Raw genomic sequence first — 46,055 nt, 5'->3', positions numbered from 1 at the left:
GTGTTTGACCGTCTGTCTCTGGTAAGCTTGCTGGATACGATGGTTCGGCTTCAGAGCCAATCATGAACCGCCGTGGTACGGAACCGTATGCCCGGTGGTGTGAGAGGACGGGGGAGGTAACTCCCCCTCCTACTCGATGCCGTCCGAAAAGTGTGTTCCTGACGGCATCGTGGAAACCTCGTAGCCACTAGTTCGTACAGACGCCCGGGCCATATTTGGCGATAATTTACACACTAATCAATGCAATGTATCGTCAGAAATCAGAGGTTGAAACCCAGTAAGATGTCCGAAGAAAACGGATCTGCAAAAAACCGGTTACAGTCACATGCCATTGTCGAAGTGCTGCTTGTCCTGGCGCTCGCCGTTTACCTGTTCATCGCCCGCAGCCAGATGGTGGGTGACGATTTGTCTTTTACCGTCATTGGGGCGGCGCTGATGGTGCTGGTGACCTACTGGACACTGAACACCTTGCGTGACGGCCTCGAAGTCCTTGCCCTCAAGGTGAATAGCTCCCAGCGCTGAGTTCCATGCCAGCGCAGAGTTCCATGATGGAAACCTCAGACCTGCCGGCTGCGGCCGTGAAGCGGTTCGTCATCCACGGCGAACAGTTGGATCTCTTCCCAGGTTCTGTGGAGGATAAGCGCGTCGTTTGCCGCCCTGTGCACGGGTAACCCCAGACGCTTGATAACCTGCTGACGCGATGCTGACCAATGCCTTACCTGGTTGGCATCCAGCAACATGGAAATGGATTCCAGTTGAAAGTCGGCGCGGGTGTTGGCGGCACGGAACAGGCGATGGAGCCAGAAGCTGTCGAACGTCCAGGCATCACAGAACACCTGCCCCGAGAGCAACTCGTTCAGGTGCGCCGCAACCTCCGACACGGGTGTACCCTCTGCTTCCAGGGTTCCCCGGGTGATTCCGTGAACCTGCTCGGCACTTTGTGACCAGTCCTGCCAAAGCACATGGGGTCGTATCAGCCAACTGTGCAAGGTGCCGTCGGGCAAGCATATGCCCACCTCGATTGGATAGCTGGCGATCAGGTCAAGGCTGGAGGCCTCGAAGTCAATAAAGGCTGGGCTGGTTCTGGTTCTCATTCCGCCTGATTTTTGTTGATGTGCCGTCATCAGAGTTTACCCGCACGCTCCTGCAGACGCGAACCCATCGTCGCATTCCACTGTTACAATGTGTCCACGGATGTTACTCCGAGCCTATAACAATCCAGTGACGCCCTGCTGGCTGTCTGAAACCGGGATGACCTGATGACCGAAACCGTCGTTGTAATCTACTCTGGGGGAATGGATTCGTTCACCCTGCTCCACCTTGCCCGTGCCCGAGGGTACAAGGTTCATGCTCTGTCGTTTGACTATGGCCAGCGGCACGTTCGCGAACTGGAAGTTGCCCGCCAGGTCTGCGAGGAGTTATCGGTGCCGCACAAGGTGATCGATATTCGTGCACTCAGTGAAGTCATGGCCGGATCGGCCTTGACGGACGAAGTGGACGTGCCCGAAGGGCACTACGAAGAAGACAGCATGAAGGCCACCGTGGTACCCAATCGCAACATGATCCTGTTGTCGCTGGCCACCGGCTATGCGGTTACCGCCGGTGCCATTGCCGTGTGGTACGGCGCCCATGGCGGCGATCACGCGATTTATCCGGACTGCCGACCGGAGTTTGTGGAAAAAATGGACGCCGTCTGTCAGGTGGCCAACTATGAGCCGGTGAAAATTGAAGCGCCTTTCATGGGCTCGGACAAGGGTGCCATCCTTGCCGAGGGCCTGAAACTGGGGCTTGAGTACAGCAAGACGTGGACCTGTTACAACGGCCGCGACCGGGCCTGTGGCCTTTGTGGCTCCTGCGTGGAACGTCTGGAGGCGTTTGCCGCCAACGGCGTTTCAGACCCCTTGCCTTATGAGGTGGAAACCTGATGTATCGGGTAAAGGAAGCGTTTTATACATTGCAGGGTGAAGGTGCCCAGGCCGGACGGGCAGCGGTGTTTTGCCGCTTTAGCAAGTGCAATCTCTGGACCGGTCGTGAAAAGGACCGAGCCAATGCCGTATGCAGTTTCTGCGATACCGACTTCGTAGGTACCGATGGCCAGAACGGCGGCCAGTTTGAAACCGCGGAAGCGCTGGCGGCGCATATTCGCCGTCTTTGGCCGGATGCACCTGGGCGGCCCTATGTGGTGTGTACGGGCGGTGAACCCTTGCTGCAACTGGATGATCAGCTGGTGGACGCCTTTCACCGGGACGGCTTTGAAGTGGGCGTGGAAACCAACGGCACACTGCCGGCACCGGCCGGTATTGACTGGTTGTGTGTGAGCCCCAAGGCGAACGCGCCGGTGGTGCTGCGCCAGTGTGACGAGCTGAAAGTGGTGTACCCTCAACCCCTGGCGATGCCGGAGCGCTTCACCGACATTCAGGCCAGCCACTATTTTCTCTCGCCAATGGCGTCGCCGACCGTCTCGGAGGGTGAGCCTGACCCCGTCAAGCAAAGTAACACCCGCAAAGCCACGGATTACTGCCTGACCCACCCTCAGTGGCGGTTGACTCTGCAGATGCACAAGATCATTGGCATCGACTGAGTGTGTCAGGCCATCGAACGGGCTAATGTTCTCTTGATCGACGTTGTTGTTGGCAGTGATTCCTGGTTTCGGTACTGGCTGGGACTCTGTCCGGTCCAGCGCTTGAACGCCCGGGTAAAGTTGGCGGCATCGGCATAGCCCAGGGCGTCGGCAATCTGGCTAAGGTTCATGGCGGTTTGTTGCAGCAACTCACCGGCTCTTTCCAGCCGCACCTGATCCACCAGGTGCTGGAAACTGGCTTCCTCCGCCTGTAAACGTCGTTTCAGGGTGCGCTCCGAGACAAACAGCGTTGTGGCCACTCTGGCCAGTTTCGGTGGGAACGGGTGGCTGGTTTCAATCACCCGCCTGACCCGACAGGCAAAACCGGCATCTTCCGTTAGAAGGCGCAGCGCCTCCTCACACTGGGCTTTCGAGGAGGCGGCCAACTGATCGTCAGAAAAGCGAATGGGCAATGTCAGCTGCGAATCGGGAATGACAATCGCATCTTCGTCAGCGCCGTACACCACGGGTATGGGTATTTGCTGGCGAAAGCGATGGAAGTAGGCCGATTCCGGTCCGCGTCGCTGAATCGACGAGCCGGCGACCGGTGAGCCAGTCAGTTGCGCGCCCATGGACGCGCAGCCGAACAGCATGGCGTCCATGATAAAGCCCTGCAATGGACCCAGATCAATGCCACACGAGATGGCGTAGATAGCCTGGCCATCGTGCTGCAGGCGCCTGACCTGCAGATGTGGGGCACGCAGAGTCAGGTAGCGCGTCATCAGGTCCAGAGCCTCTGCCAGTGTGCGGCTGCTCATGACCGCGGTGCCCAGAGCTCCGTGCAGTGGCAGTCGAAGCTCCCGGGCCAGCATGATGCCGAGCCCGGGCTCGCCGCTTTCAATGATGGCGCGGGTCACGAATTCGCTGGCCTGTGACTGACTGACTCTTATATCGGTTGATTGCAGACGCACTGGGTCGAGACCGACACGCTTGAGCAGCGCTTTTTCATCGACGCCGATGGTATTAAGCAACTCCGCCAGCAAGTGCAGGTAAATGGCCGGCATGCCCAGATCCTGAGTGGTAGATACTGAGGCGCGCATGGGATTTCCTCGTGTTTCCTGTTGTTGTTATGTCAGGGATGAAACTTCTTCCACGATTATGAACGGAATGTTCTTCCCACCCCATGACTCCGCTGACGGGTCAACAGGATATACAGGCCAATTAGCGGGCCCGGCCGCCCGGCTAGTGGCGTTCGATAAAGGCTGCCAGTGCACGGGCTGAACGACCGGGATTCTCCAGCATCGGAAGATGGCCCACCCGAGGGAATATGTGGATATCGGCGTGGGGTGTGACCTTTCGGTACCAGTCCACGCAGCGTGTGGGAGTGATCACGTCCCGGTCCCCCCACTGAACCTGAAGGGGAGGCGTGTCGGGGCCAAGGTAGCGCGCCGGTGCCAGTGCGTCAGTGAGCATGTCGTTGAAAATATGGCGCAAGGACGCGGTTCGCTGCAATAAGTCCGGCCCCAGGAGCCCTGTCATGGCAACGCCCATGGCCGTGGGCTTGCCGCTGCCGACGCTGTTGAACATCTGGTAGACACCGGCCCAGTCCTGGGGAATGAGGATGGCGTCGCGGTCGGATTCGAACGGTGCGTTGAGGTCCACGTTGGTATGTTCGGGTATGCCGGCGCTGTTTAGCACCGTCAAGGAAGCGGGTGCGGGCTTCATTTTGTGGGCAAGAACAGTGGCAATGGCCCCCCCCATGGAGCTGCCGACCAGATGAAGGTTGTTGGTGGCCAGGGTATCAACCCAGGCTTCCAGCCTTGACGCCTGGGCCTCGTAGCTGTACTCGGCTTCCGGGCGGTAATCGCTTTCTCCAAGCCCTGGCAGGTCCGGAACCAGAATGTGCCAGTGCTCGGGCAACCGCTGCAGCCAGAGCGCCCAGTTCTCTTTCATGGCGGCAAAACCGTGCATCAGTATCACCGTGGGTCGGTCTGCAGCCGGGGTCCCTTTTTCCAGATACACCATGCGGTGGCCGTCGATCACGGTTTCACGACGTTTTGCCTGTACCAGCCATCGCTGACCGGTGCGGGCGGCGGGCCATAAGTTTGGAGTGGGTATTTTCACGGTCGGTTTCCGTTTCAACTGGATTGGAGCCAGTGTACCGCTTATCCCACGCCGGGCTTTGGCCTGTTTGCCCTGTTGCTGCGGCTCGCGGGCAAGGTGGAATCAGAGTGACAGGTCGGTGATGACCGGGTTGTGGTCCGACGAGCGCCAGGGCTGGCCAGTGGGTACGGTAACCGGCCCCTTGTAGCCCAGCGCCCGGGGTTCATCGGAATTTATCGACCAGGTGCGGGCACCGACAATCTGTGGGAGGAGCCCGTTTGAGACCAGGCTGTAGTCCAGGGTTCCGCTACGGCCCTGATAGCTATAACTGGTGTGCTTGCATGAAGTATTGGTGCAGTCGTGGATGTGACGAACGGCGTTGATAAAGCCTGCCGCTTCCAGCAGTTGCAGCGGTGTTTCCCGAGCGTAGGCGTTCAAGTCCCCGGTGATCATGGTGCCGGACAGGCTGTTCGGGTTCGGCAGAATATTGGTCCAGCGGATAATGGCCCGGGTCGCCTGTTCGCGGCTGTGACTGTAGCAGCCCTGGCCGTCGTCCTGATTCCGGTTCGGACCGCTGGCGCCACGGCAGGCTTTGGATTTCAGGTGAGGAACGACCACTCTCAGGGCTTGATCGCTGTTTATGGGGCGGAATACCTGGGCCACGGGTGGCCGGCCACGGCGATCAAACGGTGTCGTTGTCAGGCGGCTGGCAGAGCCTTCCACGAGCACCCGGTCGCTGCGGTACAGCAGATCGGTGCGTATGGCATCACTACCAGTGTTGTCGCTCGTTTCCACGTAGCGCCAGTGTGAACCCAAGGCTGTGGCCAGCTCGGCAATGGCGCTGTCGCCGTCATACCCATCGTTCTCCATTTCTGTGACAGCGAGGATGTCCGGGTCCGGCGCTGTCAGTGCGGCAACCAGGCGTGCTTTCTGCTGTTCAAACTGGGTGGCGGATTGGGCGCCCCTTGCTGCTGGAAAACCACCGCCGCGGCCATCACCATTGAAAAAATTACCAAGGTTGAGTGTGACCACCCTGAGCGTGGCCGACTCTGGCCGCTCGGGTGCTGGTGGGCGTGGATTGGCTGGACTGAATGCCGGCGTTGATTGCGGCTGCAGCCGCCAGGCGCCGAACCGGAAATCCAGTATGCCTGCTAACCCACTGACCTTGTCGCCGGTACGAACCGTGTTACCGGCGGACAATGGTGGCCCGGGCCAGGGAATCGGGCGCGGGTTGCGCGCACCCAGGCCGTCATCAAGCAACAGTCGGTTGATCGTCTGTTGCCTGTGGCGTGATTGAGCACCCGGCCCTGGTTCCTGGATTTCCGTGGCCATCGTCTGAGGCTCTGCCGCGAGGGTCAGTTCACCGTAACGGGCCAGGTTATAGTGATTGATAACCGTCAGCTCACCGGCGACGTTGATCCACATGTTTTCCAGGTGTTCCGGAGGTTGGCCATCCTGCCACGGCAGCGTGACGGAGACAGGCTCTGGCAGACGGCCATTCCCGCAACGGGTGATGGAGGTAATATCGGTGAGCTCGGTCAGGCCATGGAACTCTTTCACCCGCCCTGAGACATGGACTCTATCCCCGTGCTGTCCGTCGGTGCGATGGGTGTAAACAAACAGTGCCTCGGAGGTTTTCGGATCGTTGTCCGTTTCACCATCGGCTTGTTGCAGATAAAAACCGCGGAAGCCGCCTTGTTGGCGTGCATCCATGGTTATGATGCCTTCAACGGAAACGGTCTGGCCGGCGAACGGGGAATGATCGCCTGGGCCCTGAATGCGGGAAACCGGGATAACCCCGGTACCGCAATCGCCCACCGCGACAGCGGGCAGGCCTATGAGTAGGGTGAGGGCGAAGCGCCAGAGCATGATAGGGTTGGTTGTGATCACCCTCCCAGTCTAGCAGAGCCCCGCCACTGCTTTAATAGCCCGCTCGCGGGCCGACTCGGCAATGCCCAGCTGTTCCTCGTTGGCCAGTTCCAGCTGCTGGACCATCGGGTCCGGGTGCTGGCTGTCTGAACCCAGGCCGAGCCGGGACAGAACGTAAGGTGCAAGGGCTGCGCGTATGGTGAGCTCAAGGCGGTTGTCACTCATGCCGTAGTCGGTAGCGACGATGTCCTGCTGTGCCTTATTCAGGCGGCTATCAGGCATCATGACCAGAGAGACCTGACGGTTCCAGTCATCGTCATGCTGGATCGTGTGCCGACTGCGTTGCCGGGTGGTTTCGGGCTTGCCACGGAAACGGCTGAGGGCAAAGTCCCGAAATTCCCGGTTGGAGTCGCACCAGGCACGGAGGTGCCAGTTCTGACCGACACACACCAGGGTGTGGGGTTCCAGAGTGCGCTGGGAAACGCCTGCCGGGCTGAGGGAAGCATAGTCTGCCTTCATCACACGACCATGGCGGGCTGCCGCAACCACGGCACGCATGACATCCGGCTTAACGACCCGTTCCGGACCGCGCACGATGGTGTTGTCAGGTAAGCTGATATTAAGCGACTCAAACGTGTCACTGAGGCTGTCCTGGCGGGCCAGCAGGTCCTGGTATTCGCTGGCGTGTCCCCGGGTGACAACCGGCCGGAAACCGGATGATGGCACATAGCCTTTAAGGTGGCGATCATAAACCAGATTGTCCGGTGCCAGTTCCCGAAGATAGGTGTTGATATCCTTGGAAGCCTGTTGCCGCCCGATGCCGAAACTGTGGCAGATATGATTGGTCGTGAGCCGTCCTTCCCAGAGGGCGATGATTTCAATCAGCCGGTAGCGAAGCAACAGATCCCACCGAATTGGCCAGTCCGTTTTTTTCATAACCAGACGCTCATGGTTAGCGTGGATTGCATGAGATGAGAGACTCTCGTGGGTTCAAATAGGCAGCGATCAAACTACCGACATGTTAACCCTTCAGGCCGCCAGCGTGTGTTACGTCACCTTAATGTAAAATGATGTTAAATCCAGTTATCACGGCGCTGCAAGCGGTATTGGGAATTTCGGGAACTGCGTAGTGGTTTTGTGGATTACGTCCTGTTCTAATTTGCGCTCTGCAATGTTCCGGCGTTGCTGCTACTTTCATTACATTCCTGTATCAACCTGTTTCAATTACGCCGGAACCTGACTGATGACCCGAATGGTCACCTCACTTTCAGCCCTGATCCTCAGTATTGTCCTTCTGGTCAGTGGCAACGCTTTTCTAATGACCCTCTTGGGTGTGCGACTGAGCATTGAAGCGGTCTCGCCGGACATTATCGGCTGGATCCTGGTGTGCTATTCCATTGGTTTCGTGCTGGGCACGCTCTACGTGCATCTCATTATCGGTCGTGTCGGGCATATCCGGGCATTTGCGGTCTTTGCCGCCATGGCGGCGGTGTGCGCCCTGCTTTATCCCATGGCGGTGTCCGAGGTGTTCTGGGCCATTCTGCGCGCGTTGTCGGGCTTCAGTGTGGCTGGCGTTCTGGTGGTGATTGAGAGCTGGTTCAGCAGTCGCGCGACCAACGCCAACCGGGGCGCCCTTTTCGCGGTTTATCAAATCGTGTTCTACCTGTCTGCCGCTGGCGGGCAGTTGCTGATCAACGTCGGTGAGCCGTCCTCGTTCATACCGTTTTCACTCGCTGCTGTCCTGCTGACGCTGGCATTGATTCCTTTGTCGTTGACCCGTATGGATGCGCCGGTGATCGAGCAGTCCGAGCGACTGTCATTCTTCACTCTGGCGCGTGAGTCGTTCTCCGGGGTTTCCGGCGCACTGATTTGCGGCGTCATGATCGGCTCTTTTTATGCGCTTGGCCCGGTCTACGCCACCCTGGTGGGTCTGGAGGTCAGCCGGGTGTCCACCTTCATGGCCAGTGCCATTGTGGCAGCGATGATCCTGGCATGGCCGTTGGGACTGGTGTGTGATCGGTTTGACCGCCGCCGCGTCATGTTCTGGGTAGCGGTAACAGCGGGCACCGCGGCGGTTTTGGTTGGTATCTTTGGAGCTGAACGGACGTGGTTGCTGACCCTGCTGGTCGGCCTGTTTACGGGCCTCTCGGCAACGCTGTATCCAATCGCGGTTGCGATTACCAACGACCGAATGGAAAGCAATCGTATCGTGGCCGCCAGCGCGACACTGCTGCTGAGCTATGGCGTGGGTAGTGTTATTGGCCCCATCGTCATGGCCGAGCTGGTGGGTATACTGGGCCCCAGGGGACTGTTCTTCGGTAACGCCGGGTTCCTGGTGGTGTTGGCAGTGATAACCAGTTATCGAATCAGCCACACGGAGGACGTGCCGGTGGCGGAGCAGGAACACTTCATACCTGCCATGCCTGAGACCTCGTCGGTGCTGACGGAAATGGACCCCCGTAACGAGGGATTCCACGAGTCACCAGCGGCTCAGGAGCTTCACGAAGACCTGCTCAAGACCGGTTGATAGGCCGGTCCTTCTTGCTTCTCGGGCCGCGTCTCTCGGTTTTCCCCAATTTTGTTTCACCTTGCATATCTGTTTTTATCGTAATGGTTAGCTTACTATTGGTAGCGTCATTCGTCACTGCACCGTTGCGGCAGTGGTATTCGTTACAGGTAGTACAGCAGTCGATACCCATTACCGGAGTTCCAGATCATGAGAGATCAGTTTCCCTTTGCCGTCGCCCGGGTCACCCGTCGCTGGCGCAAATTGCTGGATGAACGCCTTAAGGATCTGGGCGTCACCCAGGCTCGTTGGACCACCATGGTCTATCTGCAGCAAGGGGGCGAAGGGCTGACCCAGCGTGAGCTTGCCCGGCTGATGGCCATTGAGAATCCGACTCTGGTGCGATTGCTGGACAGCCTTGAACAGCAAGGCCTCATTGAGCGCCGCCCCTGCCCCAATGACCGTCGTGCCCGCCGTCTTCACCTCACTAAGGACGGAACCGAATTTATGAACGTCCTGACCGAGCGAGCAGCCCGTCTGCGTGAAGAGATGCTGGACGGTATTAGCGACCGGGACATCGAAGGTGCCGTCAAGGTGTTCCACAAGATCCTGGAGAATGCGGAGCGGCAACGGTAATGGTGTGCGGTCGATATATCCGCCTGAAGGGGTTTTGGTCTGAGTGATAACACGGTTGAGGGGCTAAGGGCCCGTTACGGCGAGCGCTGGCGTTGGCTGGCGGTTGCCACGGTCATGCTGGGCACCATGGCAACGGTGCTCAGCGCAACCGTGGTCAACGTTGCCCTACACGACATCATGCTGGAATTCGGTATTCGGCAAGGCCAGGTGCACTGGCTGGCCACCGGGTTTATTGCTGCCATGACCACCACCATGCTGGCCTCGTCGTGGCTTCTGGATCACTTCGGAGTGCGCAAGACCCTGGCGACGGCGATGTTCCTGTTCACGGTGATCTCGCTTCTTGGTGGTTTTGCCACCTCCCCGGAACAGTTGATTGCCGCCCGCATTGGCCAGGGTGCCATGGCGGGGCTGATGCAGCCCATGGGTATGTATCTGGTATTCCGGATTTTCCCCCGCAACCGTCGTGGGCAAGCCATGGGGATCTACGGCATGGGTGTGATTCTCGCTCCAGCCCTGGGTCCGGTTCTCGGGGGCTTCCTGGTGGACCAGTTGGATTGGCGCTATGTGATGTTCGCCCCGGTGCCCGTCACCCTGGCCGGGGTGTTTATGGCATGGCGCTTTCTGCCGCTGCCGGTTTCCCGCCCGGCTCCCTACCGTTTTGACTTTCCTGGGTTGGTGCTATTGGGCATTGCCATCGGTCTGTCGCTGGACACCCTCAACCGGCTGCAGGAGCTGGCGGGACAGGAGGCACGAATTGCGATCGAGGGCGTTGTTGCGGTCATCGCCCTGGTACTGTTTGTGATTCGTGAGCGACGCGCCCGCCACCCATTGGTGAACATAGAGCTTCTACGCAATCCGGCCTTCGTCTACGCCAACGTGGGCGCCATGGCGTTGGGGCTCGCCTTGTTTGGCTCCACCTATCTGGTACCTCTGTTTGTGCAGACGGCCCTGGAATTCACCGCCACCGAAGCCGGTTTGCTGATGTTGCCAGCGGGCATCGTGCTGGGTATGACCTTTCCATTGGCCGGGAGACTGGCGGACCGCCTGAGCGCCCGTAAACTGGTGATATTCGGCATTGTCCTGTTCGCCATATCGGCCATGTTGTTTGCGGTATCGGACATTGAACTCGCCTTCGGCTGGCTGGCCCTGTGGACCGTATTGGGGCGAATCGGTATCGGCTTTATGCTGCCAGCACTCTCAACGGGTGCCCTGAATCCACTGGCGCCGGAACAACTCGGTGCCGGTTCGAGCACCATCAACTTTACCCGCCAGCTGGGTGGGGCCTTTGGCGTCAATATCGTGGCCCTGACCATTGAGTTTGGTGATCACAGCGGCGGCATCCCCACCATTGGGGCTTTTCATTCAGCCTGGTGGCTGGTGGCTGTATTCGTGGCGATGGCGGCCATTCCAGTGTGGAAGATGCGCGTATAGTTGCCATTCGGCGAGGTATTGATTAACATTTCCGCACTCTTCAGGGGAGTAGCCTCCACAACGGAACCCGGTTCCAGGGGCGGATGGTAGTCAACATACTTGGGGCTCAATCCCCGTGGCTATCATGTTTCACCGGCACACCGGTGAAATTGGCAAGACCTGAGGCAGTTTCACCTCCCAGGGCGGAAGGTGGGCTGTCTCATGTCTGAATGTCCGCCCCGGAGTTTTCATGGACGCTTTTCTCGCTTCAACGTTTGCGGTCGCCATTGCGGAGATCGGCGACAAGACCCAACTACTCTCTCTCTTTCTGGTTGCCCGTTATGCCAAGCGTGCGCCCATCATTCTTGGCATACTTGTCGCCACCCTGCTGAATCATGCGTTGTCAGCCCTGGTAGGCGCCTGGATCGCGGAGTGGATTCCGCAAGCCTGGTTACCCTGGATCCTGGCCATCAGTTTTGTGGCCATTGCGCTCTGGTTGTTGATTCCGGACAAGGATGACAATGGCGATTCAGCATTCCTGGGCATGGGGGCCTTCATGGCCACAACCGTGATGTTTTTCCTGGCGGAGATCGGTGACAAGACCCAGATCGCAACCGTGGTGCTGGCAGCACGATATACGGAAACCTTCTGGGTGATAATGGGTACCACCGTTGGTATGCTGCTGGCTAATATACCGGTTATCATGGCTGGTAAATGGTTGATGGAGCGGTTACCACTGGCTACGGCCAGAATTGGAGCCAGCCTTCTATTTGTAATTCTGGCTGTTGCCACAGTGTGGGCAGCCCTGACGTCGGCTTGATGCGCGATGTTATCGCCGCAGATCGGATATCGGATTGAGACGCTATGTATCGAACGCAGTTGACAGGTTTTCTTTTGGTCTTGCTGACCCTGGTGTCGGCCAGCGCGATGGGTGCCGAAACCGAGGCACAGGCCGCGGGTCAGGAACTGAAAACCTCTGGAGCGGAAAACGAAGCCCCCGATAAGCCCCGTGTCCCTCGGTTTGCCATTGAAGGGGATCTGGCCGGGGAGCTGTCAGTGATGACCACCCGCTATGAGGACACCTTTGCGGCCATTGGTAATCAGAACAGTCTTGGTTACCTGGAGCTCGTTAAGGCGAACCCCGGTGTTGATCCCTGGCTGCCCGGTGATGGAACCCGGATAACCGTGCCCCGGCACTATGTATTACCGGACGTGAAGCGCGAGGGCATCATCATTAATCTGGCGGAATACCGTTTGTACTACTTTACTGATGGAAAGGTGCAGGTTTATCCAGTGGGGGTAGGTACCGACGACAACCCATCGCCACTGACCAACGCCGAAGTGACCATGCCACTGGAGTCGCCGGCCTGGTATCCGCCCGCCAGCATCCGCGCCGAATACGAAGCTGCGGGGGAGTACCTGCCGAGGATGATTCCACCGGGGCCGGGCAACCCTCTGGGGTCCCATGCACTGATGCTCAGTGAGAAAGGTTACCTGATTCATGGCACCAACAAGTTGTTCGGTGTGGGCATGCAGGTCAGCCACGGCTGTTTCCGCATGTACAACGAGGATATATCGCGGTTTGTCTATGAAGTCAGCAAGGGCACGCCGGTGCAGGTTATCCATGAGCCCGTAAAGATCGGCCTGAAAGGTAATGAGGTCTGGCTGGAGGTACACCGCCCTGAAGAAGACTACAGTCAGCAGGACCGTGAACAATTGTGGAAGCAGGTGCAGCAAAAAGTGGAAGACTTCCGCCAGAAAATGCCCGGTGTGGAAGTGAAACGCATGGCCATTGAGCTGGCTGTGGACCAGGCGGACGGCCTGCCGAGGATGGTGGGTGAACGTCTGACCCGCGTCGCGGATGACTCTGCCGGGCCGATGCCAAGTACCCCAGATGGCAATAAAGGTGAGAAGCAACGCCTCTGGTTCTGATACCGAAGGCTCTGATCTGCTGAACGGATCCGGGGAGGAGTGATGATCGCTAACCGACCCAACCAATCCAATCCCTCCGGCCGCCTGCACTGGTGGCTGGCCGTTTTTCTGCTGGGCCTGGTGCTGGCATTGGCCTCTCTGTCCCATACGGTCATCGCCCAGCAGGACGACGCACCGACAGGTCTTGTGTTGACCGTCGACGGTGCTATCGGCCCCGCCACCATGGATTACCTGGTGCGTGGCATTCGCCGCGCCGAGTCCGAAGGTGCCGAGTTGCTTGTTGTCCGGATGGATACCCCCGGCGGTCTGATGGAATCCATGCGCGGTATCATCAAGGAAATCCTTTCTTCAGACGTACCCGTGGTGACCTGGGTGTCGCCGGCAGGGGCGCGTGCCGCCAGCGCCGGTACCTATATTCTTTATGGCAGTCACGTGGCGGCAATGGCTGGGGCTACCCATCTGGGCTCGGCCACACCTGTCCAGATGGGTGGGCTGCCCGGCTCCGAGGATCAGAAGCCTACAGAAGACACCGGGGACGCCAATCCCGACGAAAAGGAAAGCGCCGGGAACGAGGAATCGGCGCAGGATGACGCCTCCGATAAACGCCGAGGCGGCACGGCCATGGAGCGCAAGGTTCTGGAAGATGCTGTCAGCTACATCCGTGGCCTGGCGGAGCGACATGGCCGCAACGCGGACTGGGCGGAGCAGGCGGTGCGCGAAGCCGTCAACCTGGGTGCCGAAGAAGCGCTGGCGCAGAACGTGGTTGATGTGGTGGCTGACAACATGGACAGCCTGATGCAACAGATCGACGGGCGCACCGTGAAAATGGCCAATGGCGAGAAAACGCTGGCCACCGCGAACATTGAATTGACGCGAGCCGACCCGGACTGGCGAACCCGACTGCTATCGGTGATCACCAATCCGAATGTTGCTTACTTCCTGATGATCATCGGCTTCTACGGCATCATCTTCGAACTATCCAATCCCGGGGCCATATTCCCGGGTGTGATTGGCGCTATCTGCCTGATCCTCGCGCTGTTTGCCTTCCAGGTGCTATCCGTCAATTACGCGGGCCTGGCGCTGATTCTGTTGGGGCTTGCCTTCATTGTCGGCGAGGCCTTTATGCCCAGCTTCGGCATACTGGGCATCGGGGGGATTGTCGCGTTTGTGGCCGGTTCCATCATACTGATGGACGGCAGCCATCAGGAGATTTCACTGCCCACCATCGGTGGCACGGCACTGGTCGCGGCCGGCTTTATCCTATGGACCGTCATCAAGTTCATCGGCTTGCGCCGGAAACACCCGGTCAGCGGAAGCGAACAGATTGTCCACGAGAGAGTGACCGCACTTGATGACTTTCAGGAAGACGACGGGTATTTCAGGGGGCATGTGCGCATGAGTGGTGAACGCTGGAATGCCGCCTGTAAATCTCCGGTAGGCAACGGTGACAAGCTAAGGGTGACTGCGTTGGAAGGTTTGACGGTGTACGTCGAAGCCGACAAGGCGGAACCCTGAAGCCGGACTGGAGAGTGTTGACAGGTTACCCGGCGATCAAGCCAACGAAGGAGGCCTTATGAACATCACAGACCTGATTCCCTACATTGCACCCACGGTGGTGCTCTTGCTGATTCTTGGGTCGGCCATCAAGATTCTGCCGGAATACGAGCGTGGCGTGGTTTTCTTCCTGGGGCGCTTTCAGGGTGTCAAAGGGCCAGGCCTGATCATCGTAATCCCCGGTATTCAACAGATAACCCGCGTGGATTTGCGTGTCATTGCGTTGGACGTGCCGAGCCAGGACGTCATCTCGAAAGACAACGTGACAGTGCGGGTCAATGCCGTGCTGTATTTCCGGGTGGTCGACCCTGAGCGGGCGATTATACGCGTCGAGGATTTCGGCTCTGCCACCAGTCAGCTGGCTCAGACGACGTTGCGTTCGGTACTGGGTAAGCATGATCTGGACGAAATGCTGTCCGAACGGGACAAGCTGAATTCGGATATCCAGAGTATTATCGACGCCCAGACCGAGGAATGGGGCATCAAGGTGGCCAACGTTGAAATCAAGCACGTGGACCTGAACGAGTCAATGATTCGAGCGATTGCCCGTCAGGCGGAGGCAGAACGTGAGCGGCGTGCCAAGGTGATTCACGCGGAGGGCGAATTGCAGGCCTCGAAAAAGCTGGTTGAAGCGGCCGAGGTTATGTCCGCCAACTCCGGAGCGATGCAGCTGCGTTACATGCAAACCCTGGCGGATATGAGCACCAACAACAGTTCCACGATTGTGTTCCCGCTGCCGATGGAAATGATGTCTGCCTTCATGAGCAACACGCCCTCACCCCAGAAGCCGAAGAGTGATAACGACGAATCCTGATGGGTTCTATCTGATGCCCACAAAAAAGGCCGAGACGAATCCCGGCCTTTTCCCTACGTAACAGCCTTACTTCTGGCTGGCACGCTCGAGCATACGCTTGGCGCGCTCGTTGGCTTCGTTAGCAGCTTTCTGGGCAGCCTTGGCAGCAGCCAGTGCTTCGTCAGCGGTGCGCTGAGCGGAGCGTGCAGCGCTGGAAGCGCTGTTAGCGGTGTTCAGTGCATTATCAGCGGTTTGCTCGGCGGAAGAAGCGGTTGCATTCGCTTCGTCGAGAGCGCCCTGGTCAGTTGTCGCACAACCTGCGGTCAGTGCGGTGGCCAGTGCAAACCCTGCGATCGTCAGTTTACGCATTGTATATCCCCTTATTGGTCGTTTTATTTCCTGCGTTCCAGAAGTCGTTGCTGCAGACATTCTGTCAAAACGGGGCCGTTAGCGATTGGCCAACGACATCGTCAAACAGTGTAAATCAGTCTGGACAGAAATGTTAACTAAGGATACGTAAAAGTTCCTAGGTTATGACAACAACTTAATATTGCAGAAAGGCCATACGCATGAAGCGGGGATTGGATCAGTGTCAGGGTACGATTCTTATTGGTGTGCCATCGGCCACCAATTGCCAGATTTCGTCCATTTCCTCGTTACTGACGGCGATGCAGCCATCGGTCCAGTCCAGTCCCAGGAAAGCGAATGCCATATCACCAGCCTCGTTCGGCAAACCATGAATCATGATGCTGCCGCCGGGATCGAGCCCCCAGGCCGAAGCCTGTTCTCTGTCTTCAGCATTGGGATAGGAGATGTGGATGGATTTGTAGAAATCGCTGTTGGAGTTGCGCCAATCCAACACATATTTACCTTCGGGCGTACGCTTGTCGCCCTCATAGAGCTTGTGGCCGGAGGGGTTGTCGCCCAGGCCGATACGGTAGCTGCGCACCACCTGATCGCCCGACAGCAGGTAAAGCCTGCGCTCTTCCTTACGAACCAGTACCTCGCTGACTTCCGGCGTTTCATCCATGGCGCCTATCGGCAACTCCGATGCCGATAGCGGTGATAGGGGGACCAGCAACAACGAGAAAATAAAGGCCATAAAGCTGGCAGCGGCAACTGAGGACCGGCCGGTGTTGGAGAGTGAAGTCGGCATTATCGATAACATAACGAGTCAATGATTAATCTTTGTACACTTTATAGCACAGGACTTTTGTGAATCGAACCAGGGTTTTGAGTGTTTTTGTTAAAGATTTTTATTGGTTGTCCATTTTCAGGCCAACTTTCGTCACCCGGTCGGCCTCGGTTGCCCTCGCGACCAGGGTAACAGGGCCCAGCACCACCTTGTCGCCCACCACTGGATGCCCTTTGGTGCGCCGCGCAAAACACTCGGCCAGGGAAAGCTCTGGGGGCAACTGATCAAACTCGATGCCGTAGACTTGCTCCACATCCCCCAGCAGGGCATCGCCATTGAGCACGAAATCGCCAAAGAAGGCACGCTCGGCGAGGTATTTGGGGGCATGGCGACCACTGAGGGCTTTGCCCAGCTCTGAAAGCATCGCCGGGGTTGCAAACATCGCCAATACATCGCCGGTGGATACTTCCATATCAGGGCTCGGCTGATAACACGTTCGTTCACGGAACACGCCAGCAATGGCGGTGTTGTCCGGCAACCGTAGCTGACCCAGGGGTCGGGGTGACTCCCATGCTCCGCCCCGCAGTGGAAACAGCATCAGTTCATGATCCCCGGCGGCCGGGACATCCAGGGGCAAGCGGCGGTAGGGATCTTCGCCGGCGGGGACTTCCAGGCGCAGCTTCCTGGCTAGTGGCGCCATGGTGGTCCCCTGGACCACCAACGATACCAGCACGATGAAGAAGGCAACATGGAAGATGAGCTGGGCCTCCGGCAGCCCGGCGATGATCGGGAATAGCGCCAGCACAATGGGCACGGCGCCTCGCAACCCAACCCAGCTGATAAAACCCAGTTCGCGTCGATTAAAGCCAAAGGGCCAGAGTGTCGCCATCACTGTCAGCGGCCGGATCAGGAAAATCAGCGCCAGCGCCAGAACCAGACCGCCTCCGGCGAGGGGCAATAGTTCCGAGGGCGTTACCAACAACCCCAGCATCAGGAACAGGCATAGCTGGGCCAGCCAGGCCAGGCCATCGTGAACCTGGAGAATCATCGGCATCATTCGCACCGGGCGGTTGCCAACGACCACACCGGCCAGATAGATCGCCAGGAAGCCGCTGCCCCCGAGTGCGTTGGTGCCGGAGAACACCATGATGCCGGCTGCCACCACCAGCAAAGGATAAAGCGACGGGGTAAGGCGAACCCGGTTGGCCAGTTCCACCACGATGAAGCCGCCGGCCACGCCCACGGCGCCGCCAATGCCGAATTGCTTCACCAGCATCAGCAGCGCCATCCAGCCTTCGGATGCGCCGCCTGTCCCAATCATGGTAACCAGCATCAGGGTCAGAAAAATGGCCATCGGGTCGTTGCTGCCGGACTCGATTTCAAGGGTCGCACTGACCCGTTCATTCAAATGAAGCCCGCGCCCCTGAAGCAGGGAGAACACCGCTGCGGCATCGGTTGAGGAAATAATGGCGCCGAGCAGCAGTGCGGCCATCCAGTGCATGTCGAACACCCACCAGGCCACCAGGCCCGCCCCGGAGGCGGTCAGGAACACGCCAACGGAGGCGAGTACCAATGCCGGGCGGAGACCGACACGAAACGTTTCTGCCCGGGTGCGCATGCCGCCATCCAGCAGGATCACGCCAAGCGCCAGGTTGGCGATCAGGAACGCCAGCTCGAAGTCGTCGAACAGGATGCCACCGGGACCGTCTTCCCCCATGATCATGCCGACCACAAGAAAAATCAGCAGTACCGGCATGCCCAGCCTGCTGGACAGCGGGCTGAGCATGATGCTGATGACCAGCATCAGGGCGCCGATCAGAGTAACTAGCGGATCCATTCCTGCTCCGGATTGGGATTATGTCTCGATGATAGCAGGGTCACGAGTGGATCAGTGCAGTTTCAGGCGCGGATGCATGGCGCGGCTGATCCGATCCATCAGCCAGATGATTCCGGTTCTAATGACGCCGTGCAGCGCGACCTGGTGCATGCGGTAGAGCGACAGGTAAAACAGGCGCGCGACTTTCCCCTCGATGTACATACTGCGGCCGGAGAGGTTCCCCATCAGGTTACCCACGGTGGTGTAGCGGCTGAAATTGATCAGTGAACCATGGTCGTTGTAGACAAACGGAACCGCCTCACGGCCGTCCAGTCGATGACACAGCGTCTTGAAAAGAGTGTCCGCCTGCTGGTGCGCGGACTGAGCACGCGGTGGCACGGGGCGTTCTGACTGGGGCTGGGGGCATTCGGCGCAATCGCCGAAGGCAAAGATATCCGCAGCCGTGGTGGCCTCCAGGGTTTGCTTCACCTTGACCTGGTTGCCACGGTTCGTTTCCAGGCCGTCCAGGGTTGCCAGAAACGCAGGCGCTTTGATCCCGGCGGCCCAGATGGTCATTTCCGAGGCGATTTCCGTACCGTCTTTGAGCACGACCACGCCATCACGGACTTCGCTGACGGGCTCGCCAGTCATCACCCTGACATTCTGGTGATCCAGTTCACGGGTTGCGGCCTCGGAGAGCCGGCCCGGAAGCGCTGGCAGAATGCGGTCAGCCGCTTCGACAACGGTAATGGACACATCTTCCGGCCGCAGGTGATTCATGCCGTATATCGGCAGTTCCCTGGACGCCAGTCGCAGTTCCGCCGCCAGCTCAACGCCGGTTGCGCCTGCTCCAATGATGGTGATCGGAAGTTCATGGCCGTTGCCGGACTGGGCTTCGTGGTTTTTGCGCAAAAATGCATTAAGCATCAGGTTGTGGAAACGCCGGGCCTGGTTGAGGCTATCCAGGAACAGGCAATGATCCTGGGCTCCGGGGGTTCCGAAGTCGTTCGCTGTACTGCCCACAGCAATCACCAGGGTGTCATAACCGATGCGACGTTCCGGCACGACTTCGTCGCCGTCCTCATCGTGGAATGGGGCGATGATCACTTCCCTGGCGTTGTGGTCCAGGCCGTCCATGCGCCCGAGCTGGAATTCATAGTGATGCTTGCGTGCGTGGGCCCGGTAGTTGATTTCGTTGGCGTTGGCATCCAGTGAGCCGGAGGCTACTTCGTGAAGCAGAGGTTTCCAGACGTGGGTGAGGCCGGCGTCGACCAGGGTAATACGGGCTTTGCGTTTTTTTCCGAGTTTGTTACCGAGGCGGGTAGCCAGCTCAAGGCCGCCCGCGCCGCCGCCCACGACGACGATGTGATGCAGGTTTTTCATGACAAGGGGTTCCTGAAGTGAAGATAGCCAAGAACTCTCGTTAAAAACTCTTGGCTGTCCTCACTGAGGAAGGAAACGACACAGAGCGGCTATGCTAACGCACTGTTGTGGCAGGGACAATTCGCCGTTAGTACCTATACCCGAGGTAGACGCGGAGCAGTCAGGCTCTAGTGACGGGCCCGATAGTGATCGAGCATGGCTGCCATATCTTCGGCAAGCTCAGCGACCTGTTCAGAGCTGATCTCCCGTTGGGCAAAAGACCGGAGGCCAATGATCTGTGCCTGGAGTAGTCTTGCGAGCCGGGCACAGTGGGTTCCCGGTGCAAGTTCGCCCTGGAGCTTCGCCTGTTCCAGAAGTTCAGTCAGGGCCTGCTCAATGGCGCTCAGGATCGAATTTGCCTGGTTTGCAATGGCAGTATTGGTGTTACTGGCTTCGAGCAGGGTTTTAACGACCATGCAGGCGCGGGATGGCGACTCACCACCCGGGCTGGCCTGTCGTGCGATGCAACGAAGGTGCTCCTGCAACCCATCCAGCACCGACGAATTTCCAGCCAGGTGCTCGCGCAGTTCCAGCCCGCTTCTTCGTGCATAGGCAGCCAGCGCTTCGCTGAACAGACCATCCTTGCTGCCAAAGGTTGCATAGATACTACCTGGGCGCATGTCCAGAGCCTGCTCAATCTGTTTCATGGAAGCACCTGCATAGCCGCGCTCCCAGAACAGGTTCATTGCTTTGTCCAGCGCTATTTGTCGATCGTAACGGGCGTTTCTGGCCATGGGTACCTGTCAACATCTGATAATTGAACGTGGACTAATGATAACTTGAGTGAACGCTCAAAAACAGTTAGGGTGAATTCGTAATTGAATGAACGCTCAATATTGTCCATGAGGAGAGTGTTATGACAGATTTCCCAATTCACGACATCGAGTCCGCCCCGGAAAAATCAAAGCCACTTTTGGAAAAGTCCCAGAAAGGGTTTGGCATGATTCCCGGGTTGCATGGAATCATGGCGGAGGCACCTGGCACTCTGGAGGCGTACCAGGCCCTGCATCAGTTGGTACTCGATAGCAGTTTTGACAACGAAGAGACCACGGTGGTCTGGCAGACCATTAACGTGGAGAACGCCTGTCACTACTGCGTACCGGCGCACACCGGAATCGCCAAGATGATGGAAGTGTCAGACGACATTATTAACGCATTGCGGGATGAAACGCCGTTGCCAAATGATAAACTTGAGGCTCTGAGGACATTCACGCTGGCCGTCATGCACAAGAAAGGCAACGTCGGCAAGGAAGACCTGGATGCCTTCTACGGTGCTGGATATAAGCATCGTCAGGTACTGGAAGTGATTCTTGTGCTGTCCCAGAAAGTGATGAGCAACTACATCAACCACATTGCGGAAACGCCGGTTGATGAGCCGTTCCAGAAGTTCGCCTGGGAAAAGAAGAAGTAACGGGATGACTCCCTGACGCTACGGGTGCGGTTCAGCCCGCATCCGTTGCCAGTATCTGCGCCTGTCGCTGGCGTTTCTGCTCCAGCACCTTGTCCACGCATTGACTCTCGTCTTTCAGAATGATCACGCACTCCAGGCACTGGATGCATTCGTTATAATCGATCCGACCATCTTTTCGGATAGCATTGATGCCACAACTGTTCTTGCAGTGCTGACAGGGCTTGCCGCAAAGCTCCACCCGATCGAGCCAACTGAACAGGCGCAGCTTGCCCAGAACTGCCAGGCCGGCGCCGAGCGGGCACAGGTAGCGACAGTAGAACTTGTGGATGAACATACCCACAACCAACAGGCCAACGGCATAGACCACGAAGGGCCAGTAGCGCACAAAGAAGAGCGTGATGCCGGTCTTGAAGGGTTCCACTTCCACCAGCTTTTCCGCCAGTTCCAGTGAATAGAAGGCCGTTCCCACCAGCACCAGAAGTATCGGGTATTTCAGTAGAATCAGCCGCCGATGCCATTTCTCCGGCACCTTTACCTGGCGGAACTTCAGTTTCTCACCCAGCCAGGCCGCCATCTCCTGCAGTGCGCCAAAGGGGCATAGCCAGCCACAGAACAACCCGCGCCCCCAGATAAACAGGCTGACGAACGTGTAGATCCAGAGAATGAACAGCACCGGGTCCATCAGGAACACGTTCAGGGAAAAACCATCCCAGATGGCGAGGAACAGGGTGTAGATATTCACCACCGACAACTGTCCTTGGGCATAGAAGCCGATAAAGAACAGGGTGAAGAACAGAAAGCCCCAGCGAAACCGATGTACCAGTTTCGGATGCCGTCTGAGGGTACGCTGGCGCGCGAAGAACACCGTCAGGAGTGTGAGGCTGAGGACCAATAGGGAGATGGTCAGCCAGCGTTCCTTCCACAATCCGATCCACACCGGTTGGCGACTGTCCTCCGGCCGGGGTGCCACTTCGACGGCTTCGAACAGGTCCTGGGCAAAGGCCATCGGGATCTCCAGTTCGGTGCTGTCGGCCACCAGGTGATTCTTCCGCAGTGTAACGCCCAGCTTCAGGGTCGCTTCGGCACCGGGATTGAAGCCGGCGTTGCCGCCGACCCGGAACAGGGTTGTCCTGGCCAACTCCGGCATGCCGTCGGTGTTGATCTGTATGTTCTGGTCGAACACGTTGATGTCGCGAATGTCCAGCGACAGATTGTTTTGCTGCAACCCCAGGCGATCGGGGGAGCTTCCTGGCGTGAAATCATCCGGTAGGTGTGGGTAAAGTCCACGGGACATCACAGCCAGTATCTGGGCGTCTGGCCCCGTCTTTTCTTTCAGTCGCTCGAAACCCTCGTCGCCCAACAGGTTGCGGCCCACCATCGGCGCATTAATGTATCCGAAAAAAAGTTCAGTAAAGGGCTCGCCGGGGTCCGGTTGCGGCGCGTCGGGGTAATCCACCAGGGGCGAACCCAGCTTCTGTTCAATCTCCGCCGGGCTGATCTGCCAGTGGCCGAGGTAGCCCCGGTCGACCAGTTGCGTCCAGGACAGAGGTTGATAGAAATCGGTTCTCGCTCGGGTTGGCGCTTCCTGAGTAAATCCGGCGAGCTTTTTGCGGGCCACCTTGAGAGCCGATGACAGGACGGTGTCGTTGATGATTAGCACAGACACCGTGGCTTTGCTTACGCCATCGAAATGCACCACGTTGCCATCCGGGCTTTTGCCGCTGCGGGAGCCTGACGTGTCGATAACAATCTGTTCGGTGAGTGAGCGGCCCTCGTATTGGTCAATGAACTCGAACAGCGGCTCCTCGCCCAGTCCGTGAAGAAACACCGGCTCGTGATGGTTGAGTATGCGGATACCGGTAAAGCGACCACGGCTGTCGAGCCCGATCAACATGCTGACGGGTTTCCCGGCAAAGCCCTGGAGCGGGCTGATATCGCGGGATTCGTAGGCGTAGCCTATCAGTTCCTGAAGCTGATACACCGGGTACACCGGGTAGTCCGGCAACCGGTCGCGAATGTCCGTGGCCTTGGGGAACAGTTCCTGTATTAACGCGTGCTTCTCATCGTCCAGAGCGCCATACGTCGCCAGCGAGAAACAGGCTAGGACCAACAGCAGCAATAGCCGCACGGGCATGGTCTCTCTCCATCGATTTATTGTTGTTGGTCAGATCCATGCTAGAGATTTGCCGTGCCGGCACAATGCGACCTCCGGGCCGGGCGGATGCTACTTTGTGAGGAGAACGCGGGGGTGAGGAGGAACGCGGAAGCTGATCAGTTCAGTCGAATCACCCGCCCCATCAATCGCCGCCAGTCGATGGGCAGCCGGTTTTCCAGCTCCACCAGGGTGGGGTCTTTGGTGCGCAGGGCTTCGAAGGGACGCTTGCTGGCGAAGATCACCGTGTTGTTGGTTTTACTCTTGAACAGCAGCAGGACTGCAAATTCCGCGCGAAGCTGATGGAACAACGGGCCATTGATGTCGGGTGTGCGATGGTAGTTGATGGCAAGCCAGCCACTGCCGCCGAGTACTCGGCTGGATTGTCTGATAAACTGCCGCTGGGCCTGGGCCGGGCTCATACGGTCGGAGTTGTACATGTCGGCCAGGATGAGATCGCTGCTACCGTCCGGCGCTTTGCCGAGGGCATCCCTGGCATCGCCAATGGTCATTATCAGGTTGGTGGAATGCGGTAGGCTGAAGTATTCGCGGGCCACTTCCAGCACCCGGGGTCGCAGTTCCACCGCATGCACTTGGCACTCAGGCAGAAGGTGCAACAGCGCACTGGCCATTACGCCGCCGCCAAGGCCAAGAACCGTGGCGTGTGCGGGTTGCGCAAAGGCAACAGGCAACAGCATGGCGCGGCTGTACTCATGAACGGGAAGATGGGGCCTGCGGCGATCTATCTTGCTTTGCTCAAACACCGAATCAAAGGTCATCACCCGATGTTTGCGATAGTCGACCACCAGAATGCCACCGAGTGCGTCCCGGGTGTAATGGATAATCTCGCCCTTCACGGTGGCGTCCCTTGTCTGATCGCTGCGTCGTTATTCTGGGCATTTATCCGCCGCTTCTCAAGCCACACGTCAGGGCCGGAGCCCGCGAGCCTGTGAACATGGATACGTTCGACTCCCTGGCCTGTCCGTTGGACGGTGAGCCTCTGAACCAGTCCGGTACCTGCTGGCGTTGCCCGGCGGGCCACAGTTTTGATGTTGCCCGCCAGGGCTATCTGCACCTGCTACCCGTCCAGAAGAAGCGCTCGCTGGACCCGGGTGATAGCAAGGACATGGTGGCAGCGCGCCGGCGTTTTCTGAATGCCGGTTTCTATCAGCCCATTGCAGAGGCTGTGAACAAGGCAGTGACGACCAGAGCCGGCGATACCAAGCCACTGGCCTGCCTGGACGCTGGGTGTGGTGAAGGCTATTACCTCCGACAACTGGCAGCGTCGAACATGGACAGGTCTCTTGCGCTGGTGGGGGTGGATATCTCCAAGTGGGCGATCCTGGCTGCCGCGAAGCAGGATAAGCGTCCCCGTTGGCTGGTCGGCAGCAACGCCAACCTGCCGGTCTTGAGCGGTACCCTGGATTGCGTACTCTGCCTGTTCGGCTTTCCCGTCTACAGTGAGTTTGCCCGTGTGCTCAAGCCCGGCGGCATGTTGATCCAGGCTGACGCCGGCCGAGACCACTTGCGGGAACTGCGGGAGATTATCTATCCGTCAATCAAGCCTGAGAAACCGCCTATGGCGGAGGTACCGGACGGGTTTTCGGACTTGGGCACAGAAACGGTTCGATATTCACTGACCCTGGAAAGTCAGGACGCCATTGCCGACCTGCTGGCGATGACGCCGCATTTCTACCGGGCGCCGGCGGAGGGGCGGGTTCGTGCCGAGACGCTTGAAACCTTGACGGTGACGGTGGACGTCACGCTGAGGCGTTTGGTTCGTGATTCTTCCGCTACGACGACAACGCCCCGATAGCCTCGTTCGCTTCCATGGTCCGGGCCAGATCCTCTGCCGATTGCCCACCCTCATCCTTTAACGATTTATCCGCTCCCGCTTCGAGCAAACGCTCAATAATACCCACCCGATTGAACATGGCGGCGACCATCAGCGGTGTTTTGGCGTCTGCCGGACGATGGTCGACGTCGGCACCGGAGGTCAGCAGCAGGTCTACAATGTCGGTATTGCCCTGATACACCGCGCTGGCCAGTGGTGTTTGTAGCTGATCGTTGGCCAGGTTGGGGTCGGCACCCTGTTCCAGCAGCAGGCGCGCGGTGTCTTTGTGGCCGTTGCTGCAGGCGAGCATCAGCAGGCTGTCACCGGTGTTGGTGCGGATGTCCACGGGTACGCCGGCGTTGAGCATCACGCTGAGCGGGCCGGCGCCGCCATTCCGGGCCAGTTCGAACAACCCCTGGGCGAAAGCAATGGCGTCTTCGTCCTTTTGGTTGTCGGGGTTTTGGGGCCTGGTTGGCTTGTCGTGGCTCATGGTTTTCCTCTGGTTTCATAGCGAATCTTGGGCAACCGTAACACGCCAGAAGCCAGCCAAGAATTGGACTTGGGTACGGTATGGATCTGGACAGACCCACAACACCACTGTTAAAACCGTGCTATCAGGTAAGCAAAACCATCAAGGGTACAGGAGAACAGGTCTGTGAAAATCAAGGTTCGAGGTATTGAAGAAGGTCAGCCGGTGCCGGAGAAATTCGCATTCGGCGTCTACAACGAACAGGACCACATGAGCTTTGGCCCCAACCGCAACCCGGAACTGGTCTGGGAGGATGCACCGGAGGGCACCAAAAGTTTTGTGGTGATGATGTTTGACCCGGACGTGCCCAGCGTGGCGGACGACGTCAATCAGGAAGGCAAAACCGTGTCGAAGGACATTCCCCGGGTGGATTTCTTCCACTGGCTGCTGGTGGATGTGCCGGCCTCCACATCCCGCATTCCCGAGGGTGAGGACAGCGATGGTGTGATTCCCAAGGGCAAGGAGCCCGGCCCGGGGCCGATCGGACTCCGTGGCGTAAACAACTACACCCAGTTCCTGGCTGGCAATCCAGACATGGCGGGCACCTATGCCGGTTACGACGGTCCTTGCCCACCCTGGAACGATGAAATCCTTCATCATTACCACTACGAAGTGCACGCTCTGGATGTGGACAGTCTGGGCCTGGAGGGAGAGTTTGACGGTGCCGCGGTTCGTGAAGCCATGGCGGGTCACGTTCTGGCCAGCGCCCGGGTGACCGGTACCTACACGCTGAATCCGGATTTACGCAAAGACTGACTGGCCACAATACCGTTTCCCGGCTGGCGGTCAAACGCCTATCGGTGTGAGAATCGGAGTTTTGATATAGACAATGAGAATTGTTAGCATTTGCGCTTCATTAACATGAGGTAATGCCTGTCATTCATGTGGGTGCGGGCAAAATGCATTAACCATTCGAGATTTGTCTATGAAAACTCCGGAGTCACGTCCCCTGTTGCTGGCCCTGGCCATAGCGGCTGTCCACGGCCCTGCGCTGGCGCAATCTTCCTCCAATACCCAGTCCGGCGACAACGCCAAAGCCAAAGCGTTACCTGACCTGGTTATTACCGCCACCCGCAACAAGAGTACAGCGGGAGAGACTCCGCAGAAGACAACCATCATTACCCGCGAGCAGATCGAGCAACAACAGGCGATTTCCAATGACCCCGGCCAGGTGCTGAGCAATCTGATTCCTTCCTATTCTCCGGGCCGTCAGAAGCTGTCCAATGCCGGTGAAACTTTCCGGGGCCGTTCACCCCTGTTTCTGGTGGACGGTGTGCCCCAGAGCAACCCGCTGCGGGATAGCGCACGGGACAGCTACACCATCGATCTGGACATGGTCGAGCGGATCGAAGTGATCCACGGCGCCAGTGCTGAGCATGGTCTTGGGGCGACCGGTGGCATCATCAATTTTGTGACCCGCAGGCCCGACAGCGGCGAGATGTCCCAGTCTGTGTCGGCCAGCGTGACCAGTGACGACGATGTGGATTCCGATGGTCAGGGTTACAAGGTAGGCTACCGGATCAGCGGTCAGCAGGGCCGCTGGGACTATCTTCTGGGCGGGAACATCCAGGAGCGCGGAGTGTTCTACGACGGTGAGGACCGCCTGATCGGCGTGGCCTATCCCGGTGAACTTCAGAATACGGAAAGCTATGACGTATTGGCCAAGCTGGGTTACTGGCTGGACGACGACCAGAACGTGGAGTTTTTCATCAACCGCTTTCAACTGGAAGGCAAGGGTGGCTACGTCCCGGTACCCGGCGACCGAGACAACGGAGTACCTACAACCGCACGTCCAGGCATCATTGATGGGGAGCCCGGAGAGAATGAGGTCACCACTGCCCGTCTTTCATACTCGCACGGCGATTGGCTGGGCAATCAGGTGGATACCCAGCTGTACAGCCAGACCTTCCGGGCCCGGTTTGCCACCACGCCTTTCTTCCCCTACGTGGACGCCAATGGCAACGACCAGCTCGATCAGACCCGCAATGAATCCGACAAGGTGGGCGCCAAGTTGACCCTCACCCGCGATGGCCTGCTGAACGATTACCTGACCCTGACAACGGGGCTGGATGTTCTTCAGGATGAAACCCGCCAGACGCTGGTGGAAACCGGGCGTACCTACGTACCCAAATCGCAGTTTCGCAATGTTGCAGCCTTCCTGCAGGGCGATGTTGCGGTCACCGACCGTTTGACCCTGCACACCGGTGTTCGCTATGAACATGCGGAGCTTAAGGTCGACACCTACAACACTATCGACCGTAGCAATGTCACCCAGGATAACGTCACCGTCCAGGGTGGTAATCCGGATTTCAACGAAACCCTGTTCAATGCGGGTGTTGTCTATCAGGCCACGGACCAGTTGCAGCTGTTTGCCAACTATTCTGAGGGCTTCGGCATGCCAGATGTTGGCCGTGTACTGCGGGGAATCAGTGACGCAGGGCAGGATGTTGATAATCTGCTGGTACTTGAGCCGATCATCACCGATAACCGTGAGATCGGTGGCCGGTTCGACTGGGACCGCTATCACGTTGAGGTGAGTTACTACGAGTCGGATTCCGACTTTGGTGAGCGCCTGACGGAAGTGAACGGTACTTGGGTTGGCAACCGGGAAAAAACCGAGATCCAGGGTGTGGAAGTCACCGCCGACGCGGACCTGAACGATGCGCATAATCTGGCGTTTTCCTACACCTATGCCGATGGTGAATCCGACACTGACGGTGATGGTGATGTAGATACAGAGCTGAGCGGTATCAATATTGCCCCGGAAACCCTGAAACTGAGCTGGTCAGCTGCCTGGACGAAGACGCTGTCGAGCCACCTTCAGTTCACCCAGTTCCTGGACCGCGACATCGAAGGGGATGACCTGGATTTCGACGGTTACGGTTTGGTGGATGGCTCTGTGGCCTACCGGACCGGTGCCGGGAAGCTCTCACTGGGCATCGAGAACCTGCTGGATAAGGATTACTTCACATACTACTCCCAGTCTGCCCGGGTGAGTGACGAGTACTATTTCCAGGGCCGTGGCCGCACCGTCACCCTCGGTTACCAGCTCGACTTCTGATCAGTCGGCCTACGAAAGCCCGGGGCCCCAGTGCTCCGGGCTTATACTGTCACCCCAGTTCCTGCCTGAGTCGGTACAGCAGGTAGACGAAGAAGGGCGCGCCGATGCCCGCAACGAAAATGCCTGCCGGTAGATCCCTGGGTATGAACGCAACCCGACCCACCCAGTCCGCATAAAGAAGAATCAACGCGCCGATCAGTGCGGCGATGGGCAACAGCCCTGTGTGTCCACTACTGACCAGCCGCCGAGCCATGTGTGGCGCAATTAGGCCGATGAACCCGACCGCACCGGCATAGGCCACGGCGGAGCCTGCTAGCGCCACGGCCAACATCAGAAACAGCAAACGATGGCCTTGCAGGGCGCTACCCAGGCCCAGCGCCATATCTTCCCCCATGGATTGTGCATCGAGGTGTCTGAGCCTGATCAGCGCCAGGGGCCAGCACACCATCAGCCAGGGTGCCAGGGCGGTGACGTCGTGCCACTGCGAGGCGTAGAGGCTGCCAGTGAGCCAGATATAAGCATTCATCGCGGTGGCATCGGGGCTCAGTACCAATAGCAGGGTGGTCACGGCGGTGAGCCCGGCTGCCAGCCCGACGCCCACCAGCACCAGCCTGGCGGGGCTGATCCCCCTCTGCCAGGCCAGAGCCGTAATGCCCAGGGCCACGACAAAGGCGCCCCCAATGGCGACGGGTGCCAATAGCAGCGAGGTGCCGGTGATGCCCCCGAGCCAGAGAAACAGCACCGCCGCGGCCGACGCCCCGCTGGTGATGCCAATCACATCCGGCGACGCCAGTGGGTTTCTCACCAGACCTTGCAGGATCAGTCCGGCTGAGCCCAGCGCCGCGCCCACCAGAATGGCCATGAGTATTCTCGGCAGGCGAATTTCCAGAATAATCAGGGCCAGCTCTGACTGGTTCGGGGCGACCAGAGTGCCGAGTACGTCCGTAACCGACGTGGGATGACTGCCGGACGTCAGTGCGAGGACACTGCTGGCGGCCAGCAATACCGCCAGAATACCGGTGACCACCAGGACCCTGGTACCGAGTTTGATTGACCAGCGGTCATTGCGGGAGCGAAGTATCAGGCTACGGCTCATGCCACCTTCCTCACATGTCGGGCGAGGTGGAGGAACAACGGTGTGCCTAGCAGCGCCGTCATGACGCCCACAGGAATCTCCTGGGGGGGAATCACCAGCCTCGCGATAGTGTCGGCAGCCAGCAGCAGCGTGGCTCCGATAATGGCCGACAGGGGTAGCAGCCAGCGGTGATCCGTGCCAAAGAGCCCCCTGGCCATGTGCGGCACGATCAGGCCGACAAAGCCGATCAGCCCTGCCATGGCGACAGACGTGCCTGCCAGTACGATCACCACCAGACCGATCAGCAGTCGCACCTGCCCTACTCTGAGTCCCAGGCCGCGGATAACCTCATCGTCCAGACCAAGCAGGTTCAGTTGCCGTGACAACAGCAGCGCCAGAATCAGGGCGCCGCCGAACAGTGGCAGCAGAGGCACGATTGCATCCAGCCCGCGCCCTGAAACGGAGCCCGCCAGCCAGAACAGAATGCTTTCGAAACGGTCCTGGTTGAGGATCAGCAACCCCTGGGCAAAGGAGACGAACAGCGCTGTAACCGCGACGCCGGCGAGCACCGTGCGCACCGGGGAAACACCGCGACCTGCCTCCCGCCCCAGGAAGTACACCAGCACTGCGGCCGTGGCGGCGCCGGTAAAGGCCGCCCACACCAGTTGCGACGGCGAGGTCAGCGAAAACAGCGTGGCGCCGACGACCACGAAAAACATGGCGCCGGCATTGATGCCCAGAATGCCGGGTGACGCCAGTGGGTTGCGGGTCAACGTCTGCATCAGCGCCCCGGCAATGGCCAGGCCGGCACCCACGATCATCGAGGTCACGGTGCGCGAGAAGCGCTCGGTGTGAATAACCAGATGTTCCAGCGAACCGGGGTCGTAATCCACAATGCTGTTGGCCAGCATCTCCAGCGAGACAGGAATGTGACCGAAGATCAGGCTCGATACCGTGGCGGCCAGCAGAAGACCGAGACAGAGCAGGGTTCCGAGCATTCTTGCCTGTAGGGTGGTCAGCATGGTGCACACCCCCGGTGTTCAGGTTGATGGAGGCCATAGTGCTTGTAGAGCGCGTCCAGCATCCGGTTGGCGGCGATGATGCCAGCGCCCATGTTCCAGGTGACCGGGTCCACCTGATAGACATCGTTTTGCCGTACGGCCTGCAGGTTTTTCCAAAGGGGGTGGCTGGACCAGGTGTTGAACGTGCGCCGAACGGCGGGATCGTCCTCCATGAAGATGAAGACCGCCTCGGCATCCATGGCCGGGATGCTTTCCTGGCTGGTGAGTTTTATGCCCCAGCTATCCTGGCGATGGGAGGCCGGAGCAGTGAAGCCAAGCTCGTCCAGCACGGAACGGGCAAAGCCACCATAGTAGATGCGGGCATGGTCGGCCCGAAAACTCAGGATGGCCACCTCCTGGGGCCACTGTTCACCCAGCTTTTGGCGGATTCGGGTTCTGAAATCCTCAACCCGTTCCTGCCAGTGCGTCAGCAGTTCCTCACCACGAGCCGTGCGGCCGGTGGCTGTTGCCATCAGCGTAAGCAGCGCCTTGAAATCGTAGACATCGCCCGGTATGACGGTGGGCGCGATGCGCTGCAGCAAGGGGTAGATGGTGCGATGCCGGTTTCTGGCGCCGACGATCAGGTCCGGCGACAGCCAGGCGATGCGTTCCAGGTCAGGCTGGGTTTCCAGCCCCAGATAAGTCACGCCCTGAAGGTCTTCGCGGAGATACTGATACATCGGCTTTTCGGTCCAGGACTCCACCACACCTATGGGTTTGATCCCCAGCGCCACAGCGGTATCGGTGGCGCCCTGATACAGGGATACCACGCGATCAGGCCGGCCCGTGATGGTTGCTTGGCCTAGGGCATGCTCCACGGTGGTTGCCGGGGTAGTTACGATGGCAGCGATGGCTGCGGGAGGCTGAAAGAGGCAGGTAACGATCAGCAGGAAGCTGGCGTAGCGGTGCATGGTAAATCCGGTTGTTTGGCGAACAGCAACAAAGAGCCTATTTGATGGGGGCGAGTTGATGGTGCCGATTTGATAATGAGAATGGGAGATAATATCATCTGACTTCATCCGAAAGCGACGCCAATATGCCCCTGAATCGACATGCCCCCTCCACGGATTACGATGGCCAGCCGCGACTGCGGGGTGAAGCCGTGTGCGCGGGATACGACGGCCGGCAGGTGCTGACGGACGTGGATTTCACGGTGCGCGAGGGCAGTGTCACCGTTCTGTTGGGGCCGAATGGCTCGGGCAAGTCCACCCTGCTGAAAACCCTGGCCCGGACGCTGGCCCCCAGTGCCGGCAAGGTGCTTCTTGATGGCAACGACATTCATCGTCAGCCCACCCGCACCGTCGCACAACGGCTCGGAATACTGCCACAGAGCCCCACCGCACCGGATGGCCTGACCGTCAGGGAGCTGGTCGGGCTTGGGCGCTTCCCCTATCAGAGCCTGATGCGCCAGTGGTCCCGGCACGATGAAGCCGCCGTTGAGGAGGCCATGGCGGTGGCGGATGTTGTGACGTTTGCGGACCGACCGGTGGATGCGCTCAGTGGCGGGCAGCGCCAACGCTGCTGGATTGCCATGGTGCTGGCGCAGGAAACCGATCTGCTTCTGCTCGATGAACCCACCACGTTTCTGGACCTGAAGGTACAGGTGGATCTGCTGGAACTGCTGGTATCCCTGGCTCACACCCAGGGGCGGACTCTGCTGGTCGTGCTCCATGACCTCAACCTGGCGGCGGCCTACGCCGACCGTCTGGTGATGATGAAGGCCGGCCGGATTCTGCACGACGGTCCGCCGGAGACCGTGTTTACCGCCGACAACCTGAAGCAGGTGTTTGATCTTGATGCCCAGGTTATCCGTGAACCCTTGGCGGGCCGGCCAGTTTGTGTGCCGGTAAAACGGACCGTGGCAGAGACCACTGCCTTTACCTCGTCGGTGGCAACGGCATGAGAGCCTCCGCCCATCGGTTCTGTGCTGTCGATAGTATTGAGGCCGGCGATCCTCTTGCCGGTACAGCAACCCATGCCGAGAGCAATCTGCTGATCAGTTGGCCGCGGCCGAAGTGGTCGCGAAGCCTGCGAATCGCCCGTGATATGGATGACGACCTGACATCACGGATCAATCGTCTTGCGGCCAGCGGGCGGCGTGTAAATCTGATCGACCAGCGTGGTCACCCGGCGCTCAGTCACCGCCTTTATCTGTTGCCGGAGGGCCGCAGCTTTGACGTTGAGCGGCGAGACCTGCCGGCGTTTCTGGATGCCCTGGCGTCGGGTAATGACCTGAGCGGGTGGACCAGTGAGGCAATGACAGGCTCCCTGGTGCTGTGTTGCACTCATGGACGCAAGGACAAGTGCTGTGCCAAGTTTGGATACGCGGCCTATCAGGCGCTCGTCCGTACGGTCGCAGACCGGAACCTGCCGTTTGAGGTCTGGGAAAGTTCCCATCTGGGCGGATGTCGGCTTGCGGCGAGCATCATGGTGTTCCCGTCCATGCGCAAATATGGCCGCGTGGCACCGGAGCAGGTGCTGCCTTTTCTGCAGCATGAAGCAAATGGCCTTCCCTACCTGCCCTGTTATCGTGGCCAGTCGCTGCTGACGCCTGCCCAGCAGTGCGCTGAAATATCCGCCCTGGAATGGCTCGCAGACAGAAACACCCGTGCGGAGCTGTCGGTCGGTCCGGAGGCTGCCTGCGATGACAGCAAGGAGGTTACGGTGCAAGTGGGCTGGGCTTCGAATGATGATGCCGGAACTCTGGTTGCCCGTTGCGGCACGATGGAGGTCGTGCGTGTCGACACCTGTGCGGACCTGGAAGAAGGGCCCACGGCGTCGGTTTGCTGGATGGTAAAAGACATAAGGCCGCGTTGAGCGGCCTTATGTGGGGTTCTGCCAGTCTACCGTTTACCAGTCGACCCCATAACTTACCATAACCGAACGGCCTGGTGCGGTGGTGTACTGGGTGTCGAAATTGTAGATCTGCGAGATCACCGGGAAGTAGTCTTCATTCAGCAGATTGTTGATGGCCAGAGTGATATCCCCGTTGCCGGTCCGCCAGGTACTGGTCAGATCCAGAACGGTGAAGGACTCCACCTCGCCCTGACCAAAACCGCTGCCGCTGAACCGGTCGCGATCACCTACGACCAGGGCCTGCAGGCGATTGCTCCAGCGCGCAGTGGTGTCGTGTTCCACATAGCCAGTGAGCTTGAGTGGTGAGATCCGGTTGCCGGCAAGGTAGGTGTCGTAGCTGCCATCATCGTCAGAATCGACTTTGCCTTCCATCCAGGTAAAGGTGCCGCCGGCGCTCAGGTCGCGGGTGGGATAGGTGTTGAGCTCTGCCTCGAAACCGTAGATACGTTCAGGGCTGCGCAGCACGGGAATGGGCTCGTTGGCGTTGGCTGCCGCAAGGCTGGTTCCCAGTTCCGACTCACTGTAGAACAGCGTCAGTGCAAGATCGGCGCGATCCCAGACGGCCTCGGTGCCAACCTCGTAGTTGTCCACCACCTGTGGCTCAGGACGGATCTGATCCAGCGATGTGCCCTGCTGCGGCTGGCGCAGCGTGCGGCCAATCTCCGGCACTGTAAAGCCCTGGGAGAAGCTGGCCGTTGCGGCCCAGACATCGTTCACTTGATACCGGGCCCCGGTATTGAAGACCGTTTCACTGTACTCAAGCTCTCCGCCTTCGACGTCCGCACCAAACACCGTGGTGTAGTCGTCCACCTCGAACCAGAATTTTTCGTAGCGGACACCGGCGTTAACGGTCCACTTCGGATTCAGCCGAAGCTCCGCCTGCAGGAACGGCGCCACACTGTTCTGGTCCATTTCAGGTACGAACGTCCGTCCGTCTTCCAACGGCTGGGCTGTGGTTTCTAGCAGCGTGTCCAGGCCCCAGAGCAGCTTGGCCCCAGACATGACGTCAAACGGCGTCTCAAAGTCGAGGCGGGAGCCGATGCGCTCTGATTCGGTCAGCGATTGCCCACCACCGGGGTAGAAGGTGGCGAAGTATCCGAATCGGGTCATGTAATCGCGATAATACAGCTGCGCACCCAGCGAGGTATCGCCGAACAGCTGTCGGTCGCTGTAGGTCAGGTTCACGTTCAGGTTTTCCGTGCCCTGATCCTTGCCACCCGGGTCGCCTTTGACGGCGCGGGTTTTCTGCTCGCCGTACACGCCTGCTTCAAGGACGTAATTGGTGTCCTGTTTGATGTCGTAGTAGCTGGTGGTCAGTTCCAGGCGCTTGTCGGCATCCAGATCAAAGCCGAGTTTTGCCAGCACATCGAACTCGCGGGAGTCGGCAATGCCGCCCTGACCGTTCGGGTCCGGCGGAATACGGTCGCCATCGGCATCGAAGAAATTAGCGCGTTGTTCGTAGGAGCCTCGGAACTGGTAGTCAAAGGAGCCTTTACCACCGATTACGCTCTGGGATAGGCCGAACTGTTCGCTGTCCTTGATGTGCTCGGTGGAGAAACCGCCATTCAGTTCGGTGCGGTATAGGGGGGCGCCTTTCTCGTTCTTGCGGGTGATGATGTTGATGATGCCGCCGGTACCACCGAAGCCATACACACCGTTTGAACCCCGGATAACTTCAATGCGTTCGATGGATGACGGGTCAATGGAATTCAGGGAATGGAGGCCGTCGCGCAGGCTGATGGTCTGGGGAATGCCGTCAATCAGCACGAACAGGTTTCGGCCACGCAGCGTCTGCGCCACACTGGTTAAACCGTGGGTGGAGGGCGACAGGCCTGGAACGGTTTTGGCCAGAATATCGCCCACGTTGCCACCCAACGAGGATTGTTTGTCGATGGCGTCACGGTCAACCACGGTGACCGCACCGGGGTTAACGTTGAGGGAGTCGAGACCGCGAGTGGCGGTTACTTCAAGGGTATCAAGGGATTGCGGTGCCTGATCGGTGCCTTCCTGAGCAGTTGCGGTTGTGGCGCATCCAAGCGCGAGGATCAGGGAATAGCGTAGTGCGTGGGGTTGTTTGAGCATGGTTCTCGGCACCTGATGGTTGTTTTTCGTCACGATGCGGAAACTAAACTAAATGTAATCGATTATCAATACTAATTGCATTGTAACAATGATCGGCCTTTCGTGTCGGTGCAAGAACAAAGGCGATAAACCTGTAGACCCGTGGAACCTGTAGACCGATGGAGAGTGATGTGAACAAACCTGGACGATTGATATGCCTGATAATGCTCGCCGCAATCATGCCGCTGACCGCTGCCGCCGATGAAGCAACTTTTGACCCGTTTCAGCGTCTGTTAACGCAGCACCTGACAGAGTCGACAACGGCCGAGGGTGGCCTGGTTTCCGCATTTGACTATGAGGCAGCCCTGGCCTCATCACAGACCGACGGCCTGTTAGCGGATCAGCGTGACCGCCTGGCAGATTTCGACATCCGCTCCCTCGACGGAGAGTCTGAATCCGTCGCCTTCTGACTCAACGCCTATAATTTCTTCATGATCGACCAGATCCTGACTGAGCGACCGGACGGCGAACTCGTTGACTCGGTGTGGGACTACGGCGGTCGCGTCAATCCCTTTGTGGACAGTGTTTTTGACCGGGAAAAGTTTCTCATCGATGGGCGGGCATACAGTCTCAATCAGATGGAAAAAGACATCCTGCTCGGCGAGGCCTACGCGAACAAAGGCTGGAAGGACGCGCGAGTCCACTTTGCGGTGAATTGTGCCTCTGTTGGTTGCCCTCCATTAAGGGATGTGGTCTACACCGCCGACAACCTGGAAGGTCTGTTGGCAGAGAACACTCGTCGTGCCTTTGCAACCGAACGTCATCTTGAGATCAAGGGCGACACTCTCCATGTCACGGAATTGTTCAAATGGTACGAGGGGGATTTCGTGGAGGCTTCCGGCTCTCGAAAGGCGTTTATCGAAAAGTGGGCGGATTCAGCCCTGGCGGATCGAATTGAGGGCACTTCGGAGTTGACGTTCATTGAGTACGACTGGTCCCTTAATAAGCCGGCCAATTTTCCGACGTTCCGTTAACCGCTGTTTTCGCTAAAGGTTTCCAGTGAAGACCGGAAGAAAAATAGGCGATTTGTTTATAAAAAAATACACTAAAAACACGCCTATGCATTACGTTCTATTGGATCCATAATGATCGTTCAAGAATTCATGGCAGAGGAGAACCACAATGAGCCGTTTGTTGGCTATTGTTCTGGTTTTTGCAAGTTCGCTGGCCATGGCCGGTGACAAAAAGGCAACACCCTTGGTCGACGCCCAATGGCTTGACGCCAACCTCGGCCGGGAAAACCTGGTTGTGCTGGACGTCCGTTCCGGCATTGATGACGGAGGGGATCGCAGCAGCTTTCAGCAAGCCCATATTCCCGGAGCCATATACAGCAGCTACACCGGCGACGGCTGGCGTGAAAGCCGGGACGGCGTGGCCGGCCTGTTGCCACCTGTTGCAAGCCTGGAGCGCCTGATTGGCGGACTCGGTATCGGTAATGACGATACCGTGGTGATCGTACCCGCCGGCACCGGAGCAACGGATTTTGGCAGTGCTGCCCGGGTGTACTGGACTTTCCGCGTGTTGGGCCATGATGCGGTAACCATCCTCAATGGCGGCTTTGCCGGCTGGAAAGCTGAAGGCTTTGAAACCGTCAGTGGCGAAGGTGACCAGCGCCCGGTGGCTGACTTCGAGGGCTCACTCCAGCAGGCGCTGATTGCCTCCCTGGAGGAAGTTGAAGAAGCCCGCGGCACCCAGGCACAACTGGTGGATGCCCGGCCATCAGACTATTTCCGCGGAGAGAACCAGTCGCCCGCGGCGAAGGCGCCGGGCACCATTCCTGGTTCAAGAAGCCTGCCACATGCCGGCTTCCTGGGTGAGCGTAAAAGTGCCTGGTACCTGAACGAAGATAGCATCACCGCAAGGGTAAACGAGGCTGAACTGAATCCGGCTACACGTACCATCGCTTTCTGCAATACCGGCCACTGGGCCGCAACCGACTGGTTTGTGCTGAGCGAACTGGCAGGGTTTGAAGAAGTTGCGCTGTATGACGGCTCGATGGCGGAATGGTCCCAGGACAGTAGCCGCCCATTGCAGGTGGCGAAGAAAGGCCTTGGCAAGCTTCTGGACGTTTTTAACTGATCTGGCAAAAAGTGATATTTCATGGCTGATACCGCTGTCCTCCAGCCCGGGCTCCAGCAGCCTGGCTGGCAGGTGGACCGATTCATTGTATCAACGGCGCTGTTGGGCCTCGTCCTCCTGGGCGGGTTGATCTGGCTGGAAACCGCCCCGTTCATGGTGGCGCTGTTTGTGATCGGTACCTTACTGGGCATGGCCCTGTACCACGGTGCCTTTGGGTTCACCGCTGGTTGGCGCAACCTGGTGGTCAAGAAGCGTGGCGCCGGCATGCGGGCCCAGCTTTTGCTGTTCGGGCTGACATCCCTGATCATGGTGCCAATGCTCCACAGTGGTCAGGCGGGTCTGGTGGGAGCCGTTGCGCCTGTGGGCACATCCCTGGTGGTGGGCTCCTTCCTGTTCGGCATTGGTATGCAACTGGGCGGTGGTTGCGGTTCCGGTACCCTTTTTACGGTGGGAGCCGGCAACATCCGCATGGTGGTTACGCTGGTGTTCTTTATCGCCGGCGCGGTACTGGGGTCCATCCATCTGCCCTGGTGGCTGGACCAGCCCGGTTTTGATCCGGTACCTCTTGTAAACACCTTTGGGGTCAGCGGCGCCATTCTGATGCAGCTTGTGGGGCTCGGGCTGATTGCCTGGTGGGTCAACCGTATCGAACGTAAGGCCCATGGCAATGTCGAGCGCGGCGAGTTGCTCTGGAAAAGCCAGGACCATGGCGTGATGAGAACCCTGCTGAGCGGCCGCTGGCCGTTCACCTGGGCGATTCTGATCCTGGCTGTTGGCAATGCTCTGACTCTGGCCATCGGCGGCGCGCCCTGGAGCATCACATTTGCATTCAATGTCTGGGGCGCGAAAGCGCTGGAGGTCGTTGGCGTCAACATGGCCCAGTTCGAGTTCTGGACCTGGGACTATCCGGCCATGGCCCTGAAGGATTCGGTGCTCACCAACATTCCCTCGGTAATGAACTTCGGGCTTTTGCTGGGCGCCATGCTGGCGGCGGGCCTGGCCAACCGGTTCAATGAAGCCAGCCGCAACCGCCCCGAAGGTCGCCAGTTCCTCGCTGCCGTGGTGGGTGGTTTGCTGCTCGGTTACGGTGCCCGCCTGGGCTTTGGCTGCAACATCGGGGCGCTGTTCTCCGGCATTGCCTCGGCCAGCCTGCACGCCTGGGTCTGGTTTGCCAGCGCGTTTGTCGGGTCACTGATCGGCATTCGCCTGCGGCCCTGGTTCCGGCTGCCCAACTGATGCGGGAGGACACGATGGACAGAGCCTACAGCCGAACCCGTATTGTCATTATGTTGTCGATTATTCTGGCATTGATCATGGCGGACCACCTGAGAAGTCCGACCTTTGCGTTCAATTCCGGGCAAGGTAATGTGGAAACGGCGTTGAGCCAGCGAGATGAGACAGCATGTGCACCCTGCGGAGCGCCGTGCCCGTCAACGCGGGACTGACAACGCTCCGACAAGCTAACCGGTGTAGCCGGTGGGAGACGACGAATGAACAAGGTATGTATTGTGATGGGTGTAGGACCGGGCAATGGCGAGGCCTTTGTGCGACGGTTCAGCGATGAAGGCTACCAGGTGGCGATGCTGGCGCGCAGTAAAGATTACCTGCTGCAGCTTGAGCAATCGATATCCAACACCTATGCCTTTCCCTGCGACCTGATGGAACCGGAACAGATAGGTTCGGTACTGGCTTCGATCAGGGACAAACTTGGGCCCGCCTCAGTGCTGCTTTATAACGCTGGTGGTGGAGTTTTCAAGAGCGTCGAAGACGCCAGCCTGGAGGACTTCGAAGCCAACTGGCGCATCAATGTCCAGGGTCTGGTGGCCGCCACAAAGGCGATCTTGCCGCAGCTACGGGAGCATGACTCGGCCAGTATTGTCGTTACCAGTGCTTCGGCGGCGACCCGCGGACGGGCAAACACCGCGCCATTTGCTTCGGCAAAAGCCGCCCAACGCAGTCTGGCGCAGTCGATGGCCCGCCAGCTCGGGCCGGAGAAGATCCATGTGGCTAGCGTTGTGATTGATGGTGTGGTGGACCTGCCTCGTACCCGCGAGGCGCTGGCAGACAAGCCTGACGATTTCTTCGTGAAACCGGCTGCGGTAGCGGACGCCGTCTGGAATCTGTGCCAGCAGCATCCGTCTGCCTGGACCTTTGAGCTGGACATCCGGCCGTTTGGGGAAACCTGGTAACGGCGTTAACGCCTTCGTTCATACCGGATTGGTGGCCAGGATCTTCTTCAAGAAGTCCTTGGTTCGTGGGTCCCTGGGATTATGGAAAATCTCACTGGGAGGCCCCTGTTCCACGATTCGACCGCCGTCGATAAAGATCACGCGGTCGGCCACGTCCCGAGCGAAGGACATTTCGTGGGTGACCACCATCATGGTCTGACGTTCTGACGCCAGCTGTTTCATCAATCCCAGCACTTCTTCCACCCACTCGGGGTCAAGCGACGACGTAGGCTCGTCAAAGAGGATGACGTCTGCGCCTGTCGCCATGGCGCGGCCGATTCCGACCCGTTGCTGCTGGCCACCGGACATGGACGCCGGATAGGCATCTGCTTTGTCAGCAAGGCCTATCTGATCCAGTATTTCCCGGGCGCGCTGATAGGCCTTTTCCTTGGGCCACCGATCCACCACGAGTAACCGTTCTGCGATATTCTGCAAAGCGGTCTTGTTGGAAAACAGCGCATAGTTCTGGAAAACGAACGCGGTTCGCCGGCGCATGGAGAGAATGTCCGCCCGGCTGGCGCGGTTCACATCCACGGTCAGGTCGCCAACGGTCATCGTGCCAGTGGTGGGCTGTTCCAGAAAGTTGACGCAACGCAGCAGAGTGGACTTTCCGGTTCCCGACGGGCCGATGATGACGACGATTTCGCCTTCTTCAATGGTGAGATCGATGCCATCGAGAACCACGGTCTTGCCAAAATGCTTACTCAGTGATGCCAGTTTGATCATCGGCTGTAGGCCTTGTTCAGGCGGATTTCCAGGTAGTGCTGAAGTTTGGAAAGCATCTCAACGACGATCCAGTACATAACGGCGGCAACGATAAAGGCCTCGAAGTACAGGAAGCTGCCAGCGGCCTCTTTCTGGGTGGCGCCCATCAGTTCCGTGACGCCCAGGGTGAACGCCAGGGAGGTGGCCTTGATCATGTCGATGAAATAATTCATCAGCGTGGGTAGTGCCACCCGGGTGGCCTGGGGCAGGACGATCCGGCGCATCAGTTGGCTGTTGGTCATGCCGATCGACAGGGCGGCCTCGGTCTGGCTGCGGTCCACGCCCAGGATGGCGGCGCGAATCGATTCCGCCATGTACGCGGAAAAGTGCATGGTCAGGCCCATAATGGTTGCGGTAACGCCGTCTATAACCGTCAATGCGCTGACCAACTGTGGCAGACCGTAATAGAACAGGAACAGCTGAACCAGCAGCGGAGTGCCCCGGAAAAAAGAAATGAACACGATGGTCAGTTGATTCAGCACCGGAATGCCCAGCACACGAACAACGGCAAACAGGCAGGCAAGGATCAGCGCCAGTACCATCCCGACGCCGGCGAGTTGCAGGGTGAGTGGCAGATACCCGAGCAGCACAGGTACCAGCCCAAGCATGTATTCGACGTTCAACACGTCCATAGGGAATCAGGCCTTGGTGGTGCCCCTCAGGGCTGGGTGATGTCTGTGCCGAACCATTTCTCTGAAATGGACGCCAGGGTTCCGTTGTCCCGCAGGGATGTCAGCGCCTGGTTCAACTCATCCCGCAGGGCCCTCCCGGTCTCGGTGTCACGGAACGGATAGGCGTTGGTGATCTGTGAGAATGTCGGGCCGGCCAGTTCCAGAGGCAGGGGCTTGTCCTTGATGATCTGGCTGGCGCTGACTCGGTCCATCACGAAAGCATCCACGCGGCCGAGTGCGGTGTCCCGCTCCAGGTTGCTCTCGTAGGTTTTGATATTGATTTCGTCCGCATAGGGCAGTTCCCGCAACAGGGCCTCGAAGTTGGAGCCCAGGTTAACGGCGACGGTCTTACCTTTCAGATCTTCCACGCCCTCGACTTCGGTGTTGCCTTCCCTGGTCACCACCTGAGCACCGTCATAGACATAAGGCTCGCTGAAAATGTACGCCTTCTGGCGTTCTTCGGTGATGGTGATCTGGTTGGCGACAGTGTCGATGCGCCCGGATTCCAGCATGCCAAACAGGCCGGAGAAATTGGCGGTCTGGTACTGGATTTCGCGTCCCATTTCTTCGCCCAGAGCGTTCATCACATCGACCTCGAAGCCTTTCAGTTCATCCTGCTCCACAAAGGTAAATGGGAAATACTGGCCAGACATCCCGACTCTCAAGGGGGCATCCTGGGCGTGCAGAGCTGCGCTTGCGAGCAGCGCAATTATCGATAGCGTTTTGATCAGTAGTGTTTTCATAAAACCTCCTTCCGGCGTGCATCCTATCTGAAGCATAGTCTGGGGTGAAAAATGGGCAATGATACACATCATCAGCCTTTAACAAGTCTTTCAATATCCATAAGGATATCAGGGGCATCGGTTACCCGCGCCAACCAGCTCAGGGGTATGCCACGCTCCCCACCCGCGCCGTATATTGCCGCCATGGCCGGCCCGATGATCCAGGCCCGCCCACAGGAGTCGCCGCCACACCGGATGTTGGCACGAACGGCCTCAGTAAAGCCGTGGGCGTGGTTCAGGATATGAAAGATCACGGGCATTGCCTCATGCAGATAACACGTGCGGCCGTAGGTGTCACCGGCGCCCGGAGCGTCCAGAGCGGAGCCGGATCTGGCGTTGTTGAGGTGTTGCGGATCAGGTGCTTCGCGGGTCGCGGCGTCCAGGGCCGCTGACAGGGGTTCACCGCGGAAAAGATAGTCCAGTAGTCGCGCTGCGCACCTTGCCCAGGCCACGGCTTCGTCGTTGTGATTGGTCACCCGGACGGCGGCCTCCGCTACTTCCATCAGTCTCTCGCTGCCACAATAGCAGGCCACCAGTGGCGCCAATTTGGAGACTGCCGGCAGTTGCATGTCGTCGGCGCCGCTTTCCGGCAGCAGGTGATGGTCGATCGTCGCGGCCAGATGCACGCCCGCTTCCTGTATCTCCGGTTCCTGGTACGTGAGGCTGATGGCCTTACGGACCGGGTCAGCCAGTTGATCGCCTCTCAGGCGGCGGGTGTAGGGCAAAACCTTCTGCACCAGGACTCGTTTCTGTCTGTCGGTCAGCTTGGCGGTAGTGGTCAATTGCGCTTTTTCGATGGCATTCTGTTCAATGGTGTCCAGATTGTTAAGAGTGCCCCGGGTCGGGTTGTCGATATAGCCCCGCCAATCACCACCGGGGCCAAAGAAAGCCCGAAAGCGGCGCTGGTAATCGCGGATATCCAGCTTTCCTTCATTGGCCAGCAGGCTGCCGGTCAACACCCCTGTAGCTGCGCCGTAATGGCTGACATCGCCAGACTGTTTGCCATCATGGGCAAAATAACCGAAGCCACCGGTGAAATAGTCGGCCTTCGGCGGCAGAAACTCCGGTGACTGGCCAGCAACCTCACAGATGCGTTGGCTGTCGTAAAGCCAATGCAGTCCGAGGCTGGCCGCATCGGCAACCCAGCCTCCGGCAAGTGCGGCAACCACGTAGGATTCTCTGTCGGTGAGTGTGGTGTCTATCATCGGGCCTCCTTGTGCGTCACTCTTTGAATTCGAGATTGATGAAATTGCTCGTCGCAGGCGGCCAAACGCCCATAGAGCTTTATTTCCCCGGATAATGCTGATCACCTGCTCTCCAGGGCCGCGGACGCTCAGTATGTTGCGGATACGCTGGTAGCCTGGTCCAGCCGGTATTTAGTGGTGACGGGTTCGAAAGACAGAGCGCCCGTCGTTCTCCACGTCAAGGGTTGTTGTGAAATTCGCGCATCCAGGGCGTCTCCCTGAACCAGTCGAGCCAGTATGCAGCCGTAGCCAACGCCCATGGAGAGCATGGTTTCACTGCTTTGGGTCAGCGCCGTATTGTTGCTGATAGCCTGGGACATTAGCGCGGGCTGCCATCCAACAGCGGGAAAAGGTCGTTATCCAGACGCTGGCAGAAATCCGCTTCGTCATAACCCTTGCGTTCAATCAGTGAGCGCAGCATCAACTCCAGAATGAACCCGGCCTGCGCATTCTGCCCAGCCTTGAGCCCATCATGGAAACGTCCGGGTTCCGGTGTGGTGTAATCATCAATCCAGTTGCCGTGGCAACGTCGCAGTTCCTTCAGATCGTAATGCCAGGGGGCCCACGCCGAGGGCTTCGCCCACGAAAGCCCCGAGAATGGCGCCCTTGGCACGATCCTGTGGTGTTCCAGTCATTGCTGCGCCTCCTCGGTTGCTGATTAAGGGTTCCCGTGCAGAGAGTGAATGATCGTGCACTGTTGCGGGTCCTCACTGCATCGGCATGGTTCCACCAGATTGTCCAGAACAGATTCCATCGGCATCAGGCCGGTAATCTTTCCACGCACATCGTCCAGTTTGCGCTCTGCCAGCGCCCGGGCCAATGATCATCAGATGTGCGTTCATGGTGCTTGACCCCGTAGTCAGGTATGGAAGTAAGCTTACTGTGTTAATCCCGAATTCGATACCGAGTAGCGTTATGAAAAATCCGAAAACCCTGCTGCGTGTGAGTGTTATTGGCACGGCGATTGTCGCCTTGTGCTGATTCACGCCCGTTCTTGTCATTCTGTTGGGCGTGGTGGGTTTGAGTGCCATCACCGGCTATCTGGACCTTGTGCTGCTGCCTGCCCTGGTGATCTTTGTTGTCCTGACCGCTTATGCACTCTGGCGTAAGAAACCGTACGACGCCTTTACCGACGACAGTCTCAACACGTCCTCTTGGAAGGAACGCCAATGATGAATGACAAAATCCCACATAGTGCCGTTATCGGAAGTGGTGGCTCGGCCATGGCCTCTGCCCTGAAAGCGAAGAGGGGACGACTATGGTGACTGAAAGCCGAGGTATTCCAGCAGGCACGGTAACCGGTGAGATTACCTTCATGGTACCGGCGGAGCAGCGCCCCTACGTGCACACCGAAGCGTTCACTGGAGAGCCTGAGCCGCGCTATTACGCTGAACTCCAGCGCCGCGCGGTGACTATTCACGACGCGCGGACTCAGGCACAGGAGCTGTCGCTCGACCGCCATGGCATAGAGTTGCACCGGCGACCAACCATTGTTGACGACCTGTACGACGACGCGCACGTTGAGCAGGACTACTATCAGGAAATTGAGGCTCTGGTGCGTGAGGCCACGGGTGCTTCCCAGGTGGTGATCTTCGATCACACCCGGCGCCGTGATGACGGCGGCAGCAGCGGCAGTGGCACCAAGCCCCCTGCCGACCTCCCGGCCAAAGTGGTTGCGTGGGTTGCCAGTCCCTTAGAGCCCACGGCCTGTCATCCATTGTGCAATCGTCTGCCCGGTTTTCTCCGGCTGATCCTCCTGAATGTAGTGAAGCCCTGCCTCGACGATCATGGTTTCCAGGTTCGGCAGCTTTTCTCGATACCACTCCACGGCAGACGCAGGAATCAGCAGGCCAGGGTCTGGGGGTCAAATGCCTCTGGCGTTGTAACATTTCGCCGGCCCGCGCGTCAGTTTGGCAGTGAGACACAAAACGGCGATTGCCGATGGAGGTGCGAGATGAAAGCTGCGTTATTAGTAATGTTTTCCCTGATCTGGTCTGGCTCTGTTCTTGCCTCGGGCACTGAGTCAGCGCCAGGTTATGTCAACTATGACTATCCATCGTCCGATGCGGGGGAGCCGTTCAACATACTGCGAACAGGCACCATGGTTAAGCCGGGTATCTATGAACCAGGCTACGTGAACTACCGCTATTCGCCATCGAATCATGGGCCGAAAGCGGCCCAAACGGGCAAATGGCTGGCCTCCGGTGTGTTTGAACCGACTTACCTCAATTACTGCGTTGGCTCTATGTGACCTCTGCATCGTTGGTCGGGTCGTAAACCCCTTGGGTGGAGCTGGTCTCCACCCTTTTTTTGGTGCGCCAGGCATGGCGCGTAGCGCCTTGACGGGCGCTGTTCCGGTCTAGGTGGTGCTGGCCGGATGACTTGGGGGTGCAAGTCCCCTGTGGGCCCGGCAAGGGGAACCACTAGCCGGACGGCAAGGGTGTCCACCG

At 58.6% G+C, this 46,055-nt stretch carries 44 protein-coding genes and 2 pseudogenes; 23 read left to right on the top strand and 23 right to left on the bottom strand.

Annotated features, from left to right (window positions below; translation table 11 throughout):
* The first annotated feature begins 282 nt into the window (after positions 1–282).
* Positions 283–522, top strand: a complete 240-nt coding sequence (locus AC13D2_RS01125; protein ID WP_420390034.1) for a hypothetical protein — start codon at positions 283–285, stop codon at positions 520–522.
* Positions 523–557: 35 nt separating this feature from the next.
* Here AC13D2_RS01125 and AC13D2_RS01120 read toward each other — a convergent pair whose 3' ends face one another.
* The gene (locus AC13D2_RS01120) at positions 558–1,094 is read right to left on the bottom strand and encodes a 3'-5' exonuclease (protein ID WP_292048463.1); all 537 of its coding nucleotides are present in this window, start codon (positions 1,092–1,094) and stop codon (positions 558–560) included.
* Positions 1,095–1,259: 165 nt separating this feature from the next.
* Here AC13D2_RS01120 and queC point away from each other — a divergent pair, with 165 nt between their 5' ends.
* Together queC and queE are read left to right on the top strand one after the other, a co-directional pair.
* The gene (gene queC / locus AC13D2_RS01115; protein WP_300498109.1) at positions 1,260–1,925 is read left to right on the top strand and encodes a 7-cyano-7-deazaguanine synthase QueC; all 666 of its coding nucleotides are present in this window, start codon (positions 1,260–1,262) and stop codon (positions 1,923–1,925) included.
* Complete coding sequence (gene queE, locus AC13D2_RS01110) at positions 1,925–2,581, top strand: 7-carboxy-7-deazaguanine synthase (protein WP_300498111.1); 657 nt, start codon at positions 1,925–1,927, stop codon at positions 2,579–2,581. The genes queC and queE overlap by 1 nt, the downstream gene beginning before the upstream one ends.
* 5 nt (positions 2,582–2,586) lie before the next feature.
* Here queE and AC13D2_RS01105 read toward each other — a convergent pair whose 3' ends face one another.
* From AC13D2_RS01105 to AC13D2_RS01090, 4 genes are all read right to left on the bottom strand, one after another.
* A complete protein-coding gene (locus tag AC13D2_RS01105) occupies positions 2,587–3,660 on the bottom strand; it encodes an AraC family transcriptional regulator (protein WP_482938087.1) in 1,074 nt (357 codons plus the stop codon).
* Between the two features lie 142 nt (positions 3,661–3,802).
* Positions 3,803–4,684, bottom strand: coding sequence for an alpha/beta fold hydrolase (locus AC13D2_RS01100; protein ID WP_292048460.1), 882 nt, complete (start codon positions 4,682–4,684; stop codon positions 3,803–3,805).
* A gap of 102 nt (positions 4,685–4,786) precedes the next feature.
* Positions 4,787–6,553 carry an ExeM/NucH family extracellular endonuclease gene (locus tag AC13D2_RS01095; RefSeq protein WP_292048459.1) on the bottom strand — a complete coding sequence of 589 codons (1,767 nt, stop codon included), beginning with the start codon at positions 6,551–6,553 and terminating at the stop codon, positions 4,787–4,789.
* Positions 6,554–6,562: 9 nt separating this feature from the next.
* Complete coding sequence (locus tag AC13D2_RS01090) at positions 6,563–7,468, bottom strand: helix-turn-helix transcriptional regulator (protein WP_292048458.1); 906 nt, start codon at positions 7,466–7,468, stop codon at positions 6,563–6,565.
* 307 nt (positions 7,469–7,775) lie between these two features.
* Here AC13D2_RS01090 and AC13D2_RS01085 point away from each other — a divergent pair, with 307 nt between their 5' ends.
* From AC13D2_RS01085 to AC13D2_RS01055, 7 genes are all read left to right on the top strand, one after another.
* Complete coding sequence (locus tag AC13D2_RS01085) at positions 7,776–9,059, top strand: MFS transporter (protein ID WP_292048457.1); 1,284 nt, start codon at positions 7,776–7,778, stop codon at positions 9,057–9,059.
* Positions 9,060–9,248: 189 nt separating this feature from the next.
* Positions 9,249–9,674: a MarR family transcriptional regulator gene (locus tag AC13D2_RS01080; protein ID WP_007154667.1), complete on the top strand. Its 426-nt coding sequence runs from the start codon at positions 9,249–9,251 to the stop codon at positions 9,672–9,674.
* A gap of 39 nt (positions 9,675–9,713) precedes the next feature.
* Complete coding sequence (locus AC13D2_RS01075) at positions 9,714–11,105, top strand: DHA2 family efflux MFS transporter permease subunit (protein ID WP_300498146.1); 1,392 nt, start codon at positions 9,714–9,716, stop codon at positions 11,103–11,105.
* A 229-nt stretch (positions 11,106–11,334) separates the two neighbouring features.
* The gene (locus tag AC13D2_RS01070; protein WP_292048456.1) at positions 11,335–11,904 is read left to right on the top strand and encodes a TMEM165/GDT1 family protein; all 570 of its coding nucleotides are present in this window, start codon (positions 11,335–11,337) and stop codon (positions 11,902–11,904) included.
* A gap of 44 nt (positions 11,905–11,948) precedes the next feature.
* A complete protein-coding gene (locus tag AC13D2_RS01065; RefSeq protein WP_300498117.1) occupies positions 11,949–13,016 on the top strand; it encodes a L,D-transpeptidase family protein in 1,068 nt (355 codons plus the stop codon).
* Positions 13,017–13,058: 42 nt separating this feature from the next.
* Complete coding sequence (locus tag AC13D2_RS01060; RefSeq protein WP_300498119.1) at positions 13,059–14,531, top strand: NfeD family protein; 1,473 nt, start codon at positions 13,059–13,061, stop codon at positions 14,529–14,531.
* 58 nt (positions 14,532–14,589) lie between these two features.
* Positions 14,590–15,384, top strand: coding sequence for a slipin family protein (locus AC13D2_RS01055; protein WP_007154662.1), 795 nt, complete (start codon positions 14,590–14,592; stop codon positions 15,382–15,384).
* A 66-nt stretch (positions 15,385–15,450) separates the two neighbouring features.
* Here AC13D2_RS01055 and AC13D2_RS01050 read toward each other — a convergent pair whose 3' ends face one another.
* The 5 genes from AC13D2_RS01050 to AC13D2_RS01030 all read right to left on the bottom strand — a co-directional run bounded on the left by AC13D2_RS01050 (position 15,451) and on the right by AC13D2_RS01030 (position 20,470).
* Positions 15,451–15,732 carry an Lpp/OprI family alanine-zipper lipoprotein gene (locus AC13D2_RS01050; RefSeq protein WP_036207649.1) on the bottom strand — a complete coding sequence of 94 codons (282 nt, stop codon included), beginning with the start codon at positions 15,730–15,732 and terminating at the stop codon, positions 15,451–15,453.
* Between the two features lie 223 nt (positions 15,733–15,955).
* A complete protein-coding gene (locus tag AC13D2_RS01045; protein WP_420390041.1) occupies positions 15,956–16,519 on the bottom strand; it encodes a L,D-transpeptidase family protein in 564 nt (187 codons plus the stop codon).
* A 100-nt stretch (positions 16,520–16,619) separates the two neighbouring features.
* The gene (locus AC13D2_RS01040; protein ID WP_292048453.1) at positions 16,620–18,335 is read right to left on the bottom strand and encodes a potassium/proton antiporter; all 1,716 of its coding nucleotides are present in this window, start codon (positions 18,333–18,335) and stop codon (positions 16,620–16,622) included.
* Positions 18,336–18,386: 51 nt separating this feature from the next.
* A complete protein-coding gene (locus AC13D2_RS01035; protein ID WP_482938086.1) occupies positions 18,387–19,697 on the bottom strand; it encodes an NAD(P)/FAD-dependent oxidoreductase in 1,311 nt (436 codons plus the stop codon).
* 167 nt (positions 19,698–19,864) lie between these two features.
* Positions 19,865–20,470 carry a TetR/AcrR family transcriptional regulator gene (locus AC13D2_RS01030; RefSeq protein WP_292048451.1) on the bottom strand — a complete coding sequence of 202 codons (606 nt, stop codon included), beginning with the start codon at positions 20,468–20,470 and terminating at the stop codon, positions 19,865–19,867.
* Positions 20,471–20,592: 122 nt separating this feature from the next.
* On the opposite strand from AC13D2_RS01030, the gene AC13D2_RS01025 reads away from it, so the two are divergent.
* The gene (locus tag AC13D2_RS01025) at positions 20,593–21,147 is read left to right on the top strand and encodes a carboxymuconolactone decarboxylase family protein (RefSeq protein WP_292048450.1); all 555 of its coding nucleotides are present in this window, start codon (positions 20,593–20,595) and stop codon (positions 21,145–21,147) included.
* Between the two features lie 31 nt (positions 21,148–21,178).
* Here AC13D2_RS01025 and AC13D2_RS01020 read toward each other — a convergent pair whose 3' ends face one another.
* Complete coding sequence (locus AC13D2_RS01020) at positions 21,179–23,281, bottom strand: NosR/NirI family protein (RefSeq protein WP_292048449.1); 2,103 nt, start codon at positions 23,279–23,281, stop codon at positions 21,179–21,181.
* Between the two features lie 137 nt (positions 23,282–23,418).
* The gene (locus AC13D2_RS01015) at positions 23,419–24,156 is read right to left on the bottom strand and encodes a spermidine synthase (RefSeq protein ID WP_292048448.1); all 738 of its coding nucleotides are present in this window, start codon (positions 24,154–24,156) and stop codon (positions 23,419–23,421) included.
* 11 nt (positions 24,157–24,167) lie between these two features.
* On the opposite strand from AC13D2_RS01015, the gene AC13D2_RS01010 reads away from it, so the two are divergent.
* Complete coding sequence (locus tag AC13D2_RS01010) at positions 24,168–25,115, top strand: putative RNA methyltransferase (RefSeq protein WP_367187233.1); 948 nt, start codon at positions 24,168–24,170, stop codon at positions 25,113–25,115.
* Here AC13D2_RS01010 and AC13D2_RS01005 read toward each other — a convergent pair.
* On the bottom strand, positions 25,093–25,623 hold the full coding sequence (locus AC13D2_RS01005) for an ankyrin repeat domain-containing protein (RefSeq protein WP_292048446.1): 531 nt from the start codon (positions 25,621–25,623) through the stop codon (positions 25,093–25,095). The genes AC13D2_RS01010 and AC13D2_RS01005 overlap by 23 nt on opposite strands.
* Before the next feature lie 165 nt (positions 25,624–25,788).
* Here AC13D2_RS01005 and AC13D2_RS01000 point away from each other — a divergent pair, with 165 nt between their 5' ends.
* Positions 25,789–26,418 carry a YbhB/YbcL family Raf kinase inhibitor-like protein gene (locus tag AC13D2_RS01000; RefSeq protein ID WP_292048444.1) on the top strand — a complete coding sequence of 210 codons (630 nt, stop codon included), beginning with the start codon at positions 25,789–25,791 and terminating at the stop codon, positions 26,416–26,418.
* A gap of 169 nt (positions 26,419–26,587) precedes the next feature.
* On the top strand, positions 26,588–28,723 hold the full coding sequence (locus AC13D2_RS00995) for a TonB-dependent receptor (protein ID WP_292048443.1): 2,136 nt from the start codon (positions 26,588–26,590) through the stop codon (positions 28,721–28,723).
* A 49-nt stretch (positions 28,724–28,772) separates the two neighbouring features.
* Here AC13D2_RS00995 and AC13D2_RS00990 read toward each other — a convergent pair whose 3' ends face one another.
* From AC13D2_RS00990 to AC13D2_RS00980, 3 genes are read right to left on the bottom strand one after another with little or no spacing between them, the layout of a single operon-like run.
* The gene (locus AC13D2_RS00990) at positions 28,773–29,819 is read right to left on the bottom strand and encodes a FecCD family ABC transporter permease (protein ID WP_292048442.1); all 1,047 of its coding nucleotides are present in this window, start codon (positions 29,817–29,819) and stop codon (positions 28,773–28,775) included.
* Positions 29,816–30,820, bottom strand: coding sequence for a FecCD family ABC transporter permease (locus AC13D2_RS00985; protein ID WP_292048441.1), 1,005 nt, complete (start codon positions 30,818–30,820; stop codon positions 29,816–29,818). Before AC13D2_RS00985 ends, AC13D2_RS00990 begins: the two co-directional genes overlap by 4 nt.
* Positions 30,814–31,770 carry an ABC transporter substrate-binding protein gene (locus tag AC13D2_RS00980; protein WP_292048440.1) on the bottom strand — a complete coding sequence of 319 codons (957 nt, stop codon included), beginning with the start codon at positions 31,768–31,770 and terminating at the stop codon, positions 30,814–30,816. Before AC13D2_RS00980 ends, AC13D2_RS00985 begins: the two co-directional genes overlap by 7 nt.
* 125 nt (positions 31,771–31,895) lie before the next feature.
* Between AC13D2_RS00980 and AC13D2_RS00975 the strand changes: the two genes are divergently transcribed.
* Both AC13D2_RS00975 and AC13D2_RS00970 read left to right on the top strand, forming a co-directional pair.
* Positions 31,896–32,762 (top strand): ABC transporter ATP-binding protein, encoded by an 867-nt coding sequence (locus tag AC13D2_RS00975; RefSeq protein ID WP_292048439.1) that lies wholly within the window; start codon positions 31,896–31,898, stop codon positions 32,760–32,762.
* On the top strand, positions 32,759–33,676 hold the full coding sequence (locus tag AC13D2_RS00970) for a sucrase ferredoxin (protein WP_292048438.1): 918 nt from the start codon (positions 32,759–32,761) through the stop codon (positions 33,674–33,676). Before AC13D2_RS00975 ends, AC13D2_RS00970 begins: the two co-directional genes overlap by 4 nt.
* A 33-nt stretch (positions 33,677–33,709) precedes the next feature.
* Here the strand turns inward: AC13D2_RS00970 and AC13D2_RS00965 are convergent, their stop codons facing one another.
* Positions 33,710–35,797, bottom strand: a complete 2,088-nt coding sequence (locus tag AC13D2_RS00965) for a TonB-dependent receptor (RefSeq protein ID WP_292048437.1) — start codon at positions 35,795–35,797, stop codon at positions 33,710–33,712.
* A 170-nt stretch (positions 35,798–35,967) separates the two neighbouring features.
* Between AC13D2_RS00965 and AC13D2_RS00960 the strand changes: the two genes are divergently transcribed.
* From AC13D2_RS00960 to AC13D2_RS00940, 5 genes and pseudogenes are all read left to right on the top strand, one after another.
* A complete protein-coding gene (locus AC13D2_RS00960) occupies positions 35,968–36,246 on the top strand; it encodes a hypothetical protein (protein WP_292048436.1) in 279 nt (92 codons plus the stop codon).
* 12 nt (positions 36,247–36,258) lie between these two features.
* Positions 36,259–36,810: pseudogene (locus AC13D2_RS00955) on the top strand (DUF547 domain-containing protein); the annotation flags it as partial.
* A gap of 148 nt (positions 36,811–36,958) precedes the next feature.
* Entirely contained in the window at positions 36,959–37,915 is a 957-nt protein-coding gene (locus tag AC13D2_RS00950; RefSeq protein WP_292048435.1) for a sulfurtransferase, read from the top strand.
* 21 nt (positions 37,916–37,936) lie between these two features.
* On the top strand, positions 37,937–39,151 hold the full coding sequence (locus tag AC13D2_RS00945) for a YeeE/YedE family protein (protein ID WP_292048434.1): 1,215 nt from the start codon (positions 37,937–37,939) through the stop codon (positions 39,149–39,151).
* A gap of 254 nt (positions 39,152–39,405) precedes the next feature.
* Complete coding sequence (locus AC13D2_RS00940) at positions 39,406–40,104, top strand: SDR family NAD(P)-dependent oxidoreductase (RefSeq protein WP_292048433.1); 699 nt, start codon at positions 39,406–39,408, stop codon at positions 40,102–40,104.
* A gap of 18 nt (positions 40,105–40,122) precedes the next feature.
* Here AC13D2_RS00940 and AC13D2_RS00935 read toward each other — a convergent pair whose 3' ends face one another.
* From AC13D2_RS00935 to AC13D2_RS00910, 6 genes are all read right to left on the bottom strand, one after another.
* A complete protein-coding gene (locus tag AC13D2_RS00935) occupies positions 40,123–40,869 on the bottom strand; it encodes an amino acid ABC transporter ATP-binding protein (protein ID WP_292048432.1) in 747 nt (248 codons plus the stop codon).
* On the bottom strand, positions 40,866–41,540 hold the full coding sequence (locus tag AC13D2_RS00930) for an amino acid ABC transporter permease (protein WP_292048431.1): 675 nt from the start codon (positions 41,538–41,540) through the stop codon (positions 40,866–40,868). The genes AC13D2_RS00935 and AC13D2_RS00930 overlap by 4 nt, the downstream gene beginning before the upstream one ends.
* Before the next feature lie 26 nt (positions 41,541–41,566).
* Positions 41,567–42,322, bottom strand: coding sequence for an amino acid ABC transporter substrate-binding protein (locus tag AC13D2_RS00925; RefSeq protein WP_292048430.1), 756 nt, complete (start codon positions 42,320–42,322; stop codon positions 41,567–41,569).
* A gap of 71 nt (positions 42,323–42,393) precedes the next feature.
* Entirely contained in the window at positions 42,394–43,566 is a 1,173-nt protein-coding gene (locus tag AC13D2_RS00920; protein ID WP_292048429.1) for an ADP-ribosylglycohydrolase family protein, read from the bottom strand.
* A gap of 128 nt (positions 43,567–43,694) precedes the next feature.
* Entirely contained in the window at positions 43,695–43,925 is a 231-nt protein-coding gene (locus AC13D2_RS00915; RefSeq protein WP_292048427.1) for a hypothetical protein, read from the bottom strand.
* Complete coding sequence (locus AC13D2_RS00910; RefSeq protein WP_292048426.1) at positions 43,925–44,218, bottom strand: ADP-ribosylglycohydrolase family protein; 294 nt, start codon at positions 44,216–44,218, stop codon at positions 43,925–43,927. Before AC13D2_RS00910 ends, AC13D2_RS00915 begins: the two co-directional genes overlap by 1 nt.
* Before the next feature lie 380 nt (positions 44,219–44,598).
* Here AC13D2_RS00910 and merF point away from each other — a divergent pair.
* Positions 44,599–44,778, top strand: a pseudogene (merF, locus tag AC13D2_RS00905) (mercury resistance system transport protein MerF); the annotation flags it as partial.
* 85 nt (positions 44,779–44,863) lie between these two features.
* Positions 44,864–45,856: a CmcJ/NvfI family oxidoreductase gene (locus tag AC13D2_RS00900; RefSeq protein WP_292048425.1), complete on the top strand. Its 993-nt coding sequence runs from the start codon at positions 44,864–44,866 to the stop codon at positions 45,854–45,856.
* The last annotated feature ends 199 nt before the right edge of the window (positions 45,857–46,055 follow it).

Source organism: Marinobacter sp. B-12 (genome assembly GCF_056857915.1).
Note: the sequence above shows the minus strand (reverse complement) of the source record. Positions and strands in the feature narration are given on the sequence as shown.

Excerpts from the sequence above, each read along its gene's own strand:
- AC13D2_RS01125 (WP_420390034.1), top strand. The coding sequence starts at position 283 with ATGTCCGAAGAAAACGGATCTGCAAAAAACCGGTTACAGTCACATGCC.
- AC13D2_RS01120 (WP_292048463.1), bottom strand. The coding sequence starts at position 1,094 with ATGAGAACCAGAACCAGCCCAGCCTTTATTGACTTCGAGGCCTCCAGC.
- queC (WP_300498109.1), top strand. The coding sequence starts at position 1,260 with ATGACCGAAACCGTCGTTGTAATCTACTCTGGGGGAATGGATTCGTTC.
- queE (WP_300498111.1), top strand. The coding sequence starts at position 1,925 with ATGTATCGGGTAAAGGAAGCGTTTTATACATTGCAGGGTGAAGGTGCC.
- AC13D2_RS01105 (WP_482938087.1), bottom strand. The coding sequence starts at position 3,660 with ATGCGCGCCTCAGTATCTACCACTCAGGATCTGGGCATGCCGGCCATT.
- AC13D2_RS01090 (WP_292048458.1), bottom strand. The coding sequence starts at position 7,468 with ATGAAAAAAACGGACTGGCCAATTCGGTGGGATCTGTTGCTTCGCTAC.
- AC13D2_RS01085 (WP_292048457.1), top strand. The coding sequence starts at position 7,776 with ATGACCCGAATGGTCACCTCACTTTCAGCCCTGATCCTCAGTATTGTC.
- AC13D2_RS01080 (WP_007154667.1), top strand. The coding sequence starts at position 9,249 with ATGAGAGATCAGTTTCCCTTTGCCGTCGCCCGGGTCACCCGTCGCTGG.
- AC13D2_RS01070 (WP_292048456.1), top strand. The coding sequence starts at position 11,335 with ATGGACGCTTTTCTCGCTTCAACGTTTGCGGTCGCCATTGCGGAGATC.
- AC13D2_RS01065 (WP_300498117.1), top strand. The coding sequence starts at position 11,949 with ATGTATCGAACGCAGTTGACAGGTTTTCTTTTGGTCTTGCTGACCCTG.
- AC13D2_RS01060 (WP_300498119.1), top strand. The coding sequence starts at position 13,059 with ATGATCGCTAACCGACCCAACCAATCCAATCCCTCCGGCCGCCTGCAC.
- AC13D2_RS01055 (WP_007154662.1), top strand. The coding sequence starts at position 14,590 with ATGAACATCACAGACCTGATTCCCTACATTGCACCCACGGTGGTGCTC.
- AC13D2_RS01050 (WP_036207649.1), bottom strand. The coding sequence starts at position 15,732 with ATGCGTAAACTGACGATCGCAGGGTTTGCACTGGCCACCGCACTGACC.
- AC13D2_RS01045 (WP_420390041.1), bottom strand. The coding sequence starts at position 16,519 with ATGCCGACTTCACTCTCCAACACCGGCCGGTCCTCAGTTGCCGCTGCC.
- AC13D2_RS01040 (WP_292048453.1), bottom strand. The coding sequence starts at position 18,335 with ATGGATCCGCTAGTTACTCTGATCGGCGCCCTGATGCTGGTCATCAGC.
- AC13D2_RS01035 (WP_482938086.1), bottom strand. The coding sequence starts at position 19,697 with ATGAAAAACCTGCATCACATCGTCGTCGTGGGCGGCGGCGCGGGCGGC.
- AC13D2_RS01030 (WP_292048451.1), bottom strand. The coding sequence starts at position 20,470 with ATGGCCAGAAACGCCCGTTACGATCGACAAATAGCGCTGGACAAAGCA.
- AC13D2_RS01025 (WP_292048450.1), top strand. The coding sequence starts at position 20,593 with ATGACAGATTTCCCAATTCACGACATCGAGTCCGCCCCGGAAAAATCA.
- AC13D2_RS01020 (WP_292048449.1), bottom strand. The coding sequence starts at position 23,281 with ATGCCCGTGCGGCTATTGCTGCTGTTGGTCCTAGCCTGTTTCTCGCTG.
- AC13D2_RS01005 (WP_292048446.1), bottom strand. The coding sequence starts at position 25,623 with ATGAGCCACGACAAGCCAACCAGGCCCCAAAACCCCGACAACCAAAAG.
- AC13D2_RS00995 (WP_292048443.1), top strand. The coding sequence starts at position 26,588 with ATGAAAACTCCGGAGTCACGTCCCCTGTTGCTGGCCCTGGCCATAGCG.
- AC13D2_RS00990 (WP_292048442.1), bottom strand. The coding sequence starts at position 29,819 with ATGAGCCGTAGCCTGATACTTCGCTCCCGCAATGACCGCTGGTCAATC.
- AC13D2_RS00985 (WP_292048441.1), bottom strand. The coding sequence starts at position 30,820 with ATGCTGACCACCCTACAGGCAAGAATGCTCGGAACCCTGCTCTGTCTC.
- AC13D2_RS00980 (WP_292048440.1), bottom strand. The coding sequence starts at position 31,770 with ATGCACCGCTACGCCAGCTTCCTGCTGATCGTTACCTGCCTCTTTCAG.
- AC13D2_RS00975 (WP_292048439.1), top strand. The coding sequence starts at position 31,896 with ATGCCCCTGAATCGACATGCCCCCTCCACGGATTACGATGGCCAGCCG.
- AC13D2_RS00970 (WP_292048438.1), top strand. The coding sequence starts at position 32,759 with ATGAGAGCCTCCGCCCATCGGTTCTGTGCTGTCGATAGTATTGAGGCC.
- AC13D2_RS00965 (WP_292048437.1), bottom strand. The coding sequence starts at position 35,797 with ATGCTCAAACAACCCCACGCACTACGCTATTCCCTGATCCTCGCGCTT.
- AC13D2_RS00950 (WP_292048435.1), top strand. The coding sequence starts at position 36,959 with ATGAGCCGTTTGTTGGCTATTGTTCTGGTTTTTGCAAGTTCGCTGGCC.
- AC13D2_RS00945 (WP_292048434.1), top strand. The coding sequence starts at position 37,937 with ATGGCTGATACCGCTGTCCTCCAGCCCGGGCTCCAGCAGCCTGGCTGG.
- AC13D2_RS00940 (WP_292048433.1), top strand. The coding sequence starts at position 39,406 with ATGAACAAGGTATGTATTGTGATGGGTGTAGGACCGGGCAATGGCGAG.
- AC13D2_RS00935 (WP_292048432.1), bottom strand. The coding sequence starts at position 40,869 with ATGATCAAACTGGCATCACTGAGTAAGCATTTTGGCAAGACCGTGGTT.
- AC13D2_RS00930 (WP_292048431.1), bottom strand. The coding sequence starts at position 41,540 with ATGGACGTGTTGAACGTCGAATACATGCTTGGGCTGGTACCTGTGCTG.
- AC13D2_RS00925 (WP_292048430.1), bottom strand. The coding sequence starts at position 42,322 with ATGAAAACACTACTGATCAAAACGCTATCGATAATTGCGCTGCTCGCA.
- AC13D2_RS00920 (WP_292048429.1), bottom strand. The coding sequence starts at position 43,566 with ATGATAGACACCACACTCACCGACAGAGAATCCTACGTGGTTGCCGCA.
- AC13D2_RS00915 (WP_292048427.1), bottom strand. The coding sequence starts at position 43,925 with ATGTCCCAGGCTATCAGCAACAATACGGCGCTGACCCAAAGCAGTGAA.
- AC13D2_RS00900 (WP_292048425.1), top strand. The coding sequence starts at position 44,864 with ATGGTGACTGAAAGCCGAGGTATTCCAGCAGGCACGGTAACCGGTGAG.